The sequence below is a fragment of the Streptomyces sp. NBC_01013 genome (assembly GCF_045162765.1).
Classification (GTDB): Bacteria; Actinomycetota; Actinomycetes; order Streptomycetales; family Streptomycetaceae; genus Streptomyces.
In genome coordinates, this window is record NZ_CP108687.1 from 1665874 (window position 1) to 1723544 (window position 57671).

34 protein-coding genes (1 of these 34 running past the window's edge) are annotated in these 57671 nt (G+C 67.7%); 10 read left to right on the plus strand and 24 right to left on the minus strand.

From position 1 onward, the window contains the following. Positions 1-20: 20 nt before the first annotated feature. Positions 21-590 carry a TetR/AcrR family transcriptional regulator gene (locus OG538_RS07120; protein ID WP_406091264.1) on the minus strand — a complete coding sequence of 190 codons (570 nt, stop codon included), beginning with the start codon at positions 588-590 and terminating at the stop codon, positions 21-23. A gap of 116 nt (positions 591-706) precedes the next feature. Here OG538_RS07120 and OG538_RS07125 point away from each other — a divergent pair, with 116 nt between their 5' ends. The 3 genes from OG538_RS07125 to OG538_RS07135 all read left to right on the plus strand — a co-directional run bounded on the left by OG538_RS07125 (position 707) and on the right by OG538_RS07135 (position 4668). After that, positions 707-2101 (plus strand): MFS transporter, encoded by a 1395-nt coding sequence (locus tag OG538_RS07125; RefSeq protein ID WP_406091266.1) that lies wholly within the window; start codon positions 707-709, stop codon positions 2099-2101. Further along, positions 2098-2478 (plus strand): nuclear transport factor 2 family protein, encoded by a 381-nt coding sequence (locus OG538_RS07130; protein WP_406091268.1) that lies wholly within the window; start codon positions 2098-2100, stop codon positions 2476-2478. Before OG538_RS07125 ends, OG538_RS07130 begins: the two co-directional genes overlap by 4 nt. Before the next feature lie 162 nt (positions 2479-2640). Beyond that, complete coding sequence (locus OG538_RS07135) at positions 2641-4668, plus strand: FUSC family protein (RefSeq protein WP_406091270.1); 2028 nt, start codon at positions 2641-2643, stop codon at positions 4666-4668. Between the two features lie 82 nt (positions 4669-4750). On the opposite strand, the gene acnA is transcribed toward OG538_RS07135, so the two are convergent. Continuing rightward, the gene (gene acnA / locus OG538_RS07140) at positions 4751-7465 is read right to left on the minus strand and encodes an aconitate hydratase AcnA (protein ID WP_406091272.1); all 2715 of its coding nucleotides are present in this window, start codon (positions 7463-7465) and stop codon (positions 4751-4753) included. Between the two features lie 541 nt (positions 7466-8006). Between acnA and OG538_RS07145 the strand changes: the two genes are divergently transcribed. Then, a complete protein-coding gene (locus OG538_RS07145) occupies positions 8007-8624 on the plus strand; it encodes an SMI1/KNR4 family protein (RefSeq protein ID WP_406091274.1) in 618 nt (205 codons plus the stop codon). Positions 8625-8976: 352 nt separating this feature from the next. Here OG538_RS07145 and OG538_RS07150 read toward each other — a convergent pair whose 3' ends face one another. Further along, positions 8977-9378, minus strand: coding sequence for a DUF6281 family protein (locus OG538_RS07150; RefSeq protein WP_406091276.1), 402 nt, complete (start codon positions 9376-9378; stop codon positions 8977-8979). Positions 9379-9769: 391 nt separating this feature from the next. On the opposite strand from OG538_RS07150, the gene OG538_RS07155 reads away from it, so the two are divergent. Then, positions 9770-11299 (plus strand): helix-turn-helix domain-containing protein, encoded by a 1530-nt coding sequence (locus OG538_RS07155; protein ID WP_406091278.1) that lies wholly within the window; start codon positions 9770-9772, stop codon positions 11297-11299. 631 nt (positions 11300-11930) lie between these two features. Here the strand turns inward: OG538_RS07155 and OG538_RS07160 are convergent. From OG538_RS07160 to OG538_RS07190, 7 genes are read right to left on the minus strand one after another with little or no spacing between them, the layout of a single operon-like run. Further along, positions 11931-12329 carry a hypothetical protein gene (locus OG538_RS07160; protein WP_359555755.1) on the minus strand — a complete coding sequence of 133 codons (399 nt, stop codon included), beginning with the start codon at positions 12327-12329 and terminating at the stop codon, positions 11931-11933. Beyond that, entirely contained in the window at positions 12322-12771 is a 450-nt protein-coding gene (locus OG538_RS07165) for a transposase (RefSeq protein WP_406100023.1), read from the minus strand. The genes OG538_RS07160 and OG538_RS07165 overlap by 8 nt, the downstream gene beginning before the upstream one ends. A gap of 6 nt (positions 12772-12777) precedes the next feature. Beyond that, positions 12778-12936, minus strand: a complete 159-nt coding sequence (locus OG538_RS07170) for a hypothetical protein (RefSeq protein ID WP_406091280.1) — start codon at positions 12934-12936, stop codon at positions 12778-12780. A 33-nt stretch (positions 12937-12969) separates the two neighbouring features. Then, entirely contained in the window at positions 12970-16284 is a 3315-nt protein-coding gene (locus OG538_RS07175) for an SAV_2336 N-terminal domain-related protein (RefSeq protein ID WP_406091282.1), read from the minus strand. Then, a complete protein-coding gene (locus OG538_RS07180) occupies positions 16271-17278 on the minus strand; it encodes a MoxR family ATPase (protein WP_359555749.1) in 1008 nt (335 codons plus the stop codon). Before OG538_RS07180 ends, OG538_RS07175 begins: the two co-directional genes overlap by 14 nt. Then, a complete protein-coding gene (locus OG538_RS07185) occupies positions 17275-19437 on the minus strand; it encodes a trypsin-like peptidase domain-containing protein (RefSeq protein ID WP_324773636.1) in 2163 nt (720 codons plus the stop codon). Before OG538_RS07185 ends, OG538_RS07180 begins: the two co-directional genes overlap by 4 nt. Before the next feature lies 1 nt (position 19438). Continuing rightward, positions 19439-19753, minus strand: a complete 315-nt coding sequence (locus tag OG538_RS07190; protein ID WP_324773638.1) for a trypco2 family protein — start codon at positions 19751-19753, stop codon at positions 19439-19441. Between the two features lie 628 nt (positions 19754-20381). Between OG538_RS07190 and OG538_RS07195 the strand changes: the two genes are divergently transcribed. Beyond that, entirely contained in the window at positions 20382-21221 is an 840-nt protein-coding gene (locus tag OG538_RS07195) for an IS5 family transposase (protein WP_324773640.1), read from the plus strand. 64 nt (positions 21222-21285) lie between these two features. Here the strand turns inward: OG538_RS07195 and OG538_RS07200 are convergent, their stop codons facing one another. Beyond that, on the minus strand, positions 21286-22083 hold the full coding sequence (locus OG538_RS07200; RefSeq protein ID WP_098894640.1) for a hypothetical protein: 798 nt from the start codon (positions 22081-22083) through the stop codon (positions 21286-21288). 340 nt (positions 22084-22423) lie between these two features. Beyond that, positions 22424-23623 (minus strand): hypothetical protein, encoded by a 1200-nt coding sequence (locus OG538_RS07205; RefSeq protein WP_406091285.1) that lies wholly within the window; start codon positions 23621-23623, stop codon positions 22424-22426. Between the two features lie 371 nt (positions 23624-23994). Between OG538_RS07205 and OG538_RS07210 the strand changes: the two genes are divergently transcribed. Next, positions 23995-25053, plus strand: coding sequence for a hypothetical protein (locus tag OG538_RS07210; RefSeq protein ID WP_406091287.1), 1059 nt, complete (start codon positions 23995-23997; stop codon positions 25051-25053). A 32-nt stretch (positions 25054-25085) separates the two neighbouring features. On the opposite strand, the gene OG538_RS07215 is transcribed toward OG538_RS07210, so the two are convergent. The 11 genes from OG538_RS07215 to OG538_RS07265 form a co-directional block, all read right to left on the minus strand. Further along, a complete protein-coding gene (locus OG538_RS07215; RefSeq protein WP_406091289.1) occupies positions 25086-27392 on the minus strand; it encodes a UvrD-helicase domain-containing protein in 2307 nt (768 codons plus the stop codon). Beyond that, on the minus strand, positions 27389-34129 hold the full coding sequence (locus OG538_RS07220) for a DEAD/DEAH box helicase (protein ID WP_406091291.1): 6741 nt from the start codon (positions 34127-34129) through the stop codon (positions 27389-27391). The genes OG538_RS07215 and OG538_RS07220 overlap by 4 nt, the downstream gene beginning before the upstream one ends. Beyond that, the gene (locus OG538_RS07225; RefSeq protein ID WP_406091293.1) at positions 34126-39621 is read right to left on the minus strand and encodes a hypothetical protein; all 5496 of its coding nucleotides are present in this window, start codon (positions 39619-39621) and stop codon (positions 34126-34128) included. Before OG538_RS07225 ends, OG538_RS07220 begins: the two co-directional genes overlap by 4 nt. Then, positions 39618-42674: an SNF2-related protein gene (locus OG538_RS07230; RefSeq protein ID WP_406091295.1), complete on the minus strand. Its 3057-nt coding sequence runs from the start codon at positions 42672-42674 to the stop codon at positions 39618-39620. Before OG538_RS07230 ends, OG538_RS07225 begins: the two co-directional genes overlap by 4 nt. Before the next feature lie 129 nt (positions 42675-42803). Continuing rightward, positions 42804-44027 (minus strand): serine/threonine-protein kinase, encoded by a 1224-nt coding sequence (locus tag OG538_RS07235; protein WP_406091297.1) that lies wholly within the window; start codon positions 44025-44027, stop codon positions 42804-42806. Between the two features lie 118 nt (positions 44028-44145). Further along, positions 44146-45405, minus strand: coding sequence for a TIGR02679 family protein (locus tag OG538_RS07240; protein WP_406091299.1), 1260 nt, complete (start codon positions 45403-45405; stop codon positions 44146-44148). After that, entirely contained in the window at positions 45402-49739 is a 4338-nt protein-coding gene (locus OG538_RS07245; RefSeq protein WP_406091301.1) for a TIGR02680 family protein, read from the minus strand. The genes OG538_RS07240 and OG538_RS07245 overlap by 4 nt, the downstream gene beginning before the upstream one ends. Then, the gene (locus OG538_RS07250; RefSeq protein WP_406091303.1) at positions 49736-51157 is read right to left on the minus strand and encodes a DUF2398 family protein; all 1422 of its coding nucleotides are present in this window, start codon (positions 51155-51157) and stop codon (positions 49736-49738) included. The genes OG538_RS07245 and OG538_RS07250 overlap by 4 nt, the downstream gene beginning before the upstream one ends. Next, on the minus strand, positions 51157-52728 hold the full coding sequence (locus OG538_RS07255; protein WP_406091305.1) for a TIGR02677 family protein: 1572 nt from the start codon (positions 52726-52728) through the stop codon (positions 51157-51159). The genes OG538_RS07250 and OG538_RS07255 overlap by 1 nt, the downstream gene beginning before the upstream one ends. Positions 52729-53055: 327 nt before the next feature. Next, positions 53056-53292: a hypothetical protein gene (locus tag OG538_RS07260; RefSeq protein WP_249947874.1), complete on the minus strand. Its 237-nt coding sequence runs from the start codon at positions 53290-53292 to the stop codon at positions 53056-53058. 56 nt (positions 53293-53348) lie between these two features. Beyond that, a complete protein-coding gene (locus OG538_RS07265) occupies positions 53349-53606 on the minus strand; it encodes a hypothetical protein (RefSeq protein ID WP_406091307.1) in 258 nt (85 codons plus the stop codon). 171 nt (positions 53607-53777) lie between these two features. On the opposite strand from OG538_RS07265, the gene OG538_RS07270 reads away from it, so the two are divergent. Next, positions 53778-54713: a DUF5655 domain-containing protein gene (locus OG538_RS07270; RefSeq protein ID WP_406091309.1), complete on the plus strand. Its 936-nt coding sequence runs from the start codon at positions 53778-53780 to the stop codon at positions 54711-54713. 99 nt (positions 54714-54812) lie between these two features. Here the strand turns inward: OG538_RS07270 and OG538_RS07275 are convergent, their stop codons facing one another. After that, entirely contained in the window at positions 54813-55559 is a 747-nt protein-coding gene (locus OG538_RS07275) for a DNA-methyltransferase (protein ID WP_406091310.1), read from the minus strand. Between the two features lie 581 nt (positions 55560-56140). Between OG538_RS07275 and OG538_RS07280 the strand changes: the two genes are divergently transcribed. Further along, positions 56141-57286: a C40 family peptidase gene (locus tag OG538_RS07280; protein ID WP_406091312.1), complete on the plus strand. Its 1146-nt coding sequence runs from the start codon at positions 56141-56143 to the stop codon at positions 57284-57286. 90 nt (positions 57287-57376) lie between these two features. Then, positions 57377-57671 carry the 5' portion of a DUF6112 family protein gene (locus tag OG538_RS07285; RefSeq protein ID WP_164179986.1) on the plus strand. It continues 14 nt past the right edge of the window, so only the first 295 of its 309 coding nucleotides appear in the window; its start codon is at positions 57377-57379; its stop codon lies off the right edge, out of view.

The window sequence follows — 57671 nt, forward strand, 5'->3', positions numbered from 1 at the left end:
AGCGGCTGTCCGCGCGGCGGTCAGTGCCGGGTGCCCGCGCGGTCGAGCAGCATCTCGGCCATGTCCCGGGCGGCGAGTGCCGGGTGCGCATCGGGGCGGGTGATCCCGTGGGCCAGTGTGCCGTCGATGAGCACCAGGAGCTGGACGGCACCGGACTCCGGGTCCGGGTGTCCGTGCCGGTTCAGCTCCGACACGAACAGCTCGTGCAGACCGTCCTTGAAGGCGCGGACCTCCGCGTGGGCGGGGTGCGCCGGGTCCGTGAGGGCCACATCGGCCGAGGTGTAGCGGCAACCGTGGAAGCCGGGGCGCTGGGTGATCACTTCCAGCTCGTCGAAGACCGCCAGGACGCGCGCCCGCGGATCGTCACCGGCCTCGTCCATCACCTCGCTGTAGCGCGCCAGGGTCGGGTGACTGCGCAGCACCTCGGCGATCAGGCCGTCCTTGCCTCCGAAGTGCTGGTAGAGGGAGCGGCGAGCGACGTCGGCCCGCTTGAGGATCGCGTCCACACCGACGTGCACGCCCTGGGTGTAGGTGAGGTCGCGGGCGGCCTCGACCAGCCGTTCGCGGGGGCCCGGTCTCGTCGTCGTCACGTCATGGATTCTGCCACGGACTTGACGGTAGATCAACCAGTCTATCTACTGTGTGCAGCGATGTAGACCGACCGTTCTCACACCGACGCGTCCCTTTCCGCTTCCAAGGAGCAGCCATGCCCCGTTCCGGAACTCTGCCGACCGTGCTGGCCGGCGTGTTCATCACGGTTCTCGACTTCTTCATCGTCAATGTGGCCGTCCCGTCCACCCAGCACGATCTGCGCGCCGGGCCGGCCGCCATCGAATGGGTCGTCGCCGGATACGCCCTGGCCTACGGGTCGGGGCTGATTCTCGGCGGGCGGCTCGGGGACATCTACGGGCGCCGCCGGATGTTCTCGCTCGGAATCGCCCTGTTCACGCTCGCCTCGATCGCGTGCGGCCTGGCGCCGACCGCCACCACGCTGATTGTGGCGCGGGTGGTCCAGGGAGCCGCCGCCGCGCTGCTCTCCCCTCAGGTGCTCGCCATCATCCGCACGGCCTACGCGGGTCCCGAGCGGATCGGAGCCATCAATGCCTATGCCCTGACGATGGGACTGGCAGCGGTGTTCGGGCAGCTCATCGGCGGGGTTCTGATCCATGCCGACCTGTTCGGGCTGGGCTGGCGGGCCTGCTTCCTGCTCAATGTGCCGGTCGGCATCGCCGTACTAGCGGTAGCCCGGAGAGTGATCCCGGAAACCCGGGTCGCCGATGCGGCGCGCCTCGACCTGCCCGGCGCCGCCCTGGTCACCTCCGCCCTGGCCGCCGCTCTGCTGCCGCTGATCGAGGGCCGCGAACAGGGCTGGCCCGCGTGGACATGGGCGTCGTTCGCCGCGTCAGCGGCACTCTTCACTGCCTTGGTTATGCGGCGGCTCCCGCTTGCGCCCCTGATCGACCCGGCCCTGTTCCGCCAGCGCGGCTTCGTCGCGGGCCTGTTCACGTATCTGGCGTTCACGATGGGCATGGCGGCGTACTTCCTGATCTTCGCGCTGTACGTCCAGCAGGGCCGCGGTCTCGACGCCCTGGAGGCCGGGCTCGCCTTCGTTCCGATCGGTGCCGGGTACCTGGTCGCCTCGCTGCTCGCCCCGCGGCTGGCGAACCGCCTGGGTCGGCAGGTGATCGCGATCGGCGGACTCGCGAGGGCACTCGGCCTTGCCGCGTTGCTGGTCATGGTGGGGCAGGAGGTCGCCGTCGTCCGGCTCGTACCGGCGCTGCTCGTCGACGGGATCGGCATGGGGCTGGCGCTGGGGCCGATCATGACCTCCGCGCTGGCGGGGGTCACCCCGCGGTACGCAGGCGCAGCCGCGAGCGCGCTCACCACCGCCCAGCAGGTGGGCGGTGCGCTGGGGGTGGGCGCGGTCGGCATCGTCTACTACGGCAGCGTCACCGACGGGATCCCCACCGCATTCCGGCACGGACTGATCTATCTGATCGCCGTCGCCCTCGTCCTCACCGCACTCGCCCAACTTCTTCCCCGCGGCGCCGGTAGGAACAGCGCCCCCGTACCACCCACCCGAGAAGGAGCACCCGCATGAACTCCACCGACACCGGCGTCCTGAACGCCATCGCCCACCGCTACATCGCGATGTGGAACGAGCCCGACCCGGCCCTGCGCCGCGCCCTCGTCGAGGAGTTGTTCGCCCCCGACTGCGTGCACTTCACTCCGTCGCGCGAAGTGCGCGGCCGTGCGGACATGGTGGCGCGGGTGGCCGCCGCCCACGCCCAGTGGGTAGCCCCCGGCCAGTACCTCTTCCGAGAGGTGCCCGACGCCGACGGGCACCACGGCACCGTGCGGTTCACCTGGGAGATGGTGGAGGTGGCGACCGGGACGGCCGTCTCCGTCGGCTTCGACTTTCTCGTCCTCGACGAGGCCGGCCTCATCGTCAGCGACCACCAGTACATCGACCGGTGACACCCGCCGCCGGCCGCCGGCCCCTCCGTGATCACACGCCCGAAACACCGCCGCAGCCCGCCCGACAAATCCCCCTGTTACGTTCGGTGTACGCGGCCGCCGTCGCCCGCTCCCCCAGCCCCCCGGACCACGTGGTCCGGCCGGTGAACGAGGAGGTCCGCGGTGCCCTTTCCGCCCGTCCGAGCCGACACCACGAGGTCGCGGCGCCATGCGCCCGCCTGGCTCACCCACGTACTGCGCCTGCGCCGGGCCCCCGTGCCGCGTATGGCGATGGTGCGCGGCGCGCTCTGCGCCGGCCCGCTGCTCGGTGCCGGTATCGCCGTCGGGCAGCCGGGACCTGGCGTCCTCGCCGCGCTCGGGGCGATGCTCGCCGGGGTCAACGACCGGCCGGGTACCCGTCGCAAGGGGCTCGTGCACATAGGGCTGCCCGCCTCGGCGGGGTCGCTGGGGCTGCTCGTCGGCGCGCTGGTCGCGGACACGACCGGGCGGTGGGCTGCGGTCCCCGTGCTCTTCCTCGTGGGGTGGGTCTCCGGGGCGCTGAGCGCCAGGGGCGCCGTGTGGTCGGCGGCGGCGCTCCAGATGCTGGTCGCCACGACGATCGGCATGGGAATGCCGCTGGCGGGGCCCGCGTGGCTGAAGGCGCTGTGCTTCCTTTCCGGTGCGGGCTGGCTGGTCGTCCTGCGGCTCCTGCTGCGCGCTCCGCGGTCGCTGAGCGCGACGCGGGGCGGCGGAGAACGCGAGGCGGTCGCCGCCGTGTTCGACGCGCTCGCGGACGCGCTGAGCACGCTCGGCGGCCCGGGGGCGCCATCCGCCCGACGCGCCCTGGTCGCCGCGCAGCAGCAGGCCGACGAGGCGCTGCGGCTGATGCGCCTGCTGCCGTGGCCGCGCCGGGACGGCGGAGCGGATCGAGGTCTCACCGAACGCTTCGCCGCAGGGGTCGCGCTCAGCGAGGCGAGCATCGCGCTGCTGTGGGAGGGCAGGCCCGTGCCGCACGCGGTGGCCGAGGGCCCCCGGAGGCTGGCCGCGGCGGTCCGTTCCGGCGGACCGGCCGGAACGCTGCCGAGTCCGCGGCCCGACACCGTGGAACGGCTCGCCTTCGACCGGGCGGTGCTGGAGGCGGCAGTGGTCTTCGACCGGACGACGGCAGGCCCGCGCCTTCCGCAGGGCGTCGGGCGGCCGCGCGCGACCGGCCGGAACCCGGGCTTCCGCCCGGGTCTGTTCACGCCCGCCGGACGTGAGTACGGGCTGCGTGTGGCGCTCTGTGTCTCGGTCACGGCAGCCGTCGCGCTGCTGCTGCACGAGGACCACTGGTACTGGCTGCCCGCCACCGCGGCGTTCCTGGTGAAGCCCGACATGGGCCCCCTCTTCTCGCGGGTGGTGAACCGGTTCGCCGGGACCGTGGCCGGAGTGCTCGCGTTCGTCGCGCTGATGGCCGCGCTGGGCGGACTCGGCCCGCCGCTCGTCGTCGTGGTGGTCGTCGTGGCCGGGGCCCTGGTGCCGCTGTCCACCCGCCACTTCGCGTTCCAGACGGCGGTGATCACCGTGCTCGTGCTGTCGTTCGTGCACACCGCGGGCGATGTCGAGGCGGCCGCGTCCCGGCTGCTGGAGACGTTCCTGGCCTGCGTCATCGTGCTGCTCGTCGGCCATCTGCCGCGGGTGGCCGATCCCCGGGTACGGGCCGGGCATCGGTTCGCAGTCACGCTGCGCTGCACGGAGCGGTATCTGCGCCATGTGCTGGACGCGCCGGACCCGGTCGGGGACCGGCAGAGGGACGATGCTCGGGGGCTGGCGCTGCGCGGCGCCGCGTACCGGGCGCTGGCCGAGGCGCGGGCCGCGGCGGAGACCGTCGCCGCCGAGCTGCCCGGTCCGTTCGGCGGACGGCGCCACGACTGGTCGGCGGTGACCGTGGCCGCCGAGCTGGTCGTCGACGCGGCGACCGCGTGCGCGCTGCGGGTGGAGAACGGAGTGCCGCGGCCCTCGTCCGGCGAGGTGGAGCGCGTGACGACGGCGCTGTCCGTGCTGGCGGACGCCCTGGAGGACGGCCACCGCACCGTGCGTCCGGCGCCGGGCCCGGGCCCGCGGGACTGCCGGTCGCTGCGGGATGTGATGACGCAGTTGCACGGCATTCACCGGCTCACCGCGGCCGGTCATGCCGAACCGGTCACGGCAGGCTCCCTTGACCGCCGCTGAACGGCCGCTCCCATCGGCCATGCGAGAGGGCCGCACCCCCGTCGCCGGGGATGCGGCCCTCTCGCCGTACTGCCGCTGATGCCTACTTGCGGATCAGGCTGCGGAGCACGTACTGCAGGATGCCGCCGTTGCGGTAGTAGTCGGCCTCACCGGGGGTGTCGATGCGGACGACGCCGTCGAACTCCACACCGGTGTCGGTGGTGACCTTGACCGTACGCGGGGTCGTGCCGTCGTTCAGCTCGGTCACGCCGGTGAAGGAGAAGGTCTCCTCGCCGGTCAGGCCGAGGGACTCGGCGGTGTGGCCCTCCGGGAACTGGAGCGGGAGGACGCCCATGCCGATGAGGTTCGAGCGGTGGATGCGCTCGTAGGACTCGGCGATGACGGCCTTGACGCCCAGGAGCGCGGTGCCCTTGGCCGCCCAGTCGCGGGACGAGCCGGAGCCGTACTCCTTGCCCGCCAGGATGACGAGCGGGGTGCCCGCGGCCTGGTAGTTCTGCGAGGCGTCGTAGATGAACGACACGGGGGCGTCAGCCTGCGTGAAGTCGCGGGTGAAGCCGCCCTCGGTGCCCGGCGCGATCTGGTTGCGCAGGCGGATGTTGGCGAACGTGCCGCGGATCATGACCTCGTGGTTACCACGGCGCGAGCCGTAGGAGTTGAAGTCACGGCGCTCGATGCCGTGCTCCGTGAGGTACTTGCCGGCCGGGGTGTCGGCCTTGATCGCACCGGCCGGGGAGATGTGGTCGGTGGTGACCGAGTCGCCCAGCTTGGCGAGGACGCGGGCGCCCGTGATGTCGGAGACCGGGGTGGTCTCCATCGTCATGCCCTCGAAGTAAGGGGGCTTGCGCACGTAGGTGGACTCGGAGTCCCACTCGAAGGTGTTGCCGGTGGGGATCGAGAGCGCCTGCCACTGGGCGTCGCCCGCGAAGACGTCCTGGTAGGACTTGTTGAACATGTCCTCGCCGATGGAGTTGGCGACGACGTCGTTCACCTCGGCCTCGGAGGGCCAGATGTCGGCGAGGAAGACGGGCTTGCCGTCCTGGTCGACGCCGAGGGCGTCCTTGGTGATGTCGACCTTCATCGAACCGGCGATGGCGTACGCGACGACCAGCGGCGGGGACGCCAGGTAGTTCATCTTGACGTCGGGGTTGATCCGGCCCTCGAAGTTGCGGTTGCCGGAGAGCACCGAGGTGACGGCCAGGTCGTGGTCGTTGACCGCCTTGGAGACCTCTTCCGGCAGCGGGCCGGAGTTGCCGATGCAGGTGGTGCAGCCGTAGCCGACGAGGTTGAAGCCGACCTTGTCCAGGTACGGGGTCAGGCCCGCCTTGTCGAAGTAGTCGGTGACGACCTTCGAGCCCGGGGCGAGGGTGGTCTTGACCCACGGCTTGCGGGTCAGGCCCTTCTCCACGGCCTTCTTCGCCACGAGCGCCGCGGCGACCATGACGTACGGGTTCGAGGTGTTGGTGCAGGAGGTGATCGCGGCGACGGTGACGGCGCCGTGGTCCAGCTCGTACGTGGTGCCGTCGGGGGCGGTCACGGTGACCGGGTTCGACGGGACGCCGTTGGAGGCGGCCGGGGCGTCGGAGGCCGGGAAGGACTCCTTGCCCGCCTCCTCGTCGTCCGCGACGTAGTTCCGTACGTCCTGGGCGAACTGCGCCTTGGCGTTCGCGAGGACGATGCGGTCCTGCGGGCGCTTCGGGCCGGCGATGGAGGGGACGACCGTGGAGAGGTCGAGCTCCAGCTTCTCGGAGAAGTCCGGCTCGGCGGCCGGGTCGAGCCAGAGGCCCTGCTCCTTGGCGTACGCCTCGACGAGCGCGACCTGCTGGGCGTCGCGGCCGGTCAGGCGGAGGTACTTCAGCGTCTCGTCGTCGATCGGGAAGATCGCGGCGGTGGAGCCGAACTCCGGCGACATGTTGCCGATGGTGGCGCGGTTCGCGAGAGAGGTGGCGGCGACGCCCTCACCGTAGAACTCGACGAACTTGCCGACGACGCCGTGCTTGCGGAGCATCTCGGTGATGGTCAGCACGAGGTCGGTGGCGGTGGTGCCGGCCGGCAGCTCGCCGGTCAGCTTGAAGCCGACGACGCGCGGGATGAGCATGGAGACCGGCTGGCCCAGCATCGCGGCCTCGGCCTCGATGCCACCGACGCCCCAGCCCAGCACACCGAGGCCGTTGACCATGGTGGTGTGCGAGTCGGTGCCGACGAGGGTGTCGGGGTACGCCTGGCCGCCCCGGACCATGACGGTGCGGGCCAGGTGCTCGATGTTGACCTGGTGGACGATGCCGGTGCCCGGGGGGACGACCTTGAACTCGTCGAAGGCGGTCTGGCCCCAGCGCAGGAACTGGTAGCGCTCCTTGTTGCGGCCGTACTCCAGCTCGACGTTCTGGCCGAAGGCGTCCTTCGTGCCGAACTTGTCGGCGATCACGGAGTGGTCGATGACCAGCTCGGCCGGGGCGAGGGGGTTGATCTTCGTCGCGTCACCGCCGAGCTCCTTGACGGCCTCACGCATGGTGGCGAGGTCCACGACACAGGGCACACCGGTGAAGTCCTGCATGATCACGCGGGCCGGCGTGAACTGGATCTCCTGGCTGGGCTGGGCCTGGGAGTCCCAGCCGCCGAGCGCCCGGATGTGGTCGGCGGTGATGTTCGCGCCGTCCTCCGTGCGGAGCAGATTCTCCAGCAGCACCTTCAGGCTGTAAGGGAGGCGCGCGGAGCCCTCGACCTTGTCCAGCTTGAAGATCTCGTACGACTCGTCGCCCACGCGCAGCGTGCTGCGGGCGTCGAAGCTGTTCGCCGACACGACAGTCTCCTTCATCAATGTGCGCGTAACTCCGCGCCGCGCCTCACTTCGGCGGGCGCCGCGTGGTGCCGCCTTCGGCCACCCGACCATCCGCTAAGGTAAGGCTTAGTTAGGTAGCCCTTACTGCGCGGCGGCCCGCTGTGCGCCTTCGGCATATATCTCGATGTCGAGATAACTCTAGTACATGACCGGGGAAGGGTCATGTCAGGGCATGCCTGACCGCCCTCATCCGATCGAGGCACTCAACGGGGAACCCGGTCGCCTCGGTCTCCTCCAGGGCCGCCCCGCACCCCCCGGCGGCCCCACGGCCCCGGCCACGACACCTCGCCGCACTGCCGGAACGCCCGAATACATCCAGTACGGGGACGTCCCTCCGCCCTGCGGCACACCGCATCCGACGCCACGCGCCGATCCACCAGGAAAGGCACGACCGCCCCTGGCCGGCGCATCCGGTCGTGCGAGGTGAACACACCGGGATGCAGGCAGCCAGGAGTGCGCAGCGCGGCTGACCGGACATGGACGTCCTTGTTACGGTCGCCGGATGGTGGGCTGGGATGAGGACTGCGTACGCACTCGGGTGCTGGAGATGGCGGCACAGGACCCGGGGCGGGCGCGCTTCGGTGCCGACACGCACCAGTACGAGTGGGCGCCGCCGCTGCCTGAGGCGGAGATCAGTGCGTTCGAGGAAGCACACGGCATCGATCTGCCGGTGGAGTACCGGTCCTTCGTCGCCCGGGCGGGAAACGGCCCCGCCGGGCCCGGTCACGGATTGTTGCCGTTGACCGCCCCCAGGCAGGCAGGCGGCGAGGAGTGGGCCGTGGACGACGAGTGGGAACATGATCGGCTGCCGGGCCGGCTCGCCGCGCCTTCCCCTCTCACCGAACCCCTGCCCGGCCGGATCAACACACCGGTCGATGCGCTGACCCGCGGCACACTCATGGTGGCCGACCATGGCTGCGGCATCTACGCCCGGCTGATCCTGAACGGCCCACGAACGGGCGAGGTCTGGCAGATCGACCCGGACTGGGGCGGCTTCGTCCCGGCGAGCGCCGGATTTCGCGCCTGGTACACCGAGTGGCTGCAGAGCCCGCGCCTACGCCCCGCGCCGCCAGGGCCACAGGCCGCGCGTTCCGACAGCGAACCTAAGGGCTGTCCGTAGGGCCTCTCTCTGGTTCAGAGCACCGCCGACGACCGACTTCCCCGTCCGGGAACAGCGTGTTCGGCCTCTCCCTCATCTCTCATCCGATCGAGGCGCCTGACGGTGAACCCAGTCGTTCCGGCCTCCGGGGCCGCCGAACTCGGTGCCGGTGGCAAGTGTTCGTACCACCTGGACGGTGTGGCTGCGAAAGTCCCTTGCGTGGCGGATCGGTTCGGGAGACGCCCGGCGCACCCGCCCTCGCGGGCGGCGGACTGCACGTCATGGCGCCCGCGAACGAAGACCGTGGGGGCGCCCGGACCGGTGCGCGGACTCGGCGTGACGTCAGGAACCACACCGAGCCCCGCGTTTCAGATCAGGCGCCGTCGATCAGCTTCTGCACCTCGGGCGGGAGCTCCGGGCCGGACTGGACGGCGAAGAACGCGGCTGTCTTCGGTGTGTCCCCGATGGCGATGGCGATCTCGGGAGAAATGCCGTCCACTTCGTAGGCGGTCCCCGTCATCACCGGCCCCTCGCTTTTGTCCCGGTCACCCGTGTCTTCGCACGAGGCCGGCTGCGTGGCGACGCCGAGCTTCTTACCGAGTGTGAATTTAACGTTCGCCACGTCTCGATACGATCTGTCCTGATAGTTGTACAGATTGGCACAGGAGGCTTCATTGCCACCGCCACCGCTGTCACTCTCGGCCGTGCATGCGGCTACCGACATCACCATGACCGCCGCCACCAGCAACCCGGCGGATCGCCCGTTCCAGCCCATGTGTGTTCCCCCCTCAGCAGATGCCCCAAAGAGGAGAAGTACCTCCTCTTTGCCGAGTGACCTCACCCTCGCTCAGCACGGGCATTCGGCCGTGCCTGCGGTGAGTGAGGCTCTCGCGTTCCGAGATTCGACGTCGGCCGCCCGGATCAGGTTCCCTTGGCGCGCATCTCGGACCGAGTCGTGTTCTCGCAGCCCGAGGCCGGCGGCCACGACCTCCTGCCGGTGCCGATGGACGCGCACCACGTGCCGGACCGATGGGGCGGGCGCACCTTGGAGGTGGGCCGCGCAGCCCGGTCGCGGCGCACCCCCTCCCGCTGCCCTGCACTCCCCCGTCACTCGAACACCACACCCCGACACCAGTCCCATCTCATATCTGAGATAGCCTTTCGGCATGTCAGATGACTACCTCGTACGTATCGGCAAGCTCATCCGTGACGCCCGTCAGCACCGGGGCTGGACACAGAGTCAGCTCGCCGAGGCCCTCTCCACCAGCCAGAGCGCCGTGAACCGCATCGAGCGCGGCAATCAAAACATCAGCCTTGAGATGATCGCCCGCATCGGCGAAGCGCTCGACAGCGAAATCGTGTCGCTCGGCTATGCCGGCCCCATGCATCTGCGCGTGGTCGGCGGGCGCCGGCTCTCGGGGGCCATCGACGTCAAGACCAGCAAGAACGCGTGTGTGGCGCTGCTCTGTGCCTCACTCCTCAACAAGGGCCGTACGGTGCTGCGCCGGGTGGCGAGGATCGAGGAGGTCTACCGCCTCCTGGAGGTCCTGAACTCCATCGGGGTGCGCGCCCGCTGGATCAACGACGGAACCGATCTGGAGATCGTCCCGCCGGCCAGGCTCGACATGGACGCCATCGACGCGGACGCCGCCCGCCGGACCCGGTCGATCATCATGTTCCTCGGTCCGCTGCTGCACCGCATGGACCGGTTCAAGCTGCCGTACGCGGGGGGCTGCGACCTCGGCACCCGGACCATCGAGCCACACATGATCGCCCTGCGTCGCTTCGGTCTGGAGATCGCGGCGACCGAGGGCATCTACCACGCCCAGGTCGACCACGCCGTCACCCCCGGCCGCCCCATCGTGCTGACCGAGCGCGGCGACACCGTGACCGAGAACGCGCTGCTGGCCGCCGCCCGGCACGACGGCACCACCGTCATCCGAAACGCCTCCTCCAACTACATGGTGCAGGACCTCTGCTTCTTCCTGGAGGCGCTCGGCGTACGGGTGGACGGTGTCGGCACGACGACACTGACCGTGCACGGTGTGCCGACCATCGACGTGGACGTCGACTACTCCCCCTCCGAGGACCCGGTCGAGGCGATGAGCCTGCTCGCCGCCGCCGTCGTGACGGAGTCGGAGCTGACGATCCGCCGGGTGCCGATCGAGTTCCTGGAGATCGAGCTCGCGGTCCTGGAGGAGATGGGCGTCGACTGCGCCCGCACGGCGGAGTACGCCGCCGACAACGGGCGCACCCGCTTGGTGGACCTGACGGTCCGGCCCTCCAAACTGGAGGCACCCATCGACAAGATCCACCCCATGCCGTTCCCCGGCCTCAACATCGACAATGTGCCGTTCTTCGCGGCCATCGCCGCCTCGGCCCACGGCCAGACCCTCATTCACGACTGGGTCTACGACAACCGCGCGATCTACCTCACCGACCTCAACCGCCTGGGCGGCCGCCTCCAGCTCCTGGACCCGCACCGGGTGCTGGTCGAGGGCCCGACCCGGTGGCGCGCGGCGGAGATGATGTGCCCGCCGGCACTGCGGCCGGCCGTGGTGGTGCTGCTCGCGATGATGGCGGCCGAGGGGACCTCGGTGCTGCGCAACGTCTACGTGATCAACCGCGGGTACGAGGAACTGGCGGAGCGGCTGAACTCGGTGGGGGCACAGATCGAGATCTTCCGGGACATCTGATCCGGCGCAATGTCGTGCCCCTTGGAGGCAAGGGGCACGACACCTCAACATGCCAGCTGACCTGCGAGTACTCACCTTCACAACCCTCCATTGATCACTGTTGTTTTTCAGCGCCTTGTGCAACGCACGTGCAAGATGATCTTGAATGGTTGACGGTGCGTCAGATATGTCTGAGTACCCGTCAGCCTTTACGGAGAGTTGTCGTCGAAGTGGCCTAGCAACGTCCGAGGAGCGGCGGTGACGGCGGCGTCCCACGTCCCCGTCGGTGACCGGCAAGTGCGGTTCGTGTTGATGCAGTCGCCGCCCACGAAGTATCGGCCCATGTTCAATCCGCACCTGGACCCGTTGGTCGCGGCGATCCGTGCGGCTCGGCCGGACGTCGGTGCAGCCGTCCCCGCGCGGCAGCCCGCCAGGCGTCCTGCTGAGGCGGGCCGGACGCCTACCCCGACATAGCCACGGCCCCGATCTGCGGGTTCCGGCGATTGATCCCCTACACCACCTGGCGGGACCATCTCCAAGGTGGACGGTCATCGTCTGCTGACATTCGAGGCCTCGGGACTTGGCTGCGGCCATGGGCAAGCACCTGAACCAAGCGGGCCTCAGTGGGTGTTCTGCGAGTCTTTGCGCGGGTTCACTTTGCCGGTCGGGGCATGGTGAACAGGCCGGGTTCGGGTTCGGTGAGGATGCCGCGGCCGACGAGGCGTTTGAGCTTGGCCCGGGTGTTCTCGACGTGGTGGTTCTCGGTCCCGGTTCCCAGGGCCTCGCAGACCTCCCTGGCCCGCAGGCCCTGCTCGGTGTCCTCGAACACGGCAAGGATCTGCCGGTAGGCGGAGGGCAGCGGTTCCGGAGGGCCGGGATCACTGTCCGCGGCGAGTTCCAGCACGGTCTGTCGCGTGATGTCGAGCCGCTCCAGCTGTCGTTCGGCCGCGGACAACCGCTCGGTGAGCTGGGTGATCTGCTCGCGCAGGCGGTCAGCCTCCTCACGCGCGGCCGCCGTGCGTGCGTCGATCCTGGCCAGCAGGTCACGCATGAGGCGGGGCATCCGGGGCCCGGGTGCCGGCCGACGGAGGGCCGCGCCAGGTCGGCGTGGTGGCACCGGTCAGCCGCCGGGTCATGACGTCGGTCATCGACCAGAGAATCATCGAGGCCGAGCTGGCCGGCAGCGTCTCGCAGTCGCGGGCCAGGCGGCGATGCAGCATCAGCGTGCCGAAGGTCTGCTCGGCGATCCACCGCTTCGGCGCGGGCGTGAACCCCTTGCTGCCGGGATCGCGCTGGACGACCTCGATGTCGATGCACAGGGCGGCACCGTGGTCGATGACCGCGTTCTTGAACCCGGCATCCACCCAGCCCTTGGTCACCGACGGGTTGTCCGCGGCGACCCGGTCCAGCAGCGCGATGCCGACGGCGTTGTCGTGCACGCTCGCGGCCACCACGATCACCGCGATCAGCAGGCCCAGGACGTCGGTAGCGATGCCCCGCTAGCGGCCCCGGCTCTTCTTGCCCGGATCCAGCCCCGTCGTCTCCTTCGGCGCGTTGACCGAGACGTGCACGGTCTGGGTGTCCATCACGATCGCCGACGGGTCCTCGCTCCGCCCCCGGCCCTCGCGGACCTGCCAGCGCAGCAGGTCATGAATCACGCCGCCCAGAAAGCCTCGGCGATCGCCTTGAACTCATCGGGAGCGGCCAGGAGGTCCTGGACGATCTCCTGCGCGATGACCTCGGGCGGTAGGTCGTTGTCCCTCGTCCTCGAGGGCCGGGTCCTTCATCCAGGTGATGTCGAAGTTGACCTTGTCGCGCTTAATCAGGTCGTCATACTCGAAGACCCGCCACGGACCCTCCGGGGTCTCGGAGGGGACGCGGCTCTCGCTGTCATCGGCCTTGTAGGCGTCGACGAAGTCCTGGAGGTGAGCGCGGGTAAGGGGACGCTGCTTGAGGGTGAAGTGCTGGCCGGTGCGGAAGTCGTACACCCAGGTGCGCTCGGTGTGGGGCTTGCCGTCGGCACGGGGCGCCTTCTTCTCGAAGAAGAGGACGTTGGCCTTGACGCCGCCGGCGTAGAAGATGCCCGTGGGCAACCGCAGGATGGTGTGCAGGTTGAACTCGTTCAGCAGCCGCCTACGGATCTTTTCGCCGGCACCGCCCTCGAACAACACGTTGTCCGGGAGGACGACAGCCGCGCGGCCGTCGATCGAGGTGAGCGACATGATGTGCTGCAGGAAGTTGAGCTGCTTGTTCGTCGTGGTGGCGGTGAGGTCGTCGCGGTCGTACTCGACGTCTTCCTTTTCGACCTGTCCGTCCTGACCAATGATGCTGATGGCGGACTTGCGGCCGAAGGGCGGGTTCGCGAGGACGAGCGTCGCGCGCTTGCCGGATGGCTTCTCGGCCAGGGCGTCTCCGACCGAGACGAGGCTGGGGCCGTCGCTGGCGCCGATGCCATGCAGCAGCATGTTCATCGCCGCGAGTCGGGCAGTGCCCGTGACGAGCTCGTTGCCGCGGATGTGGTCGCCTCGCTGGAGGGCTTCGCGCTTCTCCCCGGGCAGGCCCTGCATGTGGTGCTTACGCAGGTACGTGTGGGCGGCGATGAGGAAGCCGCCAGTGCCGCAGGCCGGGTCGGCGATGATGTCGTCCGGTGTCGGCCTCGAGACCTCGACGATCGCGTCGATGAGGGCGCGAGGGGTGAAGTATTGGCCAGCACCTGTCTTGGTGTCGGAGGCGCCCTTGTTGAGAAGCCCTTCGTACGCGTCGCCCTTGAGGTCCGCCCCCTTGATGGTCCACTGTTCGCGGCCGATCAGGTCGACAACGAGCTTCTCCAAGAGCGCGGGCTTGGTGATGCGGTTCTGCGCCTCGGCGAAGATCGTGCCGATAGTGGTGCCGGGGCGGCGGCCCAGCTCGTCGAGGATGGCGCGGTAGTGCTTCTCCAACTCCACCCCACGCTTGCTAGCCAGGGACTTCCAGTCGTAGCCCTCGGGGACGACCTGGGCAATGTCGTCGTCCTCCCAAGCCTCCTCGGCAAGCTCATCGACCATCTTCAAGAATAGTAAGTAGGACAGTTGTTCGACGTACTCGATGGTGGACAGGCCGTTGTCCCGCAGGACGTTGCAGTAGTTCCAGAGCTTGGCGACCAGCGTGTTGGTCTGAGCCGCGGCGCGTGCGCGAACCTCCGGCGGCGCGTCCGTGGCGAGGTTCTCAACCAGATCGGTCACCCCCGCCCGCAGCCTCTTGCCAGACCCGTCGTCGTACGGCGGCGCACCCTGCCTACTCGGTTCAGAGTCCCCGATCCGGGCCGCCCCATACCTCAGGGAGCCTTCAGTCACTGGTCTGGGCACCACAGTGCGGTCCGGTACGGATGTCATCGGGATGGAATCTGCGGACGGGATACCGAGACGCGTCAGCAGCTGCTCCCGCAGCCAACCGAAGGGGCGTCCGATGTCGTCGATCACGGAGAAGCCCTCCGGGTGGCCGACCCAGGCCGGGAAGACCGGGGCACGGCCGACGGCTGCTTCGATGTGGCGCGTGATGGCATCGGTGGTACGCAGCAGTTCCTTCGGGGAGACGGCGCTGAGCAGAATTCGGCGGGCGTCGCTCGCGAAGTCGAACCGTCGGTGGTGCGGCAGCCGTTCCGGCTCGGCAGCATCCGCCTCGTGCATCAGTCCGCCCAGAAACACCTCCATTAGATGTCCGGGGTCCGTCGGAGGCCCGATGGCGGCCTGCACCAGACGCATCACGGGAGGCGTTACAGGCGCGACCGCTGCGACGTGGGCCGCCAGCCGGTACGCCTCGGCGGACGCGGCCTCCCTGAAGCGGAGCACCGCTTCGGCGGCGTCAATTCCCCGAGTGTCGGCGGCGGGCCGACCACAGCTTTGCTGGCCGCCGTCCCACAGCGGGAGGAGAGCGGTGCCCCCGGGCGAGGCGATGAGTAGCGCCCAGTCGGCAACGGCCTCGGGGGTCGGCGTGAGGACGGGGACGGGTACGGAGTCGAAGCGGACGAGGTCCGGCGGCAGGTCCGGATCAGTGACATGCCAGGCGCAGGTCGGGCCGCCACGCCGTCGGGTGGTGACCTGCCAGCGCCGTGCGCCGATCCCAGTGCCCGCCCAGAGCCGGGTTGGCAGCGCGTGCACGATCGCCGTGGGCCCGCACCTTCCCCAACGTCCCGTCACCTGCCTCATCCCGCCGTTCCGCCAGGCTGCGCCCACGCCGTCACTGACAATGAGGACGAGGGTGTTCCCGCTCGGGTCACACAGAGTCTTTGGCGAAAGAAGACGGCTGCGGTGGCGATACGGGCTGGCCCGCAAGGACGGGATGGCGCCGCGCGTGTCGAGTCCGTACACACGTACATCGCGGAACGCCCCGGCGCGTTCCATCAGCGCTCGGATGTCGGCGGCAAGGCGTTGCCAGAGAACCATGGAGATGCCGTCATCGACCACAAGAGCCAGGGACAGCCAGCGGGTGCGCGCCTGGCGGGTGACAGGCTCGGGCACGCCTGTGTCGGCCATGGCCGCGACGGTTCGCGCAATATCGAGTTCATAGCGACGCCGGTCGGGGAAGCGCTGCCGCAGCGGCCGGAGGGACTTACCAAGTCGGAGCTGCCTGGCCCCAATGAGGCGGCTTTCCGGAGCACGGACAGCGACCGCCCGGGACGGGATCGCCCCTGCGGACACCTCCGGGTCGTCATGGGCACGGGGCCGCGCTGTGGCTTGGACGGGCTTCGCGGACGCTGGGTCTGTTGACTCCGCAGTCGTCGGCTCGGCAGTCGGCGTGTCGTGCCCCGCAGCCTCCGGCACGGGTGTCGCCGATCCGTTGTGGTGGAGGGCGCCATGCTGCTCCGAGAGCGTCGCAGGTTCGCCAACGGCACGTGCCACGGGTGCAACCCCTCGGGGCAGCCTTCTGGCGAGCCATAGAACGTCGAGGAGTTCCTCATAGGAGATCTCTGCCCCACTCTCGGCCAGGACCTTCGTCACGCGCGAGATCACGGCGTCACACAGCTTCACCGAGGCGGTGCAGGACGGCCTCGAGAAGGGAGCCCGCGTCAAGGTTCACCCCGCCCTTCCGGAGGAAGACAGCGTTAAGTAGCTGGTCTGTGGCGAGTTCACCCGCAGCGCGGCGCCCCAGGAACTCGCGGAGCAGGTCGTCCGTGTGGTTCAGAGCGTCGGGACCGAGGTGGGCGGCGATGATCTCACGCAGGCGACGCTCATCGGGCTCGGGAAGATCGAGGCGGACGCAGCGCCGCAGAAAGGCGGGTGGGAAGTCACGTTCGCCATTGCTGGTGATGATCACGACCGGGAACTCACTGCACCGGACGCGGCCGCGTGTAACTGGGGCAAATTCGTCCGGGTCGTCGGTCTGGACATGCACAGGCGCGTGGTCGTCGGGTAGCCGGGTGAGTTCAGGAATGGCGAACTCACCCTCCTCAAAGACGGTCAGCAGGTCGTTGGGTAGGTCGATGTCGCCCTTGTCCAGCTCGTCGATGAGCAGCACTCTAGGGCGTTCTCGGGGCAGGAGGGCGTTGCCCAGGGCGCCAAGCCGGATGTACTGGCCGATGTCCGGTTCCGTGCCTTCCGCGTCACGCAGCAAAGTGGCCTCGCGTAGCCGGCCGACCGCGTCGTACTGGTAGAGAGCGTCCTGCAGGGTGGAGCGGCTGTTGACCGGCCACTGCAGGACGCGGCCGAGCGTGAGTTCGTGGGCAACGGCGTGAGCCAGCGAGGACTTGCCCGTGCCAGGTTGCCCGGTCACCAGGAGAGGTCGGCGCAGGTGGAGCGCCGCATTCACGACGTCGGCCTCGTCGGGGCCGATTAGGTAGGGCCGTGCGTAGGAAACGCTGGCATCGGTCACGGACTCCAGCCCGAAGCGACGCCACGGCGGAGCGGCAGGGAACGGGGTCTCACGGCGTTCGCCGTCACCGCGGAAGAGCCGCCAGACTTCGCTTCCGCCATCGGAGGACGGACGCTGCGGAGATGCACCGGACAGGGGATGGGAGGTGGTCATGACGTTTGCGTTCCTCTCCGGGGGTCCGTCAGTTGTAGCGACTCGATCCTCGGGTGACGACCTTCTGGCTCCCACACAAGGGAGGGCCGTGGACGCCGATCCGTCGAGCAGGCCGCCGAGCGGCTCCGAAAGCACCGGACCCGCTCGGTGAGCCCCTCCAGGTCGCTGGAGGGAGCCAAGCTCTCCAGTCCCCCGGCGTCGTTATGGCCGACGGGATCGCGGTCCCAGAGAACGACGGGGACACCCAAGGCGAGAGTGGCCAGCAGCCAGCGCTTCCGCTCGTCGGCGGGACTGTGGAGGACCACTCGCGCGGTGTCGCGATGCTCGGTCTTCAGCAGGTCCACGAGCTGATCCCTGCTCTCGCACGTCTGGCTGATGACCAGCGTCGTCCCTCGTCCGATCTTCCACCGGCGTTCCTGATCACCTTGGCGTTCCGGTATCAGGTCGCTCAGCTCGGGGCAGCTCAGAGAGACGCGGTACTCGGCTCCAATCGGCCAAGCCGGAAGGATGTCGTTGGGCACTGCCGGCACCCATTCGTCGACGGCCAGGTGAAGCCCCTCGGGGTCGACCACGACGGTCACCCACGGCACATGGTCTCGCTGCCCGGGTTCCTGGCGGACGGCGAAGATCGCCTCGCTCAGGCTGCTCGCCACCTCCTGCGGGGTCTTGGACCCCGACTCTGCCTCCTTGAGTACCCGGTATGAGCCGTCGTCGCGGACGAGCAGGATTCGACACCGGTACCGGTCGTCCCCCACGGCATCATCGTGTTCCAGCTCCATCACCACCCGCGACACCGGCGAGGCGGGGCGCTTCGCCCACCGGGCGGCGTCCGCACGCCGCTCACTCAAGGCCCCGGGATGGACACCGAGCCGGTCGGCGACCGTCCCCGACCACGCGCGCAGGCCGTCAGCCAGCTCGTCGCCAGCGGACGCCGCCACATACTCGACGAGCCGCAGAAGCGCTGGCACCGGTGGAGTGTGGTCGGGGACGCTCTCGCCGTCGGGTAGGTCCTCCAGACACTCGATTGCGTTGGCAAGGCGATCCTCATCGAGCCGCAGTCGAGTAAGAGGCTCGGGCAGCACGACGTACGGCAACGCTTCACGGGCAGCCTGGGGCAGGAGGGTCGGATACTCATCGCAGACGCGACGCAGCAGGCAGAGCAGGTCCTCGTACTCGTTCACCGAGAGCAGCGACCCGCATTCGAGTGCCCTGGCACGTGAGAAGAGATGGGTGAGAGCTCCGCGCACCGTGCCCTCCGCGGTCCGGGCGACGACTTCACCGAGCGACGCGAGCGCGCGGCGATGCTCCATGACAAGCGCCACGAGGTCGGCGATGGCCGGCTCGTAGCCGTTGGCGTCGTAACCCAGTTCGTGCACCAAGGCTCGCGCGTGCCCGGTGCGCACATCCGGGTCCGGGAACAACGGCGTGAGTAGCTTCTCCAATTCGCGCTCGGCGAACGTACGTTCCGAGGCAAGCCCCGCCTTGGGGAGGGACGCGCCGATCGCGCTCAGTCCGGGACGCCCGCCGGTGTGCTTCTCGAGATGGGATACAAAGCCGCCGTCCTCGGCGAAGGAAGACACTGGTAGGGCAAGCAGTCGGCGGGCTCCGTAGGCCGCGTCTTCCTCGGTCACTACCCCAACCAGATAGCCACAGCAGAAGATCGCAGCCCCCGAGGCCCCACCCCAGGCGTTCCCGCCGCCGGTACGGGGAACCGGCGCCGGGCCTTGGTCCAGGACGTAGCGGTCCTTGCCGCCGGAGAGGACCGACAGGTCACCTCGCAGGTGCTCCGGCTCCCGGCCCTCCGCCTTGGAGGCCCATGGGAAGCCGAGCCCCTCGTACTTCAGCGGCCGTATGCCCGTAGGGCGGCCCCAGCGAACGGCGCCAGGAAGGTCGATCTCCCGGTCAACGGACAGCAGCGCGACGTCAAGGCCGTCCGGGTGCTCCCAGAGCAGCTCTGCGGTCGCCCTTGTCGTCTCGCCGTAGCGGTCGTGCCCGACGCGTACGGTGATCTTCGGCCAGAACTTTTCGGTGGCCTGGTCAACCAACACGTGACGGGCGGTCAACACCAACCGTGGGGCGATCAGATAGCCGGAGCCGACGGTGAGGCGTCCCTCGCCGCCACCCCCGCTTCGGATCTGCGCCAGTCTGTGCGGATCCACGTCAGTCCTCGTCCAGCGCCCCGAACTCGTCGTCGCCGACCTCGGGGCGCGCGCCACCGATGGCCCGGTCCTTGACCGACAGTCTCAGCGTCAGTTTGTGGGTACTGACGGTGGAATGCTCACCGCCCGCGCCGACGGCAACCACACCGAAGGAGAGCTTGCCGTCTCCCTTAACGGACTTGCGCAGTTCAAGCCGCAGCTCCAGCTCCGCCTCTTCGACGCCGAAGGCGAACTGCTGGTTGACACCAAGCCGCTGCGCCTCGTACAGCTCCTGCCGCAGCTCTTCGATGGCCGTGGCCAGACCAATCGTCGACATCTCCGCCCGCCCCCGGTTCAGGACAATCACAAAACACTAGGTTCGCCGGTACGTTACAGCGCTCATGAGACATCTCGAACCTCGGTCATGAACAATCGGTCACGAAAGGAGGCGACCACCGCATGCCACCACGCGAGAGGAAGTCCAACGACCAGGTCGTGGGTGGGTGGTGCGAGGTGCTGCCGTCCGAAGAGCCACTGATCCCGTAGTCGCCGCCCTCCTCGCTCCGTACAGCATGCCGTCGGCCGAAATCAGTAGCCAGGGCACCCCGGAGACCCGGACGGCCACTCCTTGGAAGCCGCTGAAGACAAGAAGCCATGCTTCCCTGGAACCTCCCGGTCGAGATCGAGGCCGAACTGGAGCTGCACAGCGCGCGGAGCTGGATGGGCGGCCCGGGAGGGCCGGATGTGTCCCGAGACGTACTGAGTGTTTTGCCCTGTCTCGTTGCTGGATGTGGCGTTTTTGAAGTCCGGCTCCGTTGGGGCAGGTGAGGCGGTCGGGTCGAGAGCCCGCATTGCGACGGCAGGGGACTGTTTCGTTCCGGCATCTCCCGTCTCCTCCCAACTCGCCACCCTCAGCGGCCGTTTGGCCGCTGGCACTGGGCGTCATACCGCGGTATTTCTGCAACATGGCACCGCGCGACAGGTACCCCAGCGACCTGTCCGACCAGCGCTGGGAACTGATCGAACCCGTGCTCACCGCCTGGCGGAACGAGCGGCGCCGGCATGCCCTCGACATCGGGCGCCGGCCCGAGCACGACCTGCGCCAGATCATGAACGCGATCCTGTACGTGGACCGCACCGGCATCGCCTGGCGCTACCTGCCCCACGACTTCCCGAACTGGAACACCGTCTACGGCTACTTCGCCCGCTGGCAGACCGACGGCGTCTGCGAGCAGCTCACCGGGGTGCTCCGGCGCCTGGTCCGCGAGCGGGAGGGCCGCGACGCCGAGCCGTCGGCCTGCGTGCTCGACTCTCAGACGATCAAGACCTCGGCGAACGTGCCGCGGGCCGGCCAGGGCACCGACGCGGGCAAGCGGATCATCGGGCGCAAGCGGCACCTGGGCTGCGACACCGTGGGCCTGCTGCTGACCGTGCTGGTCACCGCCGCCAGCGTGTCCGACACCGCGGCCGGCGTCACCCTGCTGTCCCGCATCGCCGCCGCCCATCCCCGCATCCGCAAGGCCTGGGTGGACGCCGGCTACCGCACCACGGCCATCGACCACGGCGCCCGCCTGGGTATCGACGTCCATCCCGTCCAACGCCCGCCCGGCGCCCACGGGTTCACCATCATCCCGCGGCGGTGGACCATCGAGCGCAGCATTGGCTGGCTCATGCACCACCGCCGCCTCGCCCGCGACTACGAGCGCCACCCGCACCGCTCCGAGGCAATGATCCACCTCGCGATGATCGACCTCATGGCCCGCCGCCTCACCCACGAAGCCACCCCCAACTGGCGCGGAACCTAACCCGGGACCAAACGCATACTCCAGGGCCAAACGCTCAGTCAGAAGGTGAACACCGGCGATACGGCTATTCCAGGTCCCAAACGGCGCTGAAGAGGGCCAGCTCGAGCACGTCTGGGGCTGCGGGCCAGTCGATCGACGCGGCCGCGAGTCGCTCGTTGGCGGCGTACATCCACCGGAGGTAGACGTCGTAACGGTGGGAGCTCCAGCCGCTGTCGCGCCAGATCCACTTGGCGATCGCCTCGGACCACTCATAGCCAACCGCACGTCCAACCTTCGTGGCGTGCCTGCGCAGGATCCCGGCGAGCACGCTGTCGAGGATCAGGGGACGTGGGCCCTTCACGTCTGGCAGCGCCTGGCCCGCGAAGTAAAGGAATTTGGTGAGGAACGCCGGCCCGAGGCCATCGAGAGTGTGTAGCACCTCGTAGGCTGCGACCGCGCCCTCGTCGACGAGCAGGGACACCGCCTCGGTGAGGACGGCCTCAGCGCTGGGCTGGGCGAGCACCTGACGAGTGCGGTACGGGCCGTAGCCCGTAACACCGTAGCCCCACACCTGCGTGGCCACGAACGCCTCTGCCCAGCTCTCGGACTGCTCCGCGGCCCGGACCGCGGCCACGACTTCGGCTCGGCTCACCGAGGCCGAATCGGCCGCCGCCCGGTCGGCGAAGGCGGTGGGCCAGGGTGTTACGGCCATCCAGGTGGATGGCGCGTACGGGATGGTGTGAGGGCCACTTCCGTTCGCGTACCGCTGGCCGCGCTCCGGGTCGGCTAGCCACTGCCCCAGTGACTCCACCGCGCTTATCGGCAGCAGCAGTTCGAGCATCGTCTCATCGAGCTTGTCCGCCTGCCTCTGGCCGTACCTCATGACTATCGTCGCCCCCCATCTCCTCATGTGACGCGTCATAGTGGCATGTAGCGGTGACTGAGGCGCCACGCCGACCCTCGACTGCTGGCTTTGCACCGCTTCCCGCTACTGCGGTCACCAGGGTCGGGTCTGCTGCAAGGTTGGGTGACAGGTTTGACCTGCCCCATGTCTCGGGTTCCAGTTCTGGTGGCTACCTGAAAGCCCTTCGCGGAAGGCTGGCAGTCATGCCTCGCACCTATCCTCAAGAGTTCCGGGCGCGTGCCATCGCACTGGTCCGCGCCGGCAAGCAGGCCAAGCAGACTGCCGCGAGGCCGTAACCGTAGGGGCACACTGACTGCCCCTACGTGGCTCGAAGCCGCTGTGCGTCCGAGGGCAGCAGGGCAGGAGAAGCCGCGTCGAAGAACGCGCGCAACGGCTCCATCACCACGGCAGCGCGGGCGGTGTCTGACAGCAAGGTCTTGTCCAACTCCAGCGGCAGATCCAGCCCGGTCGGCACTGTGGTGACCAGCCAACGCAGCATGACGCCGTGCGCGACGCGGCGCAGCATCTCCAGCTCCTTCGCATCGATGTCACGCGTGTCGTCTCCGTGGGCGTACTTCGAGCGGCGCGCGTACGCCCTGCCAACCACCTCGGCGACCTCAAGGCGCAGCGCATCGGTCATCCACAAAGCCGCGGCCCGCTGCTTCACCTTGCGGCTGAGATCGGTTTGCCCTTCGTCCCCCAGAAGCGCCTCCATGGCGATCACGTAGTGCAGCGTGACCTCGTCTGCGTCCTCCTCCCACACGAAATCATTGCCGTAGGTGCGGTGGGCGGCCCGCAGGAGGTGCTCGGCGGCGCGCTGCAGGCGCCGTGCCCGAGTCTTGGCCTTCTTGTTCTTCTCGTTGGCCCCCTCGAGCACCGCGCCGATCAAGCCGTCGACGGCCGCGCAGAAAACGCCGAGCCGGGAAGTGTCCTGACCCGTCAGCCGCCACAGCCCCGTCTCTCGTCGTTCGTACTCGATCTCCTGGCCGTCGCCGGCGGAATAGACGTCCGGGACCACCGGCACAGAGCCGGCGTACAGATCCGCGCACCGTCTCGGCTCGACGATGAACCAGGCATTCATTCTGATGACATCATCGCTCCACAGCAGCATGGGCAGTAGCGGACGCCAGTGGTGGAGTTCGGGACATGACGGCATCTCCAGAAGTGGAAACCGGTGACCGCTGCGCAGGGGCCGATCCGGGACCACCCGCCGAAGGAACGGAGCGCCCTTGAGGACGGGCACGTTCTGCCAGCTGGCCGGAGCTGACGGCATCACGGCGTACATGGGCGGCAGCAGCTGCCTCGTCCCCTCATCCGAAAGCGCTTCCAGCACATACTCGCCGATCTCAATCCGCGTGCCAGCTGGGATCTCCCCGTCGAGAAGCAGCCAGTCCTCCGAGGAAGGCAGCGAGGCACGACAGAACCTACCGAACTCCGCCACCGCCCGGTCCAGATCGACGTCCTGGCCGCGCGCGACGGCATCGGCGATGAGCCCCAACCCACTCAGCCCCAGCAGCATCTCGTTACGAAGACGATGATCCTTGGAATAGAGATCGGGACGGCGTTCCTCAGTTGCAAGCGCAACGACACTGGCGGTGACCCGTGATCAGCTGGCAAGAGCACTCAGCGGCCGCCAATCCCCCACGTACGATCCAGCCGACCCGGGCGCGCGTACGTCGGCGAACCAAGCCATCAACTCAGCTGCGAAGGGCGGCAGTTCATCAGAGTCCATACACCCAAGCGTATCGATTTGCTGGGTAGGGCTGCGGCGGTGCGAGAGCGACCGAGTGGATCACAGGGCCCTGAGTTGATCGTTGAGGAGCCAGTGCATTGGTCGGTGAGATGATCGCCTTCGGCTGTGTGACCAGCTCATAGATGGGGGCGGCAACAATGCTCAAGGACTCCTCACTGAGGGGCTACTTACTGGAAGAGTCGCTGGCCTGGCTGCTGCGCTTCAGCGGCTATCGGCTTCTCGTCCACGAAGATCAAGATCCGGTGGAGTTGGTGACGGAGGGCCAGACTCTACGGGTCCGAGGGCGGGGCGCGCTCCACCAGGTCGACGTTCTCGGGGAGTTCGCCTTCACCCCGGCGTTCTCCATGCCGGTGCGGCTGTTTCTGGAAGCCAAGTACTACCAGACACGCTGCGAGCTGGAGGTTGTCCGGAACGCCCACGGTGTTGTGCACGACGTGAACGAGAACTTCATGACGGGGGCCGGGACGCGGCCCCGGCAGCGATACAAGTACTCGTATGCCTTGTTTTCCGCGAGCGGGTTCACGGCCGACGCCCAGAAGTACGCGCTCACCCACCAGATCTCTCTCGTGGATCTGTCGGGTGCCTCCTTCGCCTGGCTGCTTGGCCACATCGGAGCCACGGCAACGAGCCTGTGCACGGCGCAGCAGCATCTGTCGAAGTCCGCCCCCTTCCCGCTGAATTGGATGCGATCGGAGCTGCGCAAGGCGCTGGGGACATCCCCGCTGGAGCTGCCACCTGTCCCCATCCCCGAGGGGAAGTTCAAACAGACCGCTGGCACCGTGATTGAGGACTTCGCCACAGTGCTGCGGCAGCACAGCGACGCGGAGCTACTCCTCGGTTTCCCGGCTGCGCCATTCATCCTGCCGCTCGCCGCCGATGATCACCGAGGGTTCCTGGAGTACGCCGAGGCGAAGCCCGACCATGCAGTGCGGATCAGACGACGGGGCGTAGGAGCCGCGGCGGAATGGACGCTCTCACCCGCAGACGCGGTCGGCGCCTACGAACTCGCCTTCAAGCTCCCAGAGCACATCGAGGAGTGGATCAGCGGCATCGGAGAGAAGGAGCGCTACCGCACCGCGGAGGTTAAAAAGCAGTTCCTGTCGGCGATCACCCTCTACCGCATGAACGGCACCGGCGTACGCGCCTACCAGCTGCGCTATGAGGCGAGTTCCTTGTCCCGGGCCGGGGCCCCGTAGGCAATTCCGGCCCGGGAGTGCCGTACGGCGCGTCAGATCGGCAGGTACGGACTGGGCTTGCCGTGCCAGCTGATGTTCAGGGCATCGCGGGCCCGGGTCGTGGCGACGAACAGCAAGGAGCGAGCCTTACGCTGCTCGCGTTCGTAGCGGGGCGGGTCTTCGGTGCGGTAGCGCTCGATGACGCTGGTGCGCGGGATGATGCCGTCGCTCGCACCGACGATGGCGAGGCGCTGGTACTCGAGTCCCTTGAAGCGGTGCATGGTGCCAACGTGGACTTCGCCGTCACCCTTGGGGCCGTCCTTGGTGAGTTCGGCGCAGGTGATGCCCGCCTTGGTGGCGAGGTAGTACATGGTCTGGCTGACCATGTCGCGGTCGGCGACGCACACGGCGATGCGCCCGCTGGGGTCGAGGGAGGCGCCCTTGCCGTCGGTGGAAAGTTCCTCGCGCCACGTGCTCAAGGTCGTGGCGAGTCCGGCGAGCTCTTCGTCCCAGGTGTCGTACCGATTGAAGTCGGGCTTGGGGCCGTGAAGGACGGAACGGTATCCGGCGAGGGTGTCGGTGCCGTCGTCGAGGTCGTCGTACGTGACCTTCTCGTTCTTGGTCTTGGGGTCGACGACGCGGAGAGCCTCGGCGAGGATCTCCTTCGTCGTGCGGTAGCTCAGGGTCAGCCGTGAGGCACGGCCTCGGATGTTGACGCCGAGGGCACCAAGAGCGACCTGGTGGTCGTAGATGCGCTGGTGAGTGTCGCCTGCGACGAACATGTCGTTGGGCTGGTCGGGGTCGGCCATTGCACGCAACATCTTCCAGTGCGCGGGACGCAGGTCTTGGGCCTCGTCGACGACGATGTGCCGGTAGCGGTAGCCGATGTAGCGCATGCCGGAGCTGTCGTCGCGGTGGATGAGGTCCTTGCCGCCGATCTCTTCCTTGTACTCGCGGCGGGCCCTGACCTTCGCGGCGCGCTCGATCTCGAAGCGGGCGGCGCGTTCGGCGGCCTGGCCCCAGGTTTCGACGCCCAGCTTGTCGAGGCGGGCGGTGAACTGCTCGATGAGTTTCCAGATGTGGTTGCGCTCGGGGCGGGTGAGCGCGCGCCCCCGGCCAGCGCGGCGGGCCTTGAAGTAGTCGGAGCGGGTGGGGACCGACTGGCCGAGGATGACCTGCTCCCACTCCTCAAGGAGGAACTCCGGCTCCCAGCGTCGGTCGTCGAGTTCGGCCAGCAGTTGGCGCATCTCGTTCAGGGCCACGTGGTCGTATACGCGCTGCTTACCGCGGCCAGAGGCGGTGTTCTCGCCCAGAACGCGAGCGGCGAGCTGGTCGATGTGAGCAATGTCGACGCGGGCCAGCAGCTCCGGTTCGACGAGGGAGGCAAGCCGCAGGCGCAGGTCGGTAGTGAGGTTCTTGGTGAAGGTGGTCAGCAGGATCGGCTTGTTGTGTCCGGGGGGCAGTTGCTCAGCGAGGTGCTTGACCCGGTGCAGGGCGACGATCGTCTTGCCGGTGCCGGGGCCGCCGGAGACGCGGGCAGGGCCGTTGTAGTAGCGGTGGACGATGCGTTCTTGCGTGGGGTGAAGGAAGACCTTCCATGCGCGGAAGTCACCTTCCTCGATGACAGCGCGTACTGCGTCGTCGACTGTGGTGACCTTGGTGCGGGAGAACGCTGTAGCGAAGTCGTCGGGGTCGGGCTGCTGGTCGAGTTCGACCGGAGCGGTGATCTCATTGCGGACTTCGTCGATGTCCATCCCGGCGGCAAGGCCGTACAGGATGTCCTTCGACAACAGCGGTGCGCTCTCGACCAGTTGGTCGAGCTCGGCGCTGGTGGTCACCGTGAGCGCCAGGTCGATCAGCTGCTCGGCGACGCCGAGACCCCGTAGTTGCCCTGCGTCGTACGCGGAGAGCAGCGCCGGCGCCGCAGGCTCGGGTTCAGGGACAGTCTCGAGCTTGGGGGCCTGCTCCTCAGGCTCAGCCGGAGTGAGGGTGATGCCGACCCTGCGGAGAGCGCTGTCGCCGACGACGGCGAGGTCGACGAACTCGATCTCGCCGGTGACGCGGTTGACAGCGACCTGAAGCTCTTCGTAGACGTCCTTGCGGTGCCTGACGGCGATGACCAGCCAGCTCTCGGCACCGTCCGCGTCGACACCGGTGGGGGTGATCAGGGCCCGATAGTCCTGGTTGACGCGAGCCGACCAGATACGAGAGTCGCCCTTGAGCTTCTTCTTCCTGAGCCCCGGGAGATCGGGGTTGTTCCGAAAGTTGTGGCAGAAGTCGTAGAACTGGGCCTTGACCGAGCGGTCGAGCTTGTACAGCTCCTGTTCGGCTTTGCGGTACAGGCTGAGCCGGGCGGTCATCGGAGCGTGCCTTCTTCCGTGTCGGGGAGCTGGTCGAGCAGTTCGTCGAGATGGGCGAGCCATTCGGCGGCGGTACGCACAGTCCAGCCGTCCTCGGCATACGCGGCATCGCGTCGCTGGGTCTCGGGGTCGTCGTCACCCTGGTGGGCGGCGACAACGGCAATCTTGAGGGCGGAGGTGTGCCAGGCGAAGTCGACCTGCCAGCGGCTGGTCCCCAGTTCGTAGCCGAAGACGGGTGCCTGCTTGCCGCGGTCGGCAAGTCTCTCGGCGAGGCGGAGCAAGTCCGGTGTCTCGTCCGCGTCTTCGCGCAGGATTTCCAGGATGTCCTCGTCCCAGACGGCGTCGCGGAGGGCCTGGGCCAGGGCCGCTTCGGCTGGCGAGTCGTGCCCGGGATCCGGGTCGACGGGCTTGACCACGGCCGCGGGCACCTCGGACACGACGGGTGCGGGGGCGCCGATGAGCGAGTCGAGTTCGCCGAGCCCGCCGCAGACCGCGAGGACCTCGACCTCGAAGTCCGCAGCTTTGCTGGTGGCGAGCTGGACGCCGTCGCCGCCGGCCAGCGAAAGGAACTGGGTGAGGTTGGTCCAGTACAGCCAGGACCGCCAGCGCTCCTTGTGCTCGTCCGTGTCCAGCACTGCTTCGGAGTCGTCGAGCACGGCGAGCGCGGTCCACTTCAGGGCCTCAGGGTCGGCGGCGTCCAGGGCGAACACGAGCGGGAGCCCGGTCTCGTCCTGCGTACGGAAGACGTGGACGGGGCCGATGGCGGCCGCATCCGCCACGACCGGCTTGTCGTGGCGCTCGGTGGCGGAGAAGGTGGCCAGTTGGCCGCGCAGGGCTGCCACCAGTTCGCTGCGGCGTCCGGTCGCGGTGACCGGGGCCGTGCCTGGCTGGGCCGTCAGTCCGGTGACCAGGGCGCGGGCCCGGCGGGCCCAGCGGTCGGCATCCGGATCACGCAGGTAGGCGATCAGGATGTCGATGGGGTTGGCGAAGACGGCGTCGGCGAAGTGTGCGCGCTGGCCGCCATACTGCTCGTAGGCGGTCTTGGCCTGTTCCTGAGCCGTGCCCCGGTACGGCGGCCATACGGGCTGCGTACGGGTGGGGCGCTTCTCGAAGAGATCGATGTCTGCCCAGGTGATCTGGAAGACGGTCTCCCCTTCGGCGCGCAGGAGAGTGCGCTTCGCCGCGTCGGTGGCGATCTGGTTGTGCTCGCGGCTGGCGTGGAAGCGGAAGCCTTCGAGGTAGACCTTGACGCTCTGGGTCGGCCCGTCAATGCGCGTGAAGGTGAAGTCGGTGACGGTGCCCCGGAGTTGCTGCTGCGCGGTCAGCCGCCAGTGCACGACCCCGGGGCCGTCTGTGAAGCGCAGATGCCCGCTCGCATGGCCGTCTTCGTCGAGGGAGGCGTCGTCGGTGACCTTCACCCAGTCGCGCAGGGCTACCAGGAAGCGCGCTTCCAGGTCGGATTCGACCTGGGCGTCCAGCCCTACCAGTCCAGTGTGGTCGACCTCGCTCCACTCCCAGCCGTCCGATCCGTCCTGCTTGAACAGCAGGGACTCCAACATCGTCAGCGCGGCCTGGCGCGAGACGATGTCCTGGAACGGCTCCGGGGTGTAACGGTGCAGGCAACGGTGGCAGGCCCGGCGCTGCTCCTCGGCGCACGGGCACTCCTTGAGCATCTCGTACGCCTTGGCCAGGGTGTCGCGGAACGCGATCGGGTCGGTCAGCCGCTCCAGGTAGCCGGTGCCACCGGGCAGCGAGTCGAAGAGCACGAGGAACCAGCGGCGCTCGCCGCTCTCGTTGTCCGGCATGGAGGCGACGGTGGTGGCCAGGTGCTGAGGGTCGCCGCCGAAGTGAAGGTCCACGCCGAGGCGAAGTGCGGCCCTGAACGAGTGCACCTTGGAATCGACGTCTGCGGTGGCGGCGGGGATGAGGACCCGCAGGGCTTCGGTCTCCAACTTGTGGGCGAGTAGGACCGGTTCCTGCCGGACGCCGTCCTTCTTTCCGCGCCGCAGCGGGCACCATGGACGGTGGTGCTTGAGTGCTCCGCTGCGGGCGGCGAGGGAGTCGAGTGCGTCGGTGTCGTGGTCGAAGACCGGCTGACCGTCCGCGGTGGCCGCGCCGCAGGCCGTGCACACGTGGAACGGGTTCAGGCGCACGCGGTGGCCGGCGAAGTCGTCACGGTTCGGGGCGTCGTAGCGGACGGGTCCGACGTTGATCCGGCGGATCATCGCCTTGCGGCAGTAGTCGACGCCGAACGTCTGGCTGTCGTGCCGCCAGGAGCCCGGCTCAATGGTCTCCACCGGGATGTCGACCGCGTCCACGACCGTGTAGAAGCGGCGGTCCCGGTCATCCTTGTCGTCGCGGATCTGGGCGTCTTCCCGTTTGTCCCGCGAGGTCACGGTTGCTGGTTCGACGATCTGGAACAGACAAGAGCCGTCGTCCGCGATATGACTGGTCTTGCAGCGCGGGCACGGTGACCGGTCCTCGGCGGCGTCCTCGGTACGCACATATCCACAGCCCGGGCATACCCGCCAGGTGCGCCACTCCTGCCGGCCGCCGGTGGAGATCTCCAGACCGGTGATCTGATGCTTATGGCCGTTGACGTAGAAGGTGTTGCCCGGGGCCATCTCCTCCAGGGCGATACGCCGTGGCCTCTCGTAGGAGTCGGTGGTGGAGGTGTACTTCACCTGCCCGGTCTTGGCGTCCACCCCGTCCTCGCCGTAAAGCGTCGCCGACAGAACGGTCGTGGAGTCGATCAGCGCGTAGTTGGGCAGCAGTCCCAGATCACACAGCGCGGTCTGGGCCGATGTCTCGCCCAGGTTCATCAGGCGGCGGCCAACTCCACGTCGTTCGGCGTCCAGTTCGGCCTTCTGCCGTGCCTGGTCCGGATCGGAGTCGTGTAGTTCCTCGTGGGCATCGTCGATCTCACGCAGCCGGGCCCGCAGCGCTCGCTGGACGCGGAACCACTCCCGTTCGGCCTTCTCGACCTTGGAGCGCAGGTCGTGGGTGGCGTACGCGCGCAGATCGGCCTTGGCCTGGTAGTTGACACCGGAGGGGAACAACTCCAAGAACCCCTTCGCCAGCTCCTCGCCCTGGGCGATGGCCAGCTCCACCAGGTCAACCAGGTAGCCCGAAGGCCCGAACAGACGAGGCGCCTTGTGCGGCAGCGCACGCAGCACGATGCCGTCCGCACGCACCAGCCGTCCGGCGGCCGCAAGGTCCAGCAGGTGCGCCAGGTATTGGCGGCGCAGGATCTCGATGGCCGACAAATGGCAGCCCGGTGGCACGATCGTGCCCGCGATCAGATCCTTGGGCCGCTCCAGGAAGTACAGGTCGCGACGCCGCCGGTCGGGGATGGTCAACAAGAACGCATTGCCCGTACGGCGTCCCGCCCGCCCGACTTGTTGGGCGTAGCTGGCAGGGCGACGCGGCAGCGCGGCCAGCACGACCGCCGACAGGTCACCGATGTCGATGCCCATCTCCAACGTCGGGGTGCACGACAGGACGTTGGGGTCCTTGAAGCCCTCGCGGCGCTTGAAGGCCTTCTCCACGTTCTCCCGCTCCGGACGGGAGAGCATCCCGGTGTGCTCAGCGGTGACCACCTGGTAGGTGCCCGCCTTGCGGTACAGACGACGGTAGTAGTCGTCGGTGTAGTCGCGGTCGCGGTGGTGCACGCCCAGGCCCTCGGGCCGGTCGCCGGCCACCAGTCGGCCATTGCGGCAGCGGTAGGAGGGACACGGCTGCTCGTGCCACTGGTCGAGCAGGGACGGGTGGACCGTCTGCTCCCAGAAACAAACCGGGCAGCGCACGTAAGCGTGACGCACCTGCTCGTCGTCCAGCAGCTGCGCCTCAATGTTGCCCGGCTTCAGCCCGTATACCCGCACCGAGGTGTCGTCCGGGGTACGGACCGACAGCAGGCCGAGCGAGGCCAGCTCTGGCAGCAGCCGACTCCAGAACTCCGGCGCCATCTCGCGCGGGAGACCGAGGCAGCGCCCTGCCCACCGCTCGTACCAGGACAACCGCCCGGTCGCGAAGTCGAACTCGCTGCCGTTCTTGGGCTGGCTGAGCAGGAACACCGGGGCGGCGACGCGCTTAGGGAAAGCCCGCATGCCCGGCGCCCGCTTGCCCCAGATGAAGTACCGGCTGGTACCCGCCTCGTCCATGTACTTGCTCAACCACTTGTGGGCCACCGCACCCCGGGTGCGCAGCCGTTCCAAGAAGATCCGTACGAACGCCAAATAGCGTGCGTCGTCCTGAGCGATCAGCGGGACACCGTCGCGCACGCACTCCTCGTGGATCCGTTTAACCAGGGCTACGACGGCCGCCGCATCGTCGATACGAACCTGCGCAGCAGCGGTTCTTGTCAGCTCCAGGGTGCGGCCGTTGCGCGAACGGAAGCCGAACTCCATCAGCGCCTCGAACGCGAGACGCTGCCCGATCAGACGCCACGTCGGGAGATTTCCGCCGCGACCCTCGCCGGACAGCAGCCGATCAACCCCCTTGTAGCCGTGCAGATCCGGCGGCACCACCGCGGCCAGCGTGTCCTTGTCCGTGGTGGCCTCGACCACGCCCGCGATCAGGTCGTTGAGCGGCGTCGGCTGGTCGTGCCTTAGATGCTTGGCCAGCAGGGCGCGCAGCGAGAAGGTGTACGAACGGTTCGCGACGAACCCGGCCCGGTGCGCGGCATCCTGCACCGAGTCGTTGAACATCAGCGTCTTGTCCTCGTGCAGCTTCTTGTCGAGCTCCCCGCCCGTGAACAGCTGCGTGATCGACGCCGCGGCCATCGCGGCCGACCCGGTGCCCAGGTAGCGGATGGCGTTGCGCTCGCCGCACGCCGCACACCAGTCTTCCCTGGCCGCGGTGTTCGCCACCGTGCCACCGAAGTTGACCAGCACGAACGCCGAGTCGCGGGCGGTCAGCCGCGGCTCCTTGGTGTCCCTGTCGTAGTCGTTGAGCGGATCCGGCAGCCGCAGCCGCTTGCGCGCGCCGTCCAGCACCATCAGCAAGCCGCCCGAGCCCTGCGATGCCGCGCTCGTACCCCTGCCGCCGGCCGTCATCGGCGCTGCTCCGGTGCCCTCTCGCGCTTCCCGTTCGGTCGCCGCGATCAGATTCCGCACCCGCGCCTTGTCCTGCCCGAGGGAGGCACGACGGATCTTGAAGGTGTCGAACTGAACGTCGTGGTCATCGCTCTCCGGCGAGAACACCGCCCAGCCTGACCGTCCGCAGTCCCGGCAGTAGATGGCCGGCAGGAAGAGGTTGGCGCTCTGCCCCGACGTCGCGGTCGTCACTGGCGCCGTACGGCCGCTGTCCGTGGCACTCGCGTCCGCCATGCCCGCCGCGTCCCAGCGGAACTCCGCCTTCGGCCAAGGCAGCACGCCACGCAGGAGGCGGGACACCGACCGGGCCCACTGGTGCACCTCGACGTGTACGAACGGACGCGGCTCTCCCGGAGGTGACTTGGGGTCACGTGCGTACGACATCAACGCCACGAACCGGGCGAGCGCCTCGGCCGCCTTCTCCGGCTGTCGGGCCACCGCCTCCGCCCAACCGGCCGCGCCTGCACGCCACATGACGTCCAGCACTTCGGGGCTGGTCTTCACTTCGCCATCCAGCGCCTGCATCACCGCCCGGGTGAACAGATGCCGCTTCAGGTTCTCGCCCAGCAGGAAGGGATCCGGATCGGAGACCGTGGTAACTGCCTTGATGAGGTCGAGCATCGCCTCCTCGCCGGAAGCGGGATCGGCCAGAGCCAGCAGCTCGTCAGGGGTGGGCAGCCCCTGCATCTTCACGTCCGTCAGCGGGATGAACTCCTCCACCGACAGCCGGTTCTCTCCGACGATGGACTCCGCCGTGAACTCCGTACCGAAGACGTCGCTCGCCACCTCCAGCAGGCGCGTCACCCCGTCTTTGTCTGTTCCTGATGCGAGCGTCGCCGAGGTCGCCACCGGGCAGATGCGTCCCAGCGGGCGTCCCTTCTCGGACATGCCCACCGCGGACGCGAGCCGTCGAAGGAGCATCGCCACGTCGGTGCCCTGCGCACCGTCGTACGTGTGGAACTCATCCACCACCACATACCGGATGTCCGCCTCCCGCCACAGCGGGGCATCGTCCTCACGCTGCAGCAGCAGGTCCAGCATCTTGTAGTTGGTGATCAGGATGTCCGGCGGTGATAGCTGCATGTCCGAACGCCGCGTACGCACCTTCTCGTACTGCGTGGCCGCGCGGTCCCCGATGTACAGCCCCGCCCAGAGCTTGCCGAGCGCCTCGTCGTTCTGCGTGAGCAGGTCGTTGATGCGCTGTGCCTGATCGGTCGCGAGCGCGTTCATTGGGTAGAGGAACACCGCTTTGACGCCGGTCTTCCCCGCCTCCCGCTCCCGGCGACAGTGATCGAGCACGGGGTAGAGGAACGATTCCGTCTTACCCGAGCCTGTGCCCGTGGTGACGAGGGTCGGCTGCGGCGTGTGCCCGTTCGCCGACGTCAGCCGCTCGAACGCGACCGCCTGGTGCGCGTACGGCGTGAACCCCTCGCGCTGCCACTCGAGGTGGTTGCGCCACCCTTCGCCGGCCGCCGTGAACGGAGTGCGGATCCGCAGGTACGGCCCGCGGAACATCCCCGTCGTCTCGTCTCCCAGGAACCGGTGCAGCGCCTCCCGCGCGCCCTCGTCCGTCAACGCATACGTCGTCGACAGATACTGCAGCAGGCTCTCCTTGAGCCCCCGCGCCTCCAGCGTTGGCCTCACGGCTTCGGCACCTCCTGCTTGACCGGGTCCCACTCGCCTCGGGCAATCGCTTCATCGAGTCGCTTCTGGAAGACGGCATGCGCCTCGCGCATCTCCGCCTCGCGATCCGCCTTGTGGAATGGCTGCGTGTAGCCCTCCGGCACGGGGGCCGTGTCCGGAGCGGCTCGGTACGCCTCGAACTGCTTCCACGTCTCCTTGGTCTGTCGCTGTCCGATCGTGCGCGCGTTGCCAGCGAGCTTCCAGCCGTCGGCGTCGAACCATGTCACGGCCTCGTACTTCTGGAGTACGGGGAAACGGCCCCGGTATGCGGCGATCAGCGCGTCGGCGCCCATACCAAGCCAGACGGCAACCAGGGCGTCGATCTCGACCAGGGCGGAGCGGCGGGCTCGCTCGCTGCGGAGAGGCGTTTCTGGGCGCCAGTCCGAGGTCACGTCGTCGAGACGCTGGAGACCGGGCCACTCGCGGGCCCACCGCTCCTGGCCGGGCCAGGCAGGGTCGTAGAGCTCAGCCCAGAGGTCGGCGTAGGCGCGGGTGAGGCAATTCAGGCGGAGGGCGCGAAGGAGGAGGGCAGAGGCTAGAGGGTGATGGGGGGTGGGGGCAGGCATGGCTTTGGCTACATGGGGGTGGAGATCGCTGCGCCCAGTAGCGCGGAGGAAGTAGTCGAGGGGGAGCGAAGCAAAGAATCCTGCCACCAAAGCCGTATGCCGTGGCGCGGACATCGCCAGGCTGTTAATGCCAGTGATGTGAGCTGTGCCAGGTGGAACGAGAGCCCCATACAACGCGCGCTCAGTATCCGGGGCAATCTGGCGGCGCCAGGCAAGCCTGTGGAAGGTGGCGTATCGCCTCTGGGCACGGCGCACCAACGCCGCAGTCACCTTCTCCGGAGTTACCTGCTCCTCAGGGATGCGGTCGTCGCCTGCAATCTTCATCCGTGCGCGCGCAATGGCCTTGTCACTCGCCTGCAAACGCGCGAGGGCTCGGTGATCGATCCACCGATCCTGATCGGCGAGAAACTCTCGGACCTTCTCGGTCCGTACGTACGCCGTGCCCGGTACGAATTCCGAACCCAGCACGCTGAGATTCATCCCATAGGGGTCATTACTACTGGCGTCGTAAGGCTTGAACAGCGGGGTTGCAACGCCCAGCTGAATTCCCTTGAGAACAACATGACGCCACCTTTCTGGCCGATACTCGTGACCCGTGACACTGTCAGGACGGTTGTAATCGATCAGCCCCTTTTCCTTCGCGTCGCTCTCCTCCAACCCGCGCGTGATTTGCGGCCCAAGAGTTCCCAACCGCACAGGGAAGTCAGCCAATGCCGCGATGGCCGACGCCTCAGCAGTGCTAACGGGAAACAACAGTCGAGCTTGCTCGACCGGCTCACCCTCCTCGTCCAAGAAACGTTGCCACACAGAAAGCAGATGCCGATCCACCCGGACCACCCGAGACAAATGCGGGCGCTCGTCGAACTCTCCGTTCTGGTAACGAACTCCAGGCACATCGCCAGCCCCATCATGCCCGGCCGAGAGCCGCAAAGCGTCAGCGGAGACCAGCCAAGAAAGGTGATCGAAGCCAATCTCCCTCGGGCGGCCATAAATATGGATTCCGAAGTGAGTGGCGTGACCTACTGGTTTAGGGAAGAAACGCCAAACAGCATTGACGAAGTCTCCATGGACGCGCAAACGCCGGTAAGCAGCCTCTCGGAGGTCACCCTCCTTGTTCCCCGTGACATGTGTATCCGGATGAACCATCCCAGCAGTCCCATCCGCCGAAGCATGTGCCCAGACCTGGCACATGAACGCGCGGTATAGATCCGGCTGCGTCCCTGTCAACAGCGGATAGATCTGCGGTGAGCTGAACATCGCAACCTGCGAGCTCGTGTTCGTCAGCTCACCCAGCACATACCGGCGAGCAGATGGGGACGCCAGAAGCTCCCGGCGTCGGAGGTCCTTCTTGGTCGTGGACGCCTTGGCCTCCAGCTCGAACCACGGCTCGTGCTCTGCGAGCACCCCCGATTCGTTCCAACGCGGCCGCACCCACGGCGGGTTACCAACCTGAAGGTCGAACCCACCCCCGCGCGCGAAGACAACCGCGAACTCCAACTCCCAGTGCAAGAACCCCTGTTCATCCGCGATGTCGCGCACCGCCCGAAGCCACGGAAACCGGTCCTCCGGGTTGTCAACGTCCATCCCCATGAACCCGGGAAGGGTCTCTTCGAAGTCCTTCAGTTCATCGAGGCTTTTGAAACTGTCGATGAGGGTGCCTTCGGGCACGTCGGCCGTGCCCAGCATGGCTTCCAAGAACTCGAGCCAGTCGTCGAGATCCTTGAGAGGGACGATCGGCCGTCGTTCCAGCGCCTTCGGCTTAGCCGGGCCCTTCCTCGCTGCCTTCGACCCGACCTGCCTCACTTCCACGACCACATCGTCGTCCGCGGACAGTTCGAGGTCCTCGAAGGAGGTCTGCTCGGGGCCGAGCGCGAACAGAGCTGACTCCTCGACGAACCGCAACGCGGGCGCCGGCGCGGCAACTGGCGTCGGCCCGGCAACATCTTGGGCCTCAGGCAATTCCCCGGTCAGTGGCACCCCGTCGAGCACCTCACTGAGGCCGTCTGCGTCACTGACCACAGTCCGTGCGGCGTACTCACCGTCACTCCCGTCCAGCAACGCGGTCTTGTCGACCGGCCAGAACCACAGGGCGCACCAGGCGTCCATGACCTTCTTCAGCCGCCAGTACGGCGTGTCGACCGCGTTGAAGAGGTCCTCCAGGACCTTCTCCTTCGGCACCGCCTGATCGGGGTGCCGAAGGAAGGCGTACTCGGGATCCGTCGGATCGGCCTGCCAAAGGTCGATCCGACGCGCGATCTCCCCCTCGGAAAGTTCCATGCGCTTGACGACGGCAGTCCACAGGAACTCAACCCGCCGGGCGGCGTCCCGCAGCTTCGTGAACTGCGAGGGTGCTTCCGGCTTCGGTTGCTTGTTCTTGGGATTGAGCTTGGGGCTGCCGTCCGCATTGAGGTGCGCGGTGCTGCGCTTGGGGCGCTGAAGGATCCCCTTCTTCCAGGCCGCGAGTTGCTCTACGCCTTCCTTGGCGAGTTCCTTCGCCTCCTTCGAGCCCGCGACGGCGGCCCAACCCGGGCTCGGCAGCAGGAACTGGTGCACCGCGTCGTCGGGCAGCAGCTGCGACTCGCCATCCTTGAGGAAGGGCAGCGGTGTCGGTGCCAGGGCGCCCTTCGCCTTCAGCCAGGCTTTGTCCTTGCCGGCCACGTCATCGCCCGCGTACACCGCGCGGCGCCCACCGATGAGCGAATTGCCACGGCGCAGATGCAGGCCGAACCACGGGGCGCGCATGCCGGGGTGCATGGTGTTGAGCCACAGCGACACCTCGGCCAACTCGACACCCGTCGCGTTGAGGTCGACCCCGTAGGCGTTGTGCAGGGCGATGTACGCCTTGACCTTCTGCTTCTCGGTGATCGCGTGGGCCGCGGGGATGGTGATGCCGAGCTCATCCTGGCGGCGGCGCAGGTATTCGTCGGCGACCTGGTTGATGGCCTCGTTGAGGAACGCGCCCGAGCCGAGAGCCGGCTCGCAGATCTTGTACTTCAGCAGCTCAGACGCCCGCGTCTTGATGACGCCGCCGTGCTCGTCGCGCTCCTGGTCGAGGCGGTTCTTGAGGGTGAGCTCGACGGTGACCTTGGTCAGTGACTCAGGCGTGTAGTACGAGGCCGAGGTCTCCCGGTCGCGGCCGGCGAGCCGGTAGACGAACGAGCCCTTCTCGTACTTCTTGGCGCCGCGCAGGCCCTTGCGAGCATCGTCCTCGCCATACTGGACCACGGTCTTATCGGGATACTGGTCCTGCTTGTGCGAGGGGATGAGCCAGGAACCCTGCTCCGGGTCACCGCCTCGGGCCACCTCGCACAGCTCCTCCTTGGCGATGATGCCGGTGTAGGACATCAACCCCTCGTAGACAGCACCGAGTTGGTTGATGCCGAGGTTGCGGTAGGAGATGAAGCCGCCGCGTTCGCCGCGCTTGCCCTTCTTCATGGTGAGCAGCCGCAGCACCTCGTGGAGGGCTTCGTTGCGCAGACACAGGTCGAGCCAGCGGGGATCGTTGTCCTCGTCGCTGCGCGGGTCCAGGACGCCGGTGCCGATGAGGCGGATGGCGGTCGGCTCAAAGAGTTCGCTGCGCAGGGCCTCGAAGCGCAGGCCGCGGTCCTCGCTTCGGCGGGCCTCCTTGGCCTTACGAGTCTCCTCATCGTCGCCGGGCTGGTCATCGTCGGGCTCGGTGCCGTACGCGCGGTGGCCGAAGTTGACCTTGTTGAACAGGACGTCGAGGGACTGGAAGAGGTGGAAGCCGTTCTTGGCCTCCTCCTCGACGAGTTCCTCGTCGCGCTCGACGAGTTCGCGCAGGCGGGCCATGGAGTAGCCGGCCTCGTACGACCCGTCGTCGGCGGGGAGGATGCCTAGTTCGGGGCGGGCCTCCGCGTACAGCAGGAACAGGACGCGGTAGAGGTAGCGCAGCGCTTCGCGGGTGAGCTCGCGCGCGAAGGGGATCTTGGGGCTTTCGATGTCGGCCGGGGTGACGTCGTTCTTCGGGTCGGCCATCCGGTGCAGGACTTCGTTGGCGATGATCTCGACCGAGCGCTGCAGGCCATAGCGCAGTTCGCCGGAGACGCCGGCTGCGTTGTCACCAGAGGACTTGAGCAGGGCGTCGATCGCACGGCTGGTGTCATTCTCGCCGGGGCGAAGCATGTCCAGGCTGAACAGGGCAGCGATGGTGGCGAGTTCGCCCTGCTGAGTGCGGTCGTTGCGTTCCAGGGCGGCGTCGAGGTTCGCCGCGAGATATCGGCCCTCGTTCCAGGCCTGACGGTCGGCGAGCAGGATGACGCCGCCGCACAGCAGCAGGACGAAGCGGGGGTGCGGGCCGCCTACTTCGCCGAGTTCGCTCTGGAAGAGCCATGAGGCCAGGGCCGCGCCCGTCTCGTACGACTCACTCGCGCTGACCCGCACGGACGACAGGAGCCGTCCGGCACGGTCGGGGTTGAGGGCGTCGTCGTTGGCGGCGGTCCAGCCGCAGTCCAGGGCGACGATGCCGTGGCCGTGGTAGGCCACGGGCAGGGTGTGGTCGCGGCCGGCGCGGTGCACGGTGAGCTCGGCCGGGGAGGTGTCGTAGCCGAGGGCCCGCAGGACCATCTGGTGCCACTCCGCAAGGCGCTTGGTCCACTCGGGGTTGTTGTGCGTGTTGAGGCGGGCTTCGTCCTCGGCGTCGGCCTGGGTGGTCTTGACGAAGTAGCCGCGCAGTTCCTCGGCAAGGTAGGGGGTGCGCAGGGTGCGCAGCAGCTCGCGCGGGGTCTTGCGCGGGTCGTTCTCGTCGCCCTCGCGCTGCGCCCAGATGGCGAACAGGCCCTTCTTGAGGTCGGTGCCGAGCTGGTCGGCGAAGTAGTGCGCGGACAGGTATTCGCCACGGTTGGCGAAGGAGTCGAAGTCGGTGCTCATCGTTCGTTGCCTCCTTCGGTGGCGGTGTGCGGTTCGAGGACGGCCAGCAGGCGCAACATCGGTTCGCCCGCCGTCTCCAGGGACTTGACCAGCTTCAGCTGCCGCTTGGCCGTACGGTCGAGCTCCGCTTCCTTCGGGCGGGCACTGGCGAAGAGGGCGTCCTGCCGCCAGTCGGTGACCTTCTTGCGATAGGGAGCAAGGGTCTCTTCGATCTGCTCGCGGTACGCGCCTTCAAGGAGGGCGAGTTGTCGCTGTGCAGCGTCGATGGCGTCGGGCACGAGCGCGTTGAGGCCCGGTAGGTCGCGGGGCGTGGCGCGGCCGGGCATGTTCGGGCCCACGCCGTAGCTCTCCAATACGTCGGCGGTCAGCGCTGTGACGTGCGTGCTGTCGGGAAGGCCGGAGACGGCCATCCACTCGACGATGGTGGGCTTGCCCAACGCGTTGGAGTAGATGCCCTGGACCAAGAAGGTCGGGCTGGCCACGGTGGCGGCGAGCACCGGGGCCTTGTGACGCCCGATCTCGACGAGCACCTTGTCCGTGAGCCAGTCCAGGACCGGGTGGACGTCGGTGACGTACGAGACGTTCGGCCATTGGGACGCGGTACTCTCCCTCGCCGCCTTCAGGCGTGCGCCGGCGAGGTCCTTGGAGAAGGTGATGCGCATGCGTCCCGGCTCGGTCTTGCGCGGCAGGATCTGCTGTTCGTCCAGGTACGACTTGGGCAGTGCCTTGAGCCGGTACAGCAGGTCCCGTGGTGGCTCGAAGGCGATGGTGCCGTCGTCGTCGCGCCGCAACGACAGCATGTCCTCGGGATTGGGACGGGAGATCTGCCGCAGTGCCTCGTCGAAGTAGTCCGCGGTGGACCGGAAGAGCTTCGGTACGACGGCGCGGGCTACTTCGGGGTGTTCGTGGACTGCGCCCACCTGGCCGAGCAGCCCGGTGAGGAAGGCGGCTCCGCCCTGCTGGGACTGCTTGATGGACTCCTCGACGGTGCGACCCGCGATCAGGTCCTGGGTGAGGCGGTTCTCTTCTTCCTTGGCCCGGTACAGGCCGGTCACAGCCTCAGCCGAACCTTCGATCTTGTGGGCCTCCTCCTCACGCCTAAGGAGCTTCTCACCCACCAGCCGGTCATCCAGGGTCCGCGGCTGTCCGGTCGTCTCGTCCATGCGCCACGGGATGTCACTGGTGAGGATCAGCGCGCGGAACTCAGGCCGGTGTTCCTGCCCGTACCGGTCGATACGGCCGTTGCGCTGCTCGATGCGGATCAGGGACCACGGCAGGTCGTAGTGGATCAGCAGATGACACTGCTGATGCAGGTTGACGCCCTCGGAAGCGACGTCGCCGGTGAACAGGATGCGCACCGGGTCGTCGCGCAGCCCGAACCTCTCGACAATGTCCTGCTGTTCCTGATCCGTGCTGGCCTCGCCGTGCATGACCTGTACGGCTCCGCCGTATCCCAGCCAGGGCTTCTTCTCGTCCGGGCTGGTGGTGTGCCGGAAGCCGAGTGCGGCCGGGACGGTCTCCGCCAGCCACTTCAGGGTGGGGATGCTCTCAGAGAACACCACCACTCGAGTGTCCGAGCCTGGGCCGACGCCCAGCTCCCGCAGCTCGTCCAGCAGCGCTGCCCGCTTCGCCGAGTCCTGGTCCTCGATCTGCTCGGCGAGGTGCTGCAGGTCGGTCAGGGCCGCCCGCTCGACCTTCCGTGCCGCTTCGCGTACCGCCGGGTCCTCCGGCCGCTTGCGTGTCTTCGAACCGTTGTCGGGCTTGTCAGGCGGCGGGTTGTCGAGGTTTCCGATGCGGGTCTTGATGGTCTCCAGCAGCGCCTTGTGCGAGGACAGGAACGACTTCAGCAACCGGTACGGGACGAGCTGATGCCGACTCGCCGACGGAGTCGCCGGGTCGGCCGGGATCCAGCGTGTGGCCAGTTCTTCGAGGACCGCGCGTTCCTTCTCGGTGGCCGGAGCGTGGAGGGGCAGGGACGGGCCGCGGTCCGCCCAGGTCCCCTTGAGGGACTCGCGGACTTCGGACGCGGTCTTGGTGCGCCGGATGTAGAGGTGCGCGAGGTCCTTCACCTCGTACTGGGACGGATTGGCGATCGCAGCCTCGTCCAGCATCCTGACCAGCTCGGCGAAGGAGGTGGCGTCGCCGTTGTGCGGGGTGGCCGAGGCCAGCACCAGCGCGTCGGTCTTGCGTGCCAGTAGACGGGCGAGCGCGTTGTTCTTCGTGCCGCGGTTGACGAGGTTGTGGGACTCGTCGATGACGACGGCGTCCCAGTCAGTGTTGTCCAGGTGGTGGGCGTACACGTCGCTCTTCAGGGTGTCCACGGAGATGATCGCGCGCTTGAAGTACGCGAACGGGTTCCGCCCCGCGGGGATGTCCTGCTGCACCCGCTGAATGCCGGTCGAGTCCAGCCGCACCAGCGGAATCGCGAACCGGGTCCACAGCTCGCGCTGGAACTGCTCCAGCACGTGCTGCGGCGTCACCACCAGGATCCGCTCGCCGCGCCCCCGCCGGATCAGCTCCGCCAGCAGCACCCCGATCTCCAGGGTCTTACCGAGCCCCACCACGTCCGCGATCAGGATCCGCGGCTGCGGGTTCTTCATCGACAGCGCCAGCTCCGCCGGGCGCAGCTGGTGGACCTGCTGGTCCATGAGGAAGTTGTCCGCCAGCGCCAGGCCGTGCTCGGTCTGCGGCAGGAACGTCTTCCGCATGAGCGCCTCAAGGAACAGACGGGACCTGCGGTGGTTCGGAGAGTCGTCTGCCACCAGCTCGGTCTCGCGCGGGTCCAGCTCCTGAACGACATCCAGCCGGTCGTAGAAGGTGGCGTCGATCCCACGGACGAACGACGAGATCCCGGTGACCTCGACCATCCATCCGTCACGTTCGGTGTCCCTGCAGTTACGCACCAGCCACAGCTCGTCTCGGATCAGGACCTGTGCGCCCGCCGCGTATCCGCCAGTGTCAGCCGGCCGCTTCCCTGACGAGGCTTCGTCCGGCTCCCGGGCGTCCCTCGCCGTATCGCTCTGCCCGCCCACGGCTTCCGCCTCGACGCTCACGTCCGCTCCGATTCCTCACCCACGGCGCGCCTCGCACCGCTCACCATTCACGAATCGTATGGACAGCGTCCAAGCCGACCCCATACGCCCGTCCGCCTAGCTTCCCACCAGGCACTGACAGCTTGGCCATCAAAGCGCGGTATCCGCCGCGTACTCCGCCCTCAGCTCATCCGCGACCCGCTTCGATGCCGGCGGCCTTACGGCCTTGGGCCTGACCTTTGGCTTCACGGCCTTCTCGGCGGAGTCGGGGGGCAGCTCGTCCTGCTCCGCCTCCTCCGGTTCCGGCTCTTCCGCCTCAGCAGCTCCTCGCGGGCTGTCGAGCGGCGAGTCCAGACCCGCGTCGTCAGTGATCTCGGCCTGGTCCTCAAGCAGCTTCTCGAACGATGGGGACAACGGCTCTTTGGCCGCGTCCGGCGTACCGCCCGCGGTCGTATGCGCGATCAGCGCGAGTCGTGCGTCGGCCGGCGCCTTTCCAGCGGCCTTCAGCAGCTTCGAGCATGCCTTTGAAACGTCATCCAGCGTCGGCCTGTCCTCGGGAACGTGGGCGAGCATGGAGGCGATCAGTGGCTTGAGCCCCTCGGGCACACCGCTCAGATCCGGGCGGATGTCGGGATTCGCCACCTGCACTGCGACGGCTTCCCACGCCGCACCGTCGTACGGGTAGTGGCGAGCCGCCGCATACAGCAGAACCGTGCCCAGCGCGTACACGTCCGCGGCTGGCGTCACCTTCGGATGCCCGCTCGCCTGCTCCGGCGGCATGCAGCGCACCGTCCCGATGATCATCCCGCTGTGGGACAGGGACTCCTTCGCGGCGTCCATGAACGCCCCGAGCCCGAAGTCGATGATTATGGGGCCCTCTGTGCCCATGATGACGTTCTGGGGCTTCAGATCCCGATGGAGCAGCTCCGCGGCGTGAACGGCGTTCAGCCCCTCGGCGAGCAACGCGCCCAGACTGGCGACCAGCGGCAAGGGGAGAACGCCGTCCTGGTCCACGCAGGCCAGCAAGGTGCGTCCGGCCACGTACTCCATGGCCAGCCAGGGGCGGTCCGCGAACGGGTCGGCCTCCAGGAACCGCGCCACTCTGTTGGTACCGATCACGGTGCGCGCTATCAGCGCTTCCTTTTCGAAGCGGGCCCGCGTGACGGGGTCCAGCTTGTCGCTCCGGATCAGCTTCACCGCCACCGGCTGACCACCCGGGGTGTAGGCGAGGTACACCTCCCCCATGCCTCCCGAGCCCAGCTCCTTGGCCACGGTGTACCGGCCGATCCGCTCGGGCGTCCCCGTCATCTGTTGCTCAGCACTCCTTACACGCACCCCTGCGCCATCCGGTCCAGATTCGTGGGCGCCGATCAAGCCTAGTCGCTCGTTGTACGGGGCATGCAGGGTTCTGTCGTCTCTGCCGCTATACCGTGGGGCATCCCGCCCCAGCGGCTGTCGGCTGCCCGCTCAGCAGGTCATCACCCGCCCATGATCAGAGTTGGTCACCCCAATCCGCCAGGAGGGCGTCAGCGACGCCTTCCTCGTATACAGCCGCCTGATGCTCCTGCATCGCATTGCTCAAACGCGGGTCCCATGAAGTGCTACGGGCCTTCCCGGACAAGGCGACGTGGTCGTCTTCGGTCCGGAGCCCCTCCAGGTAGTCCTCAGCGCTCATCTTCCAGGGCTCGGCTCCGTAGCGGCCGATGAGCTGATTGGTCATGTCGATTCCCGGCCAGTCGAAGTCCCCGTGGTAGAGGAGCCGGCCCCCTCCGTTGACGATCAAGCGGGCCAGTCGGTGGAAGGCCGTTGACGGTCGGCCTTCGGCGCAGATCAACGGCGGGCTGCTCGTGCCGAGTTCTCCAGCGGCGCGGCGGAGGACGGCTGGGTTCTCACACACGTACACCCGCGGCACGTGAACGGTGACAGGCAAGGTGACCAGCTGGTGAAGTGTGACGTGGAAGGGGGTTCCGTATCGAGCCGCGTCAGTGAGCCACTCCCCCAGCCCTCGACCAGCCGCCGGCAGATTGAGGACGAGGACGCGGCTGGCCAGGTCGTCGACGATGACGTCGAACGCGTCCCAGAGCTCCCGCCGGGCCTCGGCTCCTGCCTCGAGCAGAACTCCTCGTGCTGTTGCCAGCGCACGGAGTACGAGGGTCGGCAGCGAGCCTTGGCCAGGGTTGAGGGCCTTGGTGTTTCCTGTGGTCGCGTCAGCCAAGGCGGCCAGCATGACCGGGGGCGAACCGCTGGCGCGTGCATAGAGGTATTCCAGAACGCGGATGGCCTGGCTGAGGAGGCGTTCGTCCTTCTTATTGATCAGCCCAGTGATCGTCCCGTCGGAGGCTAGGCCGCTCAGCCACTCCTTGTACCAGGGGTTCTCGGCGTGGAGCGCGCTGGCCTCTCCCTCGGCCAGCAACTGCTGGCGGGCCTGATCGATGGCGCTCCGTTCGTCGGCTCGAAACCGTAGTGGAGGACCAATTCGTTCCAAGACCTCTCGGAGTGAGGCTCCGGTGACGTTGCGGACGTTCTGGTCCAGCGCCTCGAGTGGAAGAGAGACCCGGCGGACGTCCGCCGAGCGATACACCCCTGTGATGCCGATGATGGCGTTGCGCTCATCTGTCGTTGGATTTGTCAGGCCGATGGAGCCGGTGATCTCGCCTCCATTGCGTTCAAGAGAGCGCCGGGCGGCTCCAAGAAGGCGGCGGAACTCGGGGCCGCGATAGCGCTCGTATGCGTCGGGCGTCGGCAGGCTCATTGCTCCCCCTCGTTTTCCTCAGTGCCGGTGTCCATCGGCTCTTCCTCAGGCACGTCGGTGAGCAACCCCGCGTGGGCCGGAACACGGCGGCTTGGCCGGAAGCTGAGCAGCTCGGCGGCCAGATCTTCGGATCCGGGGTATCCGACGTCGTCGAGGATCTGTTCGCCGTCCCAGACCAGCAGCATGGCGGAGACGGTGTGCGATGCCTCGTCGTGCTTCATGTCGTAGTGCGAGATCTGCGGCACGTCGGGATACGTGATCCACAGGTCGTAGCCGGTCATGAAGAGGTCGAGGTCGAACTTGGCCGTGAGGGCGAGCAAGTCGGGGCGGTACTTCTCGTCGATGCCGGCGAACGCCTCGTCGAGGGCGATCAGACGTGGGCAGGTGGGGAAGGCGGAACTGTACTGGGCGTGGGCGGCGGCGAAGAGTGGCAGGTGGATGGAGGCGGACTTCTCGCCGCCGGACATCACACTGTGTTTGGCCTTGGTGAGAACTTCTCCTTTCTTCCTCTCCTCCTCACTCATGCCCGGGCGGAACAGCCGCAGTTCGAACTTGCGCCAGGATCGGTAGTCCAGGACTTCGGCGATCACGTGTTGGTAGCTCTGCTTTTTGTCTGCGGCGGCCTTGGTGCGGATCTGGCTGCGCAGGTGGGAGCGGAGTTCGGCCAGGCTCGCGGGGGCGAGTCCGGACGCGTCCCTCTCCAGCAGTTTGCTGACGGCCTTCTGGGAGTCGGTCAGGCTGTCGGAGGCGACCCAGTGGATGCCGACCGTCGTTCCGGATGACATCGGCCTGGCCCGGGTGTCGGCGTCCATGTTCCTGACCAAATCGCGGGCCGCAGTGGTGCGGCTGTGAATCTGCTCGGCAAGCCCGGTCAGCAAGCCGTCTTCAAGGACGGTGCGTTCCTTGTCCTCCAGCAATACCCGCTGGTCGGCGAGTTGTTCGGCCAATCGGCGCCCGAAGTCCGCCACCGGCGCCGGGCCTTCGCTGTCGGTAACCCGGGCCAGGATGATGTCGCCGGCCTGCTCCCACTCGAAGAGGTAGCCCTGATCGGATCCGAGCAGGGCGCCCTCCAATGTGGTGATGGCCGTTGAAATCTTTGTGGTGGCGGTCTTCAGGAGGCTCTCGGTGATACGGCGGCCCTGAGTGGCTTCATCGAGTGCGTCGACAAGGGAGATGACGGTCGTAGGGACGGCGCCGCGGGCTGCCTCGATGCCAGTGACCGAGGTGTCGTGGGCAGTCAGCGTGTCCATGAGTCGCCGCACGGTCTCTTCGGCAGTTGGCCACACTTCGCGCGGTACCCAGACGGTGTCCACCACTGTGTCGAGGAGGCCGAGCAGGTCCGGCCGGGCGTACGGCTCAAGGGTGAGGGTCGTTCGTACCTGCTCACGCACGGCGGTCGTCAGGACGTCGCCGACGAACTCCAGAGTGTTCTTGGCCTTCATGAGCCGGTCACGCTGGTCTTCGGCGTCCTTCACCGCACGCCGGTGTGCCTTCTCTGCTTCCGCCAGCTGCCCCTCGGCCACCTTGATCTTCTGGAGGATCTCCCGGAGCGGTGCTTCAAGCGTCTCTTGCCGCGTACGTAGCCGTTCTTCCAGGATGGCGAAAGCATCCTTGCGTGTCTGCAGCTGCTCGGCCTCCTCGGCGTAGGTCTGTGCCTGCCCTTCGATAATCTCTTTGCGGCCGGCGAGGTCCTTCTCGGCCTCATCGATCTGTTCTCGGCATACCGCAAGCTCCTTGCCGGCAGCGCCGAAATCGGTGACGGCCTGGGCTACACCTTTCAGTTCCTCACGGGTCGTAGGAAGCCGCGCGGCTGTGGCGGCTTGTCTCAGCAGCCGCTTCTTCTCGTGTGCACGGGCAACAGCACCATCAAGGTCTTTGCGAGCCTTCTCAAGACGACGGCGAGCTCCGGCGAGATTGCCGGCGATCACCGCCACCTGGCGTGCCGCTTCGTCGATCATCTGGGTGCTGGGGAGCTGGCAGCGCGCGCGGTCGAAGTCGTCGAACACCTCCTGGGCGTCCTGCCGTTGACCCTCGGCATCTGTGAGCTGGGTCTCCAGCACGGTGATGGCCCCATCGAGGCGGCTCAGCCGCTCACGTCGGCGTGCAGCCCGTGCAGTGGCTCCGATGTACTCCGGCTGTTCCTTGGGATGGGCACCGACCTGAACGCCCAGGGAGAAATGCGACCCGACGGTGATGCAAGGGGCGCTATCCGTGTCGATGTCTCTGTCGGCTGTCGGAGCTTCGTCCGTGACACGGATGGAAGCGAGGACGGCTTGCACACCTTCGGGGCTCACATGTTCCTGGTCTTCGACAACCAGGATGTCTGCCAGTGTGCTCCCGGTGGGCCGTTGTGTGACGGGCAGTGGACGCAGATAGGCGTCGGCGACCCTATCGCGCAGTGCCTGGTCGGTGGCCTCCGAGCCGGGGTGCAGCCATGCGGTGAGCAACCCGGCCGCGTACAGAGCGCCTTCCACCGCGGCAGCGTGGTCATCGGAAATGTGATCGGCGAACCGTACGAGCTGCCACAGCGGAGCGCCTGGCCTTCCCTCTCTGTTGGCGGGCCGCAGGTCGCTGAGCGGAGGTGCCTCGTCTTCTTCAGCCGCCACCCTGTCTCGCTCGCTTCGCGTCTTGTGCAGGGCGTCCGAGATGTCGTCGTACTGCCTCTTGAGCGTTTCGACGCGGGTGAGGGCCGCAGTTCGGCGCTGATCAGTGAGAGAGCGCAAGACCTCAGGCAGCGGGATCGCTGCCGGCTCTCCTGCGGCGGCCAAAGCAGCGAGCAGGGGTGCACGGTCGGCGGGGCAGAGAACCGCGGCTTCGCCGTCGTTGGTCCAGCGAGCGATAACTTGGTCGAGATCCTGGGCGGCCTCTGCGCGCGCCTGGCTGAGTTGATCGGCGGCGGCAGCTGACTTCTGCTCGGTCTCCGTGAGTTCAGCAGCTGCGATATCCACACGTTTTTGCTCGCGGCCCTGATCCTCCATAGCTTGCTCGACTGCGGTGAGATGGTGGCGCACATCCTCGAGTTCGGTTTCGCGCGCGGTCGTGTAGCCGACGACGTGCGTCTGAAACGCGGCATCGAAGTTCAGTGCGTCTTCTTCGAGGAGGATGCCGGAGCGGCGTGCCGCGTCCAAGAGGTCTCGGGTGTGCCGTGATGCGGCTGCGTTGAGTTTCTCGCACCGTTCGCCGACCCTCGCTGCCTCACCCTTGAGAGTGGCGAGGTGCCCCCAAGCGCCGTTGAGGAGGCGGTCGCTGTCTTTGATGCCCTGGCTCTCGCCGCGCACTCGGTCACGTAGCTCGTCGAGGTCCTTCTGCTGCGTAACGGCGTCATGATTCCTGAGGGTGGCGAGGCGTGTGCCGATCTCTTTGCACTGCCGTTCCCCGGTGTCCCGGCGTTGCCGTGCCTCAGCCAGTTGCCCGTCGGCGGTCCGCCGTTCCTCCGCTGCCTGAAGGATCCTGGCGCACTCATCGGCCGTGGCCTGCGTGCGCTCCTTGACCTGGTCTACGCGGTCTCGGGCGTGGACTTGAAGGTAACTGGTGTACTCACGCAGGAAGTTCTGTACGGCTGTGTCGGCCCCGGCCAAGGCATTGAGGAGCGCCTGGATCTCTGCGAGGTTCTCGAAGTCCCGGGCAGCTTGCTTGATCAGGTCTTCGTCGACGGGGCGCAGCCCCGCGGTGAGGGTGTCGGACACCTTGGCCGGATCCAGGTCCTTGGCCAGGAGAGGGCGCCGCAACTGGAGCAGCAGGTTGATCAGTTGGCTGTAGCGCTCGCGTCCAAGGCCGAACAGCCGGTCGTCGATGGCATCGCGGTATGCCTCTGCCGTCTCGTACGTGGCATCCTCGCCCAGCATTTTCGCCAGTGCCTTTTCCCGCAGTGGCCGCGAGGCATCGTCCAGGAGACCAAAGTCGAGGCCCATGCGGCCATCGGTGACGAAGTAGAAGCGGGCCGGCGAGGGCATCGCTTTCGTCACTCGCATGCCGATGCCAGCGGTAACAGCCTCGATGACCTTGCCGTCGGGGGCAGTGCGGGCGAATTCCATCCATACATAGCCGTATGCGGACTCCTGCTTCTTGTAGAGCAGGTTCGATTTCATGGTCCGTTCCTCGCCACTGAACGGATCCAGCCGTCGTGCGTCCAGGACGCCGTCCAGCACAAGGGGGAAGAGCACCTCCAGGGCCTTGGTCTTGCCGGATCCGTTGTGCCCGCGAAGCACCAGGCGACCGTCGGCGAAGACGAATTCCTCGTCGATGTAGTCCCACAGGCCGATCACGCCCGCCCGCGTGGGCTTGAATCGGGCCTCCGGATACTCGGCATTGCGGGGATGCGGAATGAGCGTCATCGAGAGGTGTCCTCAAGGGGGAAGTCGAGGGCGAACTGACCTTCGTACGCAGGCCGAGGCAGCACGGCGGTGATATTGCGGTAACGCGCCGCGGCAGGGCACACCAGGATTCCACCAGGGACGAGGTGCACCAGGCGCAGGTCTGCCAGCAGAGAGAGGGCCTCGGCCAGGAGCCCTCCGGGATCGCCCTGCCATTTGTTGGTGAACGAGGACGGACCGAACTCCTCGTACAGCTCGGTGATCATCTGCTCCAGCACACCTTGCTCAACGAACGGCAGGCCCGCCCGCTGTTCGGCTGCGTCGGCTTCCGTTCCTGGTCCGTGCGTCCCTTGGCCGTTGTCTGTCTGTGGGTCATGAGCGAGGGCTTCGAGTGTGCCGGCCTCGGGCAGGGCCATGTCGATGCGACTCAGCAGGTCCGCGTGTTCTTCTCGCGGGTCAGGTGGGAGAAGGCGCTGCAGGCTGCCGGAACGGTCGGGGTCTTCCTGTAGGTCCGCGATCTTCGCCAGTATCAGACCGGCGGTCCGGTTGACTGCTCCTCCTCGCCCCGGGAAACGCTTGTCGGTGAAACGCCCCGTGGTATCGACAAGCATGATCCCCTCAGCCCGGCGCTCGACGGGCAGACCGGTCAGACGCGCGATGTCCTCGGCCAGAGTGGGCTGGCGCAGCGCGATCGCGGTTTCCGGGTCGATGCCGGCGAAGTAGACCACCGGGTGCTCGATGAGCATCCGTCGGGCCCGCTGGGCAGCTAAACGCCGACGCGGGTCCCGCCCGGTGCCCGCGGTCGGGGTGTCCAGCAGACCGGCGGCACCCGTCAGGTGCTGCAAGGGCCTGTTGGGCTTGAAGAGGGCTGCGCAGGTGTCGTGGTCGATGTCGAACAGAGCGTCCCCACGATCGTGGTCGCGGGCCCAGTCCTCGGTGGAACCGTCGGAAATCCGCAGCGCCCCTCGGTCGACAAGCCAGTCCATCACGTCAACGACCGCGTCCTTGTGGCCCGCTGCCGTCGCGTCGAAGCCGAGATACTCGATGGCGTTGGCGTACGGAGCAAGGAACTTGACGAGATCGGCGAGGGTGATCTCTATCCGCGACCGGTTCAAGCCCGCCAGGACCAGACACAGGTATGCGAGCCGCCGCCGGTCGAAGGGCTTTTTACTCTTCACCGTGAGAAACGCCTGGCTCTCGTCGAAGGTATCCAGCCGCCGCAGCAGGCGAGCATGACGGGCACTCGTGGACAGCGTGTATCCGAAAAGGTCCCGGAAGTCCTTCGTCAGTTCGTCGGCCCACTGCAGGACCGACGCAAGCGCCTTGGTCCGCGGGTAGGTCTCGGTGACCACGCTGTGCAACAACAAGAGCCGGGCCGCCTGCTGGTACGAGCTGAGGTCTGCGGGCTCCACAGATGCGGCTACGCGCTGGGCAGGCATCAAGGCGACTCCGATCCGAGACGGCGACGCATCGCACCGTGTGGCTTGATCTCCAGGGCGAAACCGGGCAGGTGCAGCGTGCCAGTTTCGGTCCGCACGCGACTCCCGCGTTCACTGGGCACAAGACGCAGCGTCAGCACATCGCTGCTGCCGGTGCCTGAGCGCAGACGTCCCGCGACGACCGTTCGCGCCTCCAGGGCGCGGGTCAGCAGCTTGAGCACGGCGCGAGTCTCCGCCTGGTTCAGTACTCGATCATGAGGTCCGTGCTCCAGGAGAGTTTCCGCCGCGCTCCGTTCCGCGGCCCGCTCTGCCAGTTGAGCCTCGCGCAGGCGGGCGTGCGCGCCCCGGGACTTCCGCACCGGCTGCGGACCTCCCTGCGCCGGCCTCTTACCGTGCTTGAAGAGGCTGACGCTGATCTCCACACCCGGCGCCTCCCACCATGTCGAACGCGGCGAGATCTGGTCGTCATCGTCGTGTGCGCCCGAAAGATGCCGTACGGAGCGCAGATCGAAAGCGGCGGCGACCAGAGCGTTCGCCGCCTGCTCATCCGGTGCCGCGGCAGCCCACGCGGCCAGATGCCGTAGTTGAGTAGTGCGGCTCACGCCGCCTCTGCGTGACTCCGTGACCTGCCTCAGCAAGGCGATGACCCCAGAGATCGCGGTGCGAGTGGCGCCCTGCAACTGATCCGCCCTGGACCCGCCCGCGCCATCGGCCAAGAACCACTGCCGCAGCCCCATCCAGCGCCGCCGCCAGTCCTCCAGCCGTACAGCCGGGCGCATCATGGGCCGTTCGTCCGCTGCGGCCGCCCGCTCCAGCAGCGTCTCCACCCCGGTGTCCTCCACCTCATGCACAGCCTCAGCCAGGCGGGGCGCATAGCGTTCCAGTTCGGCCGTGAACTCGCTCATGTGGGCCAGCAGCGCATGCTTGTACCGGAGGAACGTCTCGGGGGAGATGTCCGTTGTACGGACTACGTCGTTGAGCGTCAAATAGAAGCGCGCTGCCCGTTGGGTCATGTCCTCCAGCACGCTGTCGAGCCGGGTGAGCTTGCGGTAGACCTCGTCCTGGTCGCCCTGCCGGTTCGCGGTGGCCAGGGCCTTGAAGTCCGCCAGGATGTCGGCGAAGACCAGACGCGACAGGTTTGCGTCCTGGACCCGCGACCCGATGACCTCTTCCACCGCGCAGTAGACGCGGTAGCCGATCTCAGTGAACTGGTACACCGACTGGCGGTTGCGGTAAGCGGCCAGATTGCCGCACCGAGTCGCGTCCTCCACTTTGTAGAGGACCTGCTCGTCCTCGGCCGCGAGATTGTCAAGCATGGCTCGCAGGTTCAGGTCTGTAGCACTCGGTACCTCGTCGTGCGCTGCCGCAAGTTCGCTCAAGGCCTTCGCCACGTCATCGGTGTGGACCTGAACCTGGTGCACAGCCCGCAGCACATTCATCGCCCGCAGCACCCACAGGTACGCGACGTGGTTATCGCGCTGGGTGAAGTTGAACAGTCTGAGCCGGTCGCCCACTGTCAACGAATCTAAATCGAACGACTCTGCGATTCCCGAGTCATCACGCTGCAGCACCTACACCGCCCCTCGTTCACATCTACTGCTCCTACCCTGACAGTTGCCACTGACAATCACGCCGGAGTGCTCGGAACAGGTTGCCCCTGAAGCCGCTCAACGGCCATGCCCTCAGGCAGCTATCGCCCGAGAAGCCGCTTTCGAATCAGGTGAGCTGATAGTCGCTGGGCTGATAGAGCCCGCAATATCTGGCCAGAATTCGCCCAGTGGCCAGCACGGCTACGGACTGCAGTGAAAAGAAGCGCAGCGCTGAGCTCCAGGTCAGCCGGATCGACCCAGCCGATGCGGGTGGTGCGGCAGCGGACGGTGACCTCGTACGGAACCGGGTCAGCGCCCCTCGGGCGCGGTGGGCCACGGGCGGTCTGGGCCATCGCGCCACTCCAGCCACTTCGGATCGTTCAGGACCCCGTCGGGGTCAGGGATGCCGAGCGCTTCGAGGAAGACGACCAGATCGTGGTCGGAGTAGGCGGTGCCCAGGATCTCGTCACGACCTCGGCGGTAAACCGTGACCCGCCGGCCGCCCGCCGCCGAGGGACGATGGACGACGATCGGCGCGCTGCGCATGCACTCCACCCCGCAGTCGTTTTCCCTGCCTGGCCATCGTGCGCGCGGGCTGTCGATCACCCCGCCCGCCGGACGGCCGGGGTCGCGCTGGGGACGTTGCGCTGGGCCAGCTCCTTCAGTTCCATCCGGGCAGCCGGGGTTCCTGCCGATCCTCTCCAGAACGGGTGGTCGGCGATCCGGGCCGACAGCTCCAGCAGAAGGCGGCGACCTTCGGTCGGGCTGGCGGCCGAGGAACCATCCGCGAGCTGCCGGTAGGTGCTGTACCAGGCGGTCTGGTCACGTAGGAGGTCTGGGGGGAAGTCGTACGGGCGCATAGCAACTATTAGATCGGATGTTCGATTACACGGGCAACCGGCCACGCAGGCGTCTTCCGCTACCCCTCAGCGTGAACCGGCCCCACCAGACGGTCCGGCGCGCTAGAGGTGGAATAACCAGGGCGTTCGTTCGATTGGCTTCCTTGCAGAGATCGCGGGAGGGGGGCGCTGGTGGCCGAGCTGATGATGTTTCGGCAGGACGCGGACGGACGGGATGTCGAGCTGGCCGGCTCGACGGTGGCGCTGGAGGTGGAGCTGCAGCGGCGGGTCGAGGCCGGCCTGGAGCAGATGCTGGGCGTCCGTTTCCTGGCCTCGGAGTATCCGACCGGGCCTTGGCACCGGGGGCGGATCGACACCCTGGGACTCGATGAGAACGGCAGTCCGGTGGTGATCGAGTTCAAGAAGGGCTCGGACAGCGGGGTGATGTCCCAGGTGGTCTCCTACCTGTCCTGGCTGGAGTCGGCGCACCACGAGTTCGAGGCGCTTGTGCGGAAGGTGCTGGGGGCGGAGGCCGCCGAGTCCGTCGACTGGCGTCGTCCGCGGATGATCTGCATCGCGGCGGGCTTCTCGCACCACGACCGGGTGGCGGTGCAGAGATTGCCCGAGCGGATCGACCTGGTGCGCTACCGGATCTTCGACGGTGGCCTACTGGGGCTGCTGCTCGTGGACTCCGCGACCGGCTTCCCGAGCGCTGCCTCGTCTCGCCGGGGTCGGGAGCGGGCACCCGTGGCGGACAGCGTGCCGACGGCTTCGGCGGTCTCTCCGCCTGCGGGTGGAGGAGCGGTGCCGGAGTGCCTGCGGGACCTGTATGCGGAACTGGACGAGGCGCTCACGGCCTGGGGCGAGGTGGAGGTGGCGTCCCTGCGGCACTACATCGCCTACCGGCGGTTGGTGAACGTGGCGTCGGTAATCTTCCGTCCGAAGCACGAGGCGATCCTGGTGTACCTCAGACTCGACCCGGACACGGTCGAGTTGGAGGAGGGCTTCACCCGGGACATGCGCGGTATCGGGCACCTCGGGACCGGCGACCTGGAGGTCCGCGTCGTCTCGGCAGCCGACTTGGAGAAGGCGGCGCCGCTGATCCGGCGGGCGTTCGAGGCAGCCTGACGTAACAGGAGGGGCGGCTGGTGCATCGGTTAGTCGATGCACCAGCCGCCCCTCTGCCGTCTGTGGGCCGCCGGCCCTGACCTCTCTTCGCTCTCACGCTCATGCCTCCGGTCCTGCCAGCTCGAAGTCGTCCTTCGTCAGTTCGGCCCGCAGCCGCTCCTCGGCGACGTCGGCGTAGTGCGCGGACAGCTCGACGCCCACGAATCGGCGTCCCTCGCGCAGGGCCGCGACCCCGGTGGAGCCGCTGCCGGTGAACGGGTCGAGGACGGTGCCGCCCTCAGGGCAGACCTGGACGAGCTGCTGCATGACCTCGACTGGCTTCTGGGTGATGTGAACCCGGCCCTTGCGGGGCTGGGAGGCGACGTAGTGGCCCGGCAGGTAGAGGTCGCGGGTGTTGTCGAGGGAGCCCTTGACGCCCCAGATGATGAACTCCGAGTCCTGCTTCGGTCCGCCCTTGCGGGGCCGGCTGGACGGCTTGATCCACGGAATCGTGCCGCTCCAGGTCCACCCCGCCATCTGCAGTGCGTCGGAGATGGTCGGCTCCTGTCGCCAGTCGGTGAAGACCATCGCGACCGCGTGCTCGGTCGAGGCCCGGTACGCCTCGGTGAGCAGTTCGGTGAGCCAGGAGCGGTAGGAGCGCTGGTCGCGGTTCTCTCCCGGGAAGTTGGCGAGGTCGTGCACCGAGTTGCTCGTGACGTACTTGGCACGGGCGGTACGGCCGGTTCGATCGGAGCTGGTGCGGCCCCCGGAGTTGTACGGCGGATCGGTGATCACCGCTTGGACGCTCTCGTCCGGGAGGGACTTCAGGACGGTCAGGGCATCGCCTCGGTGCAGCTTGTAGCTCATGGGGAGGGGCCTCTCTTCGGGCGCGGCGGAGTCTGGACCTGCTCCGGGCAGCGCTCAACGGCGTGCATCAGGTGCGAGGTTGCAGTGGAGGTTAACGGCGGATTCCGGCCGCGCCTAACGAGGCGGCTCCCCGCTTCGGACCCTGGGACGGCAGTCGTTTGGTGCGGCCGGAATCCCGGTCTACTGTCTCGCCGTGCCACCGGGAAGGAGCGCTGCTTCACCCCCGTTGAGCTGTGCTTATCCGTGCCGTCTCGTCCAATCGAGCAGCGTCGGAGGCATGTTGCCCATATGTCCGCGAGCGCCGTGGGGAGGCCCCTGTGCACTGTCTGAGATTACGAGCGCGGCTGGCTGCCGCGCGTGACCTGAAACCGGCGTCCGGGAGCTACCAACTCCTCTGCCCCGGGCCCGCCGAGAGGCGGATGCACATCGGCGCGGTGCCGACGGCTTTGCACGAGAAGTCGGCACCGCGCCTCCTACGAACACCGAGGAGCCGCTGGGATGCAGCATGCCCTGACACACCCGCGCCCCGACCCATCTCCCTCGCCTGGTCCGCACCGCCGTCGTGCTGAACGGCGGCGGCCGTGAAGAAGACGACGGGAGCCCTCGTCGGTCTGTGCGCCACCGGACCACTCCTGCTGGCACTGCCGATCCTTGGCATCGGTGCTGGGACCGCCTCGGCCTCGTGCTCGACCGACGGCGCACAGGCTGTGGACGCCTCCGCCGTCGCCAAGCAGGTGAAGGCCATCCTGGACGGCGGCGACAAGGGCTCGGTATCCGTGCCGGGCCTGGACGCGCCTGCCGATCAGGTGCCCAACGCCAAGACGATCCAGGCCACGGGCGTCGCGATGAACATCCCCGCCCGAGGGCAGGTCGTCGCCCTGGCGACCGCGCTGCAGGAGAGCGGCCTGCGGAACCTGACCTACGGCGACCGCAATTCGCTGGGTCTCTTCCAGCAGCGGCCGTCGATGGGCTGGGGCACGGCCAGCCAGATCCTTGACCCGGTGCATGCCTCGACGGAGTTCTACGAGGGGCTCAAGAAGGTCTCCGGCTGGCAGTCCCTATCTGTCACCCAGGCCGCCCAGGCGGTGCAGAAGTCGGGCTTCCCGGAGGCGTACGCCAGGTGGGAGCCGCTGGCCACCGCCCTGCAGAAGGCCATCGAGCCACTGCTGCAGAAGGCCGACGGTGCATCGCCGAGCCCTTCGCCGTCCGGCTCTGCCGACACCGGCAGCCCCTCTCCCGATTCTGCGGGGGGTTGTTCGGCGGACGGTGACGGGACGGACTTCGGCACCATCCCGGCGGGCGCGCTGCCGGACGAGTACAAGATTCCCGCCTCCGCGCCGCCGAAGGTGCAGACGGCGATCCGGTGGGCGCTCGGCCAGCTCGGCACGCCGTATCAGTGGGGCGGAACTTGCACCGACTCCCACGGCAAGAACCCGATGGGCCGCTGCGACTGCTCCTCCCTGATGCAGGGCGCGTACAAGGCCGCCGGGGTCACCTTGACGCGGACCACGTACACGCAGGTCAAGGACGGCAAGGCTGTCTCGGTCGATGCTCTCAAGCCGGGCGACCTCCTCTTCACCGAGGGGACGGTCGCCGTACCGGAACACGTCGGGATGGCGATCGGGCAGGGACTGATCGTCCACGCCCCGCACACCGGTGACGTCGTACGGATCACCACCGTCGCGTCCTGGAAATCGCGGATTCTCGCGGCCCGCCGAGTCGTCTGACCGGCGCTCCTCCCTCTCCTCACCTCCCCCCTCGCACCGCTGGTTTGCCCCGCCGGGCTTTGGCGTGCGCTCATTCGAACTGGAGTTCCCATGCATCTCGCTGACCAGGTCATACAGCTCGCCTACGACCCCGGAATCAAGCCGAACGAGGGCGGGCTCCCTGGCCTCAACGTCCTCAAGCAGGTAATGGGCTCGATCAACCTGTTCGGGCTCATCGCCGTGGTCGGCGCCCTCGCCGTCAGTGCGGGCGTGTGGGCCTGGGGTCACCACTCGGGTGGTCACCAGGCCGAGGCGAACGGGAAGAAGGGCGTGCTGGTCAGTGCGGGCGCGGCCCTTCTACTCGGTGCGGCCAACGGTGTCGTGGCGTTCTTCTCGACGCTCGGGA

What these genes read in the sequence shown, in the direction of transcription:
- OG538_RS07125 (WP_406091266.1), top strand. Translation starts at nt 707, where the DNA reads ATGCCCCGTTCCGGAACTCTGCCGACCGTGCTGGCCGGCGTGTTCATC.
- OG538_RS07130 (WP_406091268.1), top strand. Translation starts at nt 2,098, where the DNA reads ATGAACTCCACCGACACCGGCGTCCTGAACGCCATCGCCCACCGCTAC.
- OG538_RS07145 (WP_406091274.1), top strand. Translation starts at nt 8,007, where the DNA reads ATGGTGGGCTGGGATGAGGACTGCGTACGCACTCGGGTGCTGGAGATG.
- OG538_RS07150 (WP_406091276.1), bottom strand. Translation starts at nt 9,378, where the DNA reads ATGGGCTGGAACGGGCGATCCGCCGGGTTGCTGGTGGCGGCGGTCATG.
- OG538_RS07155 (WP_406091278.1), top strand. Translation starts at nt 9,770, where the DNA reads ATGTCAGATGACTACCTCGTACGTATCGGCAAGCTCATCCGTGACGCC.
- OG538_RS07160 (WP_359555755.1), bottom strand. Translation starts at nt 12,329, where the DNA reads ATGCGTGACCTGCTGGCCAGGATCGACGCACGCACGGCGGCCGCGCGT.
- OG538_RS07180 (WP_359555749.1), bottom strand. Translation starts at nt 17,278, where the DNA reads ATGACCACCTCCCATCCCCTGTCCGGTGCATCTCCGCAGCGTCCGTCC.
- OG538_RS07190 (WP_324773638.1), bottom strand. Translation starts at nt 19,753, where the DNA reads ATGTCGACGATTGGTCTGGCCACGGCCATCGAAGAGCTGCGGCAGGAG.
- OG538_RS07195 (WP_324773640.1), top strand. Translation starts at nt 20,382, where the DNA reads ATGGCACCGCGCGACAGGTACCCCAGCGACCTGTCCGACCAGCGCTGG.
- OG538_RS07200 (WP_098894640.1), bottom strand. Translation starts at nt 22,083, where the DNA reads ATGAGGTACGGCCAGAGGCAGGCGGACAAGCTCGATGAGACGATGCTC.
- OG538_RS07205 (WP_406091285.1), bottom strand. Translation starts at nt 23,623, where the DNA reads ATGCTGCTGGGGCTGAGTGGGTTGGGGCTCATCGCCGATGCCGTCGCG.
- OG538_RS07210 (WP_406091287.1), top strand. Translation starts at nt 23,995, where the DNA reads ATGCTCAAGGACTCCTCACTGAGGGGCTACTTACTGGAAGAGTCGCTG.
- OG538_RS07215 (WP_406091289.1), bottom strand. Translation starts at nt 27,392, where the DNA reads ATGACCGCCCGGCTCAGCCTGTACCGCAAAGCCGAACAGGAGCTGTAC.
- OG538_RS07225 (WP_406091293.1), bottom strand. Translation starts at nt 39,621, where the DNA reads ATGAGCACCGACTTCGACTCCTTCGCCAACCGTGGCGAATACCTGTCC.
- OG538_RS07240 (WP_406091299.1), bottom strand. Translation starts at nt 45,405, where the DNA reads ATGAGCCTGCCGACGCCCGACGCATACGAGCGCTATCGCGGCCCCGAG.
- OG538_RS07245 (WP_406091301.1), bottom strand. Translation starts at nt 49,739, where the DNA reads ATGACGCTCATTCCGCATCCCCGCAATGCCGAGTATCCGGAGGCCCGA.
- OG538_RS07250 (WP_406091303.1), bottom strand. Translation starts at nt 51,157, where the DNA reads ATGCCTGCCCAGCGCGTAGCCGCATCTGTGGAGCCCGCAGACCTCAGC.
- OG538_RS07260 (WP_249947874.1), bottom strand. Translation starts at nt 53,292, where the DNA reads ATGCGCAGCGCGCCGATCGTCGTCCATCGTCCCTCGGCGGCGGGCGGC.
- OG538_RS07265 (WP_406091307.1), bottom strand. Translation starts at nt 53,606, where the DNA reads ATGCGCCCGTACGACTTCCCCCCAGACCTCCTACGTGACCAGACCGCC.
- OG538_RS07275 (WP_406091310.1), bottom strand. Translation starts at nt 55,559, where the DNA reads ATGAGCTACAAGCTGCACCGAGGCGATGCCCTGACCGTCCTGAAGTCC.